The organism is Burkholderia sp. Bp9012 (assembly GCF_003853825.1).
GTDB lineage: Bacteria > Pseudomonadota > Gammaproteobacteria > Burkholderiales > Burkholderiaceae > Burkholderia > Burkholderia diffusa.
Genome location: NZ_QTQA01000001.1, coordinates 1 through 56246 on the forward strand (window position 1 = coordinate 1; position 56246 = coordinate 56246).

General features: G+C 64.9%; 52 protein-coding genes and 1 pseudogene (1 of these 53 running past the window's edge). 27 read left to right on the forward strand and 26 right to left on the reverse strand.

Annotation, left to right across the window (positions count from 1 at the left end):
* Positions 1–195: pseudogene (gene glyA, locus DIE11_RS00005) on the forward strand (serine hydroxymethyltransferase); the annotation flags it as partial.
* A 122-nt stretch (positions 196–317) separates the two neighbouring features.
* Here glyA and DIE11_RS00010 read toward each other — a convergent pair.
* Entirely contained in the window at positions 318–1850 is a 1533-nt protein-coding gene (locus DIE11_RS00010; protein ID WP_124620620.1) for an amino acid permease, read from the reverse strand.
* 566 nt (positions 1851–2416) lie between these two features.
* Positions 2417–3901 carry an aminotransferase class V-fold PLP-dependent enzyme gene (locus tag DIE11_RS00015; RefSeq protein WP_124620623.1) on the reverse strand — a complete coding sequence of 495 codons (1485 nt, stop codon included), beginning with the start codon at positions 3899–3901 and terminating at the stop codon, positions 2417–2419.
* 504 nt (positions 3902–4405) lie between these two features.
* Here DIE11_RS00015 and DIE11_RS00025 point away from each other — a divergent pair.
* The 10 genes from DIE11_RS00025 to DIE11_RS00070 all read left to right on the forward strand — a co-directional run bounded on the left by DIE11_RS00025 (position 4406) and on the right by DIE11_RS00070 (position 13861).
* On the forward strand, positions 4406–5656 hold the full coding sequence (locus tag DIE11_RS00025; protein WP_124620628.1) for an MFS transporter: 1251 nt from the start codon (positions 4406–4408) through the stop codon (positions 5654–5656).
* 137 nt (positions 5657–5793) lie between these two features.
* Positions 5794–6723, forward strand: coding sequence for a LysR family transcriptional regulator (locus DIE11_RS00030; protein WP_059601009.1), 930 nt, complete (start codon positions 5794–5796; stop codon positions 6721–6723).
* A gap of 114 nt (positions 6724–6837) precedes the next feature.
* Positions 6838–7332: a hydroxyquinol 1,2-dioxygenase gene (locus DIE11_RS00035; RefSeq protein WP_124620630.1), complete on the forward strand. Its 495-nt coding sequence runs from the start codon at positions 6838–6840 to the stop codon at positions 7330–7332.
* A gap of 41 nt (positions 7333–7373) precedes the next feature.
* Entirely contained in the window at positions 7374–8393 is a 1020-nt protein-coding gene (locus tag DIE11_RS00040) for a hydroxyquinol 1,2-dioxygenase (RefSeq protein WP_124620632.1), read from the forward strand.
* A gap of 32 nt (positions 8394–8425) precedes the next feature.
* Entirely contained in the window at positions 8426–9892 is a 1467-nt protein-coding gene (locus tag DIE11_RS00045; RefSeq protein WP_124620634.1) for an aldehyde dehydrogenase family protein, read from the forward strand.
* 7 nt (positions 9893–9899) lie between these two features.
* On the forward strand, positions 9900–10967 hold the full coding sequence (locus tag DIE11_RS00050) for a maleylacetate reductase (RefSeq protein ID WP_124620636.1): 1068 nt from the start codon (positions 9900–9902) through the stop codon (positions 10965–10967).
* 28 nt (positions 10968–10995) lie between these two features.
* Positions 10996–11871, forward strand: coding sequence for an intradiol ring-cleavage dioxygenase (locus DIE11_RS00055; RefSeq protein WP_124620638.1), 876 nt, complete (start codon positions 10996–10998; stop codon positions 11869–11871).
* Positions 11872–11876: 5 nt separating this feature from the next.
* Positions 11877–12188, forward strand: a complete 312-nt coding sequence (locus DIE11_RS00060; protein WP_059504020.1) for a YciI family protein — start codon at positions 11877–11879, stop codon at positions 12186–12188.
* Positions 12189–12191: 3 nt separating this feature from the next.
* Positions 12192–12527: a Rieske 2Fe-2S domain-containing protein gene (locus DIE11_RS00065; protein WP_124620640.1), complete on the forward strand. Its 336-nt coding sequence runs from the start codon at positions 12192–12194 to the stop codon at positions 12525–12527.
* A 245-nt stretch (positions 12528–12772) separates the two neighbouring features.
* Positions 12773–13861: a porin gene (locus tag DIE11_RS00070; RefSeq protein WP_124620642.1), complete on the forward strand. Its 1089-nt coding sequence runs from the start codon at positions 12773–12775 to the stop codon at positions 13859–13861.
* Positions 13862–13906: 45 nt separating this feature from the next.
* Here DIE11_RS00070 and DIE11_RS00075 read toward each other — a convergent pair whose 3' ends face one another.
* Positions 13907–14566, reverse strand: a complete 660-nt coding sequence (locus tag DIE11_RS00075) for a glutathione S-transferase family protein (protein WP_059601027.1) — start codon at positions 14564–14566, stop codon at positions 13907–13909.
* A 120-nt stretch (positions 14567–14686) separates the two neighbouring features.
* Between DIE11_RS00075 and DIE11_RS00080 the strand changes: the two genes are divergently transcribed.
* On the forward strand, positions 14687–15502 hold the full coding sequence (locus tag DIE11_RS00080; protein ID WP_124620644.1) for a helix-turn-helix domain-containing protein: 816 nt from the start codon (positions 14687–14689) through the stop codon (positions 15500–15502).
* A gap of 120 nt (positions 15503–15622) precedes the next feature.
* Complete coding sequence (locus DIE11_RS00085) at positions 15623–16435, forward strand: hypothetical protein (protein WP_409364558.1); 813 nt, start codon at positions 15623–15625, stop codon at positions 16433–16435.
* Between the two features lie 356 nt (positions 16436–16791).
* On the opposite strand, the gene DIE11_RS00090 is transcribed toward DIE11_RS00085, so the two are convergent.
* From DIE11_RS00090 to glmS, 6 genes are all read right to left on the reverse strand, one after another.
* Positions 16792–17145 (reverse strand): copper-binding protein, encoded by a 354-nt coding sequence (locus DIE11_RS00090; RefSeq protein ID WP_124620646.1) that lies wholly within the window; start codon positions 17143–17145, stop codon positions 16792–16794.
* A complete protein-coding gene (locus DIE11_RS00095; RefSeq protein ID WP_124620648.1) occupies positions 17142–20348 on the reverse strand; it encodes an efflux RND transporter permease subunit in 3207 nt (1068 codons plus the stop codon). Before DIE11_RS00095 ends, DIE11_RS00090 begins: the two co-directional genes overlap by 4 nt.
* On the reverse strand, positions 20345–21874 hold the full coding sequence (locus tag DIE11_RS00100; protein ID WP_124620650.1) for an efflux RND transporter periplasmic adaptor subunit: 1530 nt from the start codon (positions 21872–21874) through the stop codon (positions 20345–20347). The genes DIE11_RS00095 and DIE11_RS00100 overlap by 4 nt, the downstream gene beginning before the upstream one ends.
* 11 nt (positions 21875–21885) lie before the next feature.
* Positions 21886–23178 carry a TolC family protein gene (locus DIE11_RS00105; RefSeq protein ID WP_124620652.1) on the reverse strand — a complete coding sequence of 431 codons (1293 nt, stop codon included), beginning with the start codon at positions 23176–23178 and terminating at the stop codon, positions 21886–21888.
* 93 nt (positions 23179–23271) lie between these two features.
* Positions 23272–23640: a hypothetical protein gene (locus tag DIE11_RS00110; RefSeq protein WP_124620654.1), complete on the reverse strand. Its 369-nt coding sequence runs from the start codon at positions 23638–23640 to the stop codon at positions 23272–23274.
* A 424-nt stretch (positions 23641–24064) separates the two neighbouring features.
* A complete protein-coding gene (gene glmS / locus DIE11_RS00115) occupies positions 24065–25894 on the reverse strand; it encodes a glutamine--fructose-6-phosphate transaminase (isomerizing) (RefSeq protein ID WP_124620656.1) in 1830 nt (609 codons plus the stop codon).
* Between the two features lie 157 nt (positions 25895–26051).
* Between glmS and DIE11_RS00120 the strand changes: the two genes are divergently transcribed.
* Positions 26052–26549, forward strand: coding sequence for an Lrp/AsnC family transcriptional regulator (locus tag DIE11_RS00120; protein WP_124620658.1), 498 nt, complete (start codon positions 26052–26054; stop codon positions 26547–26549).
* A 36-nt stretch (positions 26550–26585) separates the two neighbouring features.
* On the opposite strand, the gene DIE11_RS00125 is transcribed toward DIE11_RS00120, so the two are convergent.
* Both DIE11_RS00125 and DIE11_RS00130 read right to left on the reverse strand, forming a co-directional pair.
* Complete coding sequence (locus DIE11_RS00125; RefSeq protein WP_059601035.1) at positions 26586–27119, reverse strand: methylated-DNA--[protein]-cysteine S-methyltransferase; 534 nt, start codon at positions 27117–27119, stop codon at positions 26586–26588.
* Positions 27116–28594 (reverse strand): DNA-3-methyladenine glycosylase 2 family protein, encoded by a 1479-nt coding sequence (locus DIE11_RS00130; protein ID WP_124621219.1) that lies wholly within the window; start codon positions 28592–28594, stop codon positions 27116–27118. The genes DIE11_RS00125 and DIE11_RS00130 overlap by 4 nt, the downstream gene beginning before the upstream one ends.
* A 341-nt stretch (positions 28595–28935) precedes the next feature.
* Between DIE11_RS00130 and DIE11_RS00135 the strand changes: the two genes are divergently transcribed.
* The gene (locus DIE11_RS00135; protein ID WP_059601039.1) at positions 28936–30228 is read left to right on the forward strand and encodes an MFS transporter; all 1293 of its coding nucleotides are present in this window, start codon (positions 28936–28938) and stop codon (positions 30226–30228) included.
* A gap of 111 nt (positions 30229–30339) precedes the next feature.
* Here DIE11_RS00135 and DIE11_RS00140 read toward each other — a convergent pair whose 3' ends face one another.
* On the reverse strand, positions 30340–31443 hold the full coding sequence (locus DIE11_RS00140) for a LacI family DNA-binding transcriptional regulator (protein WP_124620660.1): 1104 nt from the start codon (positions 31441–31443) through the stop codon (positions 30340–30342).
* 102 nt (positions 31444–31545) lie between these two features.
* Between DIE11_RS00140 and DIE11_RS00145 the strand changes: the two genes are divergently transcribed.
* Complete coding sequence (locus DIE11_RS00145; protein ID WP_059681075.1) at positions 31546–32382, forward strand: NAD(P)-dependent oxidoreductase; 837 nt, start codon at positions 31546–31548, stop codon at positions 32380–32382.
* A gap of 28 nt (positions 32383–32410) precedes the next feature.
* On the opposite strand, the gene DIE11_RS00150 is transcribed toward DIE11_RS00145, so the two are convergent.
* Both DIE11_RS00150 and DIE11_RS00155 read right to left on the reverse strand, forming a co-directional pair.
* Positions 32411–32731 (reverse strand): DUF1330 domain-containing protein, encoded by a 321-nt coding sequence (locus tag DIE11_RS00150; protein WP_124620662.1) that lies wholly within the window; start codon positions 32729–32731, stop codon positions 32411–32413.
* A 234-nt stretch (positions 32732–32965) separates the two neighbouring features.
* A complete protein-coding gene (locus tag DIE11_RS00155) occupies positions 32966–33427 on the reverse strand; it encodes a MerR family transcriptional regulator (RefSeq protein ID WP_124620664.1) in 462 nt (153 codons plus the stop codon).
* Positions 33428–33506: 79 nt separating this feature from the next.
* Between DIE11_RS00155 and DIE11_RS00160 the strand changes: the two genes are divergently transcribed.
* A complete protein-coding gene (locus tag DIE11_RS00160) occupies positions 33507–34742 on the forward strand; it encodes an NADH:flavin oxidoreductase/NADH oxidase family protein (RefSeq protein ID WP_059601803.1) in 1236 nt (411 codons plus the stop codon).
* Positions 34743–34778: 36 nt separating this feature from the next.
* Here DIE11_RS00160 and DIE11_RS00165 read toward each other — a convergent pair whose 3' ends face one another.
* Complete coding sequence (locus DIE11_RS00165; protein ID WP_059601050.1) at positions 34779–35102, reverse strand: hypothetical protein; 324 nt, start codon at positions 35100–35102, stop codon at positions 34779–34781.
* Positions 35103–35722: 620 nt separating this feature from the next.
* Here DIE11_RS00165 and DIE11_RS00170 point away from each other — a divergent pair.
* Positions 35723–36355, forward strand: a complete 633-nt coding sequence (locus DIE11_RS00170) for a LysE family translocator (protein ID WP_124620665.1) — start codon at positions 35723–35725, stop codon at positions 36353–36355.
* A gap of 73 nt (positions 36356–36428) precedes the next feature.
* On the opposite strand, the gene DIE11_RS00175 is transcribed toward DIE11_RS00170, so the two are convergent.
* Positions 36429–38057, reverse strand: coding sequence for an NADP-dependent glyceraldehyde-3-phosphate dehydrogenase (locus DIE11_RS00175; protein ID WP_124620667.1), 1629 nt, complete (start codon positions 38055–38057; stop codon positions 36429–36431).
* Between the two features lie 489 nt (positions 38058–38546).
* Positions 38547–39497 (reverse strand): LysR family transcriptional regulator, encoded by a 951-nt coding sequence (locus DIE11_RS00180; protein WP_059601054.1) that lies wholly within the window; start codon positions 39495–39497, stop codon positions 38547–38549.
* A gap of 227 nt (positions 39498–39724) precedes the next feature.
* Between DIE11_RS00180 and DIE11_RS00185 the strand changes: the two genes are divergently transcribed.
* Positions 39725–40753, forward strand: coding sequence for a DUF1338 domain-containing protein (locus DIE11_RS00185; protein ID WP_059601056.1), 1029 nt, complete (start codon positions 39725–39727; stop codon positions 40751–40753).
* Positions 40754–40831: 78 nt separating this feature from the next.
* Here the strand turns inward: DIE11_RS00185 and DIE11_RS36110 are convergent, their stop codons facing one another.
* From DIE11_RS36110 to DIE11_RS36115, 4 genes are read right to left on the reverse strand one after another with little or no spacing between them, the layout of a single operon-like run.
* Positions 40832–40981 (reverse strand): hypothetical protein, encoded by a 150-nt coding sequence (locus DIE11_RS36110; protein ID WP_156429781.1) that lies wholly within the window; start codon positions 40979–40981, stop codon positions 40832–40834.
* The gene (locus DIE11_RS00190) at positions 40978–41175 is read right to left on the reverse strand and encodes a CsbD family protein (protein ID WP_059601059.1); all 198 of its coding nucleotides are present in this window, start codon (positions 41173–41175) and stop codon (positions 40978–40980) included. Before DIE11_RS00190 ends, DIE11_RS36110 begins: the two co-directional genes overlap by 4 nt.
* 53 nt (positions 41176–41228) lie before the next feature.
* Entirely contained in the window at positions 41229–41576 is a 348-nt protein-coding gene (locus DIE11_RS00195; RefSeq protein ID WP_124620670.1) for a BON domain-containing protein, read from the reverse strand.
* 56 nt (positions 41577–41632) lie between these two features.
* Positions 41633–41797, reverse strand: a complete 165-nt coding sequence (locus DIE11_RS36115; protein WP_162840554.1) for a hypothetical protein — start codon at positions 41795–41797, stop codon at positions 41633–41635.
* A 386-nt stretch (positions 41798–42183) separates the two neighbouring features.
* On the opposite strand from DIE11_RS36115, the gene DIE11_RS00200 reads away from it, so the two are divergent.
* The 4 genes from DIE11_RS00200 (at position 42184) to DIE11_RS00215 (ending at position 47024) form a co-directional block, all read left to right on the forward strand.
* Complete coding sequence (locus tag DIE11_RS00200) at positions 42184–43728, forward strand: helix-turn-helix transcriptional regulator (protein WP_124620672.1); 1545 nt, start codon at positions 42184–42186, stop codon at positions 43726–43728.
* A 157-nt stretch (positions 43729–43885) separates the two neighbouring features.
* Entirely contained in the window at positions 43886–44077 is a 192-nt protein-coding gene (locus DIE11_RS00205) for a CsbD family protein (protein WP_059601065.1), read from the forward strand.
* Positions 44078–44506: 429 nt separating this feature from the next.
* The gene (locus tag DIE11_RS00210) at positions 44507–45658 is read left to right on the forward strand and encodes a branched-chain amino acid ABC transporter substrate-binding protein (protein ID WP_124620674.1); all 1152 of its coding nucleotides are present in this window, start codon (positions 44507–44509) and stop codon (positions 45656–45658) included.
* A gap of 193 nt (positions 45659–45851) precedes the next feature.
* On the forward strand, positions 45852–47024 hold the full coding sequence (locus DIE11_RS00215; protein ID WP_059601807.1) for an FAD-binding oxidoreductase: 1173 nt from the start codon (positions 45852–45854) through the stop codon (positions 47022–47024).
* Positions 47025–47148: 124 nt separating this feature from the next.
* Here the strand turns inward: DIE11_RS00215 and DIE11_RS00220 are convergent, their stop codons facing one another.
* The 5 genes from DIE11_RS00220 to DIE11_RS00240 all read right to left on the reverse strand — a co-directional run bounded on the left by DIE11_RS00220 (position 47149) and on the right by DIE11_RS00240 (position 51744).
* Complete coding sequence (locus DIE11_RS00220) at positions 47149–47721, reverse strand: PAS and helix-turn-helix domain-containing protein (protein WP_124620675.1); 573 nt, start codon at positions 47719–47721, stop codon at positions 47149–47151.
* Positions 47722–47756: 35 nt separating this feature from the next.
* Complete coding sequence (locus tag DIE11_RS00225; RefSeq protein ID WP_124620677.1) at positions 47757–48329, reverse strand: DUF5943 domain-containing protein; 573 nt, start codon at positions 48327–48329, stop codon at positions 47757–47759.
* A gap of 25 nt (positions 48330–48354) precedes the next feature.
* Positions 48355–49326 carry a dipeptidase gene (locus tag DIE11_RS00230; protein ID WP_124620679.1) on the reverse strand — a complete coding sequence of 324 codons (972 nt, stop codon included), beginning with the start codon at positions 49324–49326 and terminating at the stop codon, positions 48355–48357.
* Positions 49327–49382: 56 nt separating this feature from the next.
* Positions 49383–50729 carry an MFS transporter gene (locus tag DIE11_RS00235; protein ID WP_124620681.1) on the reverse strand — a complete coding sequence of 449 codons (1347 nt, stop codon included), beginning with the start codon at positions 50727–50729 and terminating at the stop codon, positions 49383–49385.
* Positions 50730–50955: 226 nt separating this feature from the next.
* On the reverse strand, positions 50956–51744 hold the full coding sequence (locus tag DIE11_RS00240; RefSeq protein ID WP_226115432.1) for a LuxR family transcriptional regulator: 789 nt from the start codon (positions 51742–51744) through the stop codon (positions 50956–50958).
* Positions 51745–52150: 406 nt separating this feature from the next.
* Here DIE11_RS00240 and DIE11_RS00245 point away from each other — a divergent pair, with 406 nt between their 5' ends.
* The 4 genes from DIE11_RS00245 to DIE11_RS00260 all read left to right on the forward strand — a co-directional run.
* Positions 52151–52534 carry a DUF4902 domain-containing protein gene (locus DIE11_RS00245; RefSeq protein ID WP_124620683.1) on the forward strand — a complete coding sequence of 128 codons (384 nt, stop codon included), beginning with the start codon at positions 52151–52153 and terminating at the stop codon, positions 52532–52534.
* A 395-nt stretch (positions 52535–52929) separates the two neighbouring features.
* On the forward strand, positions 52930–53583 hold the full coding sequence (locus DIE11_RS00250) for an acyl-homoserine-lactone synthase (RefSeq protein ID WP_059601084.1): 654 nt from the start codon (positions 52930–52932) through the stop codon (positions 53581–53583).
* Positions 53584–53744: 161 nt separating this feature from the next.
* On the forward strand, positions 53745–55037 hold the full coding sequence (fabF, locus tag DIE11_RS00255) for a beta-ketoacyl-ACP synthase II (RefSeq protein WP_082728914.1): 1293 nt from the start codon (positions 53745–53747) through the stop codon (positions 55035–55037).
* Between the two features lie 153 nt (positions 55038–55190).
* Positions 55191–56246 carry the 5' portion of an NAD(P)/FAD-dependent oxidoreductase gene (locus DIE11_RS00260; protein ID WP_124620685.1) on the forward strand. It continues 330 nt past the right edge of the window, so only the first 1056 of its 1386 coding nucleotides appear in the window; it begins with the start codon at positions 55191–55193; its stop codon lies beyond the right edge, outside the window.

Genomic DNA, 56246 nt, shown 5'->3' on the forward strand with positions numbered 1-56246 from the left:
GAAAAGCCGTTCGTGACGAGCGGGATCCGTCTGGGTTCGCCGGCGATGACGACGCGCGGCTTCGGCCCGGCGGAAGCGGAGACGGTCGGCAACCTGATCGCCGACGTGCTGGAAGCGCCGGAAGATGCGGCGACGATCGAGCGCGTTCGTGGCCTGGTCGCGGAGCTGACCAAGCGTTTCCCGGTCTACGGCTAAGACGCGGCAATCGGGTTCGACCGCCAACGCGGTTGAACCTCGTTCGCTGCGACGCGACGTAAAACCATCCGGCTCGCAAACCGCGAGCCGGATTTTTGCGCTGTGCGCGAATCGGTGTCGCGTCACACGCTCGGATCGACATTCGCCTCGAGTTCGCGAATGCGCGCGTCATTACGCGTGTCCTTGAGCATCGGCGGCCCGGCGAAGGTCGTGCGCACACCGAATCCGTACCAGATAATCATCAGTACTGCCACGAACGCGACGAGCACGTAAAGCACCTTCTCGTTCGGCGGCTGGATGCCGACGTACGCGAGCACGCAGGCGCCCACCAGCGCGAGCAGCGCGCACGGCTTCGACCAGATGCCCAGCCGGAACGGGCCCATTTCAGTCCACGTGCGCCCTTCGGCGAGCATCCCCGAGCCGATCGGCATCGCATACGAGATGAACAGGAACACGGCACTGCCCGCGCTCAACACCGAGAACGCGTCGCCGTACAGCGTGACGACGATTGCAAGCACCGCGCAGGTCCAGATCGCGGGCCCGGGCGTCCGATGATTGTGATTCACGCTCCGCAGCAGCTTCGACGCCGGCAGCCCGCCGTCGCGCGCGAACGCATACATCATGCGCGACGTCGACATGATCGCGGCGAGTCCGCACACGTAGTTGATGAAGAACATCGCGAGCTCGAGGCACACGCGCAACGTCTTCGGAATCGGCGCGAGGATGGCTTCGAAGAAGCCGGTGCCCTGCTTCATCGCGGCGGTCAGGTCCGGCATGACCAGCACGAACGTGCACACCATCACGTAGCCGAACGCCGCGGACCAGAACACCGAGCCGATGATGCCGCGCGGCACGTTCTTCGCCGCGTCGTGCGTTTCTTCCGACGTGTGCGCGGATGCGTCGAAACCCGTGATCGTGTAGGTCACCAGCAGCAGGCCGGACAGGAACGCGAGCGGCATGCTCTGTTTCGGCCAGGCGCTGCCGTCGACGTGCGTGTAATTGGTGAAGGTGACGAGCCGATGCAGGTCGAACGCGACCGGTGAGTAGACCAGGAGCGACACGACCAGCGCGATCGTCACGACGAAGATCAGGTAGCCGGACAGGTCGGTGATCTTGCTCGCGATCCTGATGCCGCGTGCGTTCAGGATCGCCTGCGACAGGGTGATGACCGCGATGAACGCGGTCTGATGCCACCATGTCAGGCTGTCCGGACTGACGCCGAACATCGGTGCGATCAGCGTCTTGAAGAACGGATCGTAGGTGCCGAAGTTGATCGCTGCGATCACGAAGATCAGCCCGATCAGGTTGAGCCATGCCGTCATCCACCCCCATTTCTTCCCGCCGAGGATGGCGCCCCAGTGATAGAGGCCGCCGGCGGTCGGAAACGCGGACGCGATCTGCGACATCGATACCGCCACGATCAGCGCGAACAGCGAGCCGAGCGGCCAGCCGAGGCCGATCGATGCGCCGCCGGCCGCGGAAAACGCCAGTTGAAACGCCGTGATGCCGCCCGACAGAATGCAGATCACCGAAAACGACACGGCGAAGTTCGAGAAGCCGTTCATGCGTCTCGACAGCTCCTGCGCGTATCCCATCTTGTGGAGAAGGCTTACGTCACTGTCGGTGCCCAAGTCAGGCTGGATTTTCGCGTCCATGTTCGCTCCGTCACGAATGTCCTGCATGGCAGGACCGTCATCGCTGCCCGGGCCCGGCACGGCGGCCCGCTCCTGGAATTCGTCGGCGGCACGCGACGTCATGGGTGAATGACGAGTCGCTTTCCGGTCCGATGCGGGAACGTTATGAAGCCAAATCTCGCGGCGCTATCGGATTTCGGCAATGCACCTGAAACTCCGGGCGGATGCACCGTTCGGAGGCATCGCATGCCGGGTTGAAGTTTTGTAAGAAATCCGTACGGATCGCGGATGATCCGTGCTTGTCGAACCTCGATACCCGGGGAAAAAATGCCCGCTGGAGTGGCATCAATCCGCGTGGCGAAGCGGGTTGACGGAAGATGCGGCTTCAGGAGACGGGCAGATGGATGCGGAACGGCGCAGTATCGGATTCATCCGGTCACCGATTGGTACGGGGCGCCCGCGCGACGCTTCACGATCCTGTTCAGCGTGAACATTCAGGTGACGGTGCTCGTGCCCGCGCGATCGCGCACCGTGCCGTCGGCTTCGTGCGCGATCGCGGGCGATGCCCGGTTACATACGGGTTGCGCTCAGACCGTTGCGGTCCGCCGCGCCGTCAGGCGATTCCACAGCATCCCGGCGCGGCTCCCGCTGCGGCAATACGCGAGCACCGGCTTCGGCAGCGCATCGACCAGCGCGCCGAACGCATCGACTTCCGCATCGCCGATCTGGTCGCGTTCGACCGGCAGATAGCGCGCGTCGAGGCCGAGTTCGCGCGCGGCGGCGGCGATTTCCTCGAATGCCGGCTGATCGGCGCTTTCGCCGTCCGGCCGGTTGCAGATCACCGCGCGAAAGCCTGCGTTGCGAATCGCCTTCATGTCCGCCGGCGTGATCTGTCGCGATGCGGCGAACCCGGTCGCCGCCGCGGCACGGCATTGCTCGAGCGCGCGCGCGAAACACGCGATCGCGAAATCGACGTCCTGCTCCGTCGTGAAGCGGCCGAAGCTGATGCGCACGGTGCGGCCCGCGGCTTCGGCGTCGAGGCCGATCGCGGTCAACACGTGGGACGGCGCGCCGCTGGTCGAGTTGCACGCGGAGGTCGACGACACGGCGAGCGAATCGCCGAGCATGAACGGGAAGAAGCCGGGCACGTTGACCGTCAGGCTCAACGTGTGTGGGATGCGGCGTGCCGCCGCCGCGTTGTGCGTGATGCCGCCGAGCGCGAGCAGCGCGTCCTTCAGGCGTGCGCTGAGCGCCGCGATCCGCACGGCTTCGCGCTCGAGTTTTTCCGCGGCCAGCTCGCAGGCGGTGCCCATGCCGACGATCTGGTGCGTCGCGAGCGTGCCCGAGCGCAGGCCGCGCTCGTGTCCGCCGCCGTGGATCTGCGGCGCGATAAGGTCGGCGATCTCGCGGCGGACGAACAGCGCGCCGATACCCTTGGGGCCATACACCTTGTGCGCGGACATCGACAGCAGATCGATGCCGAGCGCGCGCACGTCGATCGGTGTCTTGCCGAGCGCCTGCGCGGCGTCGACGTGCAGCAGCGCGCCGGCCGCATGCACGATGCGCGAGATCGCGCCGATGTCGGTCAGCGTGCCGAGTTCGTTGTTGACGAGCATCAGCGACACCAGGCCCGTGTCGGGGCCGATCGCCGCGGCCACGGCGGCGACGGTGATTTCGCCGTCGGCGGTGGGCGACAGGTAGGTCGCGGTCATGCCGCGCTTCGACAGGTTCGCCATCGTGTCGAGGATGGCCTTGTGTTCGATGCGGCTCGTGATCAGGTGGCGCTTGTCGGTCGCGGTCTCCGCATAGCCTTTCAGCGCGAGGTTGTTCGATTCGGTGGCGCCCGACGTCCAGACGATCTCGTCGGCATCCGCGCCGATCAGCGCGGCGACCTGCGCGCGTGCGTGCTCGACCTTTTCCTTCGCCAGCCGGCCGGCGGCGTGCGAACTCGACGCGGGATTGCCGAAGATGCCGTCGGCACCCAGGCAGGCCGTCATCGCTTCGATCACGCGGGGATCCGCGGGGGTGGTGGCCGCGTAGTCGAGGTAGTGCAGCGGGGTGGTATCGCTCATGTCCTTCTCTGGCTCTTTCTTTTCGTAACGGGAGAAATGATACGAGGAGGAGCGGGGAAAAAGGATCCAAAATGGGTTGGCGCTTCGCTGATGCGTGGAAAAATATTCCATCGACGTTGATTTAATTGGAATCGTATCCTGTTGGCTCCTGGTGGCACCCGGCAACGATCCGCCGATGTCCATGAGGGATTCCCCCGGTGACGCACACATTCGCGCCGTTTCGTCCGTGCCGCCGCGCGCTCTGCGCTGCCCGCTGACGCCTCCCGCACCGATGCCCCGATTATTTGCGTTTCGCGAATGGCGCGTTCGCCGGATGTTCCATACCCGATCTGCGTGCGCGCACCTATCGTTCGAGCGTCGGCTGATTGAATTCGACGCCTGCAACCGGAAAGGCGGCCGCCACTTCCTCGCGGCTCACGTCGCATCGCACACACAAGACAACGGACCTGGCTCATGCACGGACGCCCCCGGCGCGTGCAGGCGGACCGGTCCACGGAGACGGACATGAAAGCAAACGAGTGGGATACCTCCTATGAGTGGAAGGCGGTGACGCTGCTGGCGTTCGGTTTCGGGCTGGTCGGCCTCGACCGCTGGCTCATCGCGCCGCTGTTCCCTTCGATCATGAAGGACCTGCACCTGACCGCGCAGGACGTCGGCAACTGCATCGGCGTGCTCGGCCTGTCGTGGGGCATCTTCGCGGCGCTGATGGGCGGCATTTCCGACAAGGTCGGCCGCCGCAAGGTCCTGATCCCGGCGATCATCGCGTTCTCGCTGCTGTCGGGCTTCTCGGGGCTCGCGGGCGGGCTGCTCGGGCTGATCGCGATTCGCGCTCTGATGGGCGTCGCCGAAGGCTCGTTCTGCCCGACCAGCTTCGCGGCCACCGCCGACGCGTCGCATCCGCGGCGGCGCGGCCTGAACCTCGGGCTGCAGCAAAGCGGCTTCGCGCTGTTCGGGCTCGCGCTGTCGCCGATCATCGCAACGCAGCTGCTCAACGTCGTGTCGTGGCGCTGGGTGTTCGCGCTCGTGGCGATTCCCGGGCTGATCCTCGGCGCGATCATGTTCTTCGTGATCCGCGAACCGAAGCGCGCGAGGGAGGTGGTGTCGGAACACGCGCCGGCGTCGCTCGGCCATGTGCTGAAGAGCCGCAACATCCTCGTCGCGATGGGCGCGCTGTGCTGTGCGATGACCGGCGTGTTCGTGCTCGGCGCGCTGCTGCCGCTGTACCTGACGGATTACCTTGGGCTCGGCACGCAGAAGATGGGCCTCGTGGTGTCGGCGATCGGCTTCGGCGGCTTTCTCGGGCAGTTCGGGCTGCCGGGCCTGTCCGACCTCGTGGGCCGCCGCCTCGCGAGCATCGTCGGTTTCGCCGGCACGGCGGTGATGCTCTACCTGTTCCGCGGGCTGGGTCCGCAACCGCTCGTGCTGTTCGCGGTGCTGTTCGTCGCATCGTTCTTCACGCTCGGGCTGGTGTCGCTGCTGTCGGGCCCCGTGGCGACCGAAGCCGCGCCCGTCGGCCTCGTTTCGACGTCGATCGGCGTGGTGGTCGGTTGCGGCGAGATCTTCGGCGGCGGCATCGCACCGGCGATGGGCGGCTACGTTGCCGCACACTTCGGGATCCAGAACATTCTGTGGCTGCCGATGGGGGCAGTGCTGCTCGGCATCGTGGTCAGCTTGCTGCTGCGGGAAACCGCGCCGGCCGTGCTGCAGCGTCGCGTGGGCTTGCAGCCGGAGCTGTCGGCAGGCAAGCAGCCGTAACGTACCCTCGGTCATGCTCGTGCCAGGCTGTCGGCGGGATTGACACCCGCCAGGTGACAGTGTGACGCGTTCGGCATGACCCAACCGGCCGGCAGGTGCGGTTAGACTGCCGGTTTCGCTTTCGGAAAGGGCGCGGTATGGACCGGTTTCTGAGCATCGAAGCATTCGTCAGGGTTGCGGAGGCGAGCAGTTTTGCGGAAGCGGCGCGACAGCTTGGGGTCACCAGTTCGGTCGTGACGAACCGCATCCAGCAGCTGGAGAAGTTCGTCAACGCGCCGCTGTTCCATCGCAGCACGCGCCACGTGCGCCTGTCCGAAGTCGGCGAGACCTTCTACCGCGAATGCGCCGAGGTGGTCGGGCGCGTCAACGAGCTGACCGACCAGATGCGCGAACTGCGCGCGACGCCGACCGGGCGGCTGCGGATCCAGATGCTGCCCGGTTTCGCGCTCGATCACTTCGGCGTGCCGCTCGCCGAATTCAATCGCCGCTACCCGGGCATTCAGCTCGACATCATCGTCAATGACCGTGTCGTGGACCCTGTCGAAGAAGGGTTCGACATCGCGTTCCAGATCTTCCCGCCGATATCCGAGTCGCTGATCGAGCGGCGCCTGTTCGTGGTGCGACGCCTTTTCTGCGCGTCGCCGGCCTACCTCGAAGCGCATGGTGCGCCACAACATCCACGCGAATTGCTGCAGCACACCACGGCGCTGTATTCCGGCTATCCGTCGCGCAACCGCTGGACCCTGACGCGCGGCGACGAGGTCGTCGAGATGGAGTTGCCCGGCATGATCCGCTCGAACTCCGTGCACCTGCTGCGCGAGTATGCGCTGACGGGCGGCGGTGTCGTCTGCCTGCCCACGCTGGTTGCGAGCGACGCGCTCGTCGCGGGCCGGCTGGTGCCCATCCTCACCGATTTCCAGATCGCGCCGCTCAGCTTTGCCGCCGTTTATCCCGCAACGCAGCGACAGGCGTTGAAGGTGAAGGCGCTGGTCGAATTCCTCGTCGAATACATCGGCGACGAGTCGCCGTGGGACCGTCCACTGCTGGAGCGCGGCTGGGTTCGCTGAACGAAGCGATTATTCGCGAATCGCAAATGCCGTAGTCGCGCTCCGTTGCCTTGTTGAGGGGCGCCCTTGCCCCTAGAGTTGAATCCAACAAGCGGTTCAACTCAGGAGACAGCAATGACCGACGCGGCATTCCATACCGTCTTTGGCTCGCTCGACAGCCATACCAAGGGCGAGATCGAAATCACCAGCGGCAGCGCAAAACACTACGCCTTCTCGAACGTATTCGAGATCGCATCGAAGTCGGCTCCCTACGAAAAGGTCGTGGCCGGCAAGAACCTCGAATACGTGATCGAAGTGCTGCGGACCGACGGCCAGTCGCCTTGGTTCGCGTGCGCGCACGACGAGTTCGCGATCCAGATGGATGGCGAAGTCCGCATCGAATTCATCAAGCTCGACAGCCCGCCGACCACCGGCCGCGGCACCGTGAGCGCCGGCACGCAGCCGGCGGGCCGCGAGATGGGCTACGTCGTCCTGCGCAAGGGGCATCAGGCACTGCTGCCGGCCGGCTGCGCGTATCGCTTCGCCGCCGGCAAGCCGGGCGTCGCGCTCGTGCAGACCGTGCTCGGCGAGCTGTCCGTCGAGAAGTGGGCCGACATCTGCCTGCGCTGATCCATCCGACTGCCCCGTTCAAACATTCCAGGAGACACGTTATGGCCACCCTCGAGACCCTCGATCTTTCCGCTGGCTTTGCCGCCGATCTGGTGCAGGCCACGGAAGCCGATGCCGTCACCGGTTACCGCCGCTTCCGGCTCGGCGCGTTCGCGTTCCAGCGCGACGAGTACTTCGTGAAAATCAGCTGGCCTGCGAAAGGCCGCACGCGCACGCATGCGATGCCCGCGGACGCGTTCCTGCGCGCGATGATGCGTGACGTCGCATGGGGCTTCTTCTACGGCTGGGTGAACTTCGATCACGTGTTCGGCACGCGCAATCACTACGGCAAGGTCGACGTCTATGCGGGCACGTTCAACGGGATCCTGAAGGAAGCCGGCGTCGACTACACCGAGACGTTCGAAACACCGACGATCATGGCGACCTTCAAGGCCATGCTGCACGACTGGACCAACGAAGGCTTCGATCCGTTCGCCGCACCCGAGGAAACCGGCACGGCATTCGGCCGCAAGCACGGCGAGAACGGCGCGGCGATCGAACGCACGCGCATCGCGACGCGCCGCATGCCGGGCCTCGAAGGCGACTCGCCGCTGCGCGACGATCTGCCGGTCAACCGCGCGTTCCTCGACGTCGGCCAGGACGAGCCTGAAGTGCATGTGAAGCCGGGCTTCGAAGGCGAACTGCACGCGTTCAACCTGTTCAAGTACCTGTCGCGTTCGGACGTGACGTGGAATCCGTCGGTCACGTCCGTGTGCGGGCGCAGCCTGTTTTGCCCGACCACCGAGGAATTCATCCTGCCGGTGTTCCACGGCAACGACCGCGTCGAATGGTTCCTTCAGTTGTCCGACGAAATCGTATGGGACATCGGCGACAAGAACACCGGCGCGCCGCGCGCGCGCATCACGATGCGGGCCGGCGACATCTGCGCGATGCCCGCCGACATCCGCCACCAGGGCTATTCGACGAAGCGCTCGATGCTGCTGGTCTGGGAAAACGCGACGCCGGACCTGCCGCAGCGATACGAGAGCGGCGAGCTGGCGCCGTATCCGATCGAGTTTTAAGCCGCACTTCAGCAAAAAATCGAGGACGATTCATGCAAACCCAACCCTTCATCGACGGCCGCTTCGTTGACGCCGTCGAGCGCGGCACGATCGACGTGCTCAATCCGCACGACGGCTCGCTGATCACGAAGATCGCCGCCGCCACCGCGGTGGACGTGGACCTGGCGGTCGAAGCCGCGTCCCGCGCGTTCCCGGCGTGGTCGGCCATGGCGGCGGCCGAGCGCGGCCGATTGCTGCTGCGCCTCGCCGACGCGATCGAAGCCAACGCCGAGGAACTCGCGCAGCTGGAATCGCTGGACACCGGCCACCCGATCCGCGATTCGCGCGCGCTCGACGTGCCGCGCACGGCAGCATGCTTCCGCTACTTCGGCGGCATGGCCGACAAGCTGCAGGGCTCGGTGATTCCCGTCGAAACCGGCTTCCTGAACTATGTGCAGCGCGCACCGATCGGCGTCGTCGGCCAGATCGTGCCGTGGAATTTCCCGCTGATGTTCACGAGCTGGAAGATGGGGCCGGCGCTGGCGGCAGGCAACACGGTCGTGCTCAAGCCGTCGGAGATCACGCCGCTGTCGACGCTGCGCATCGTCGAACTGATGGCCGAAGTCGGGTTCCCCGCAGGTGTCGTCAATATCGTCCCCGGCTACGGTCATACGGCAGGCCAGCGGCTCGCCGAGCACCCCGGGGTCGGGAAGGTCGCGTTCACCGGTTCGACGGCAACGGGCCGCCGGATCGTGGAGGCCTCGCAGGGCAACCTGAAGCGCGTGCAACTGGAACTGGGCGGCAAGGGCGCGAACATCGTCTTCGACGATGCGAACCTCGATGCCGCCATCAACGGCGCCGCGTGGGCGATTTTCCACAATCAGGGGCAGGCGTGCATTGCGGGTTCGCGCCTCGTGCTGCATGAACGCATCGCCGACGAATTCCTCGAGCGCTTCGTGTCGCTGGCTTCGTCGATCCGCGTCGGCAACCCGCTGGACCCGGACACCGAGATGGGCCCGCTGACGTCGAAGCAGCACCTCGATCGCGTGCTGTCGTTCGTCGACGTCGCGCGCGAGCAGGGCGGCCACGTGCTCGCGGGCGGCAGTGCGCCGCAGGATGCCGCACTCGCCAACGGCTACTACGTGCGCCCGACCGTCATCGAAGCGAAGCATGCCACCGATCGCGTCGCGCAGGAGGAAGTGTTCGGCCCGTTCGTCACCGTGCTGCGCTTCGGCACCGACGAGGAAGCGTTGTCGATCGCCAACGCGACCGAATACGGGCTCGGCAGCGGCCTGTGGACCAACGATCTTTCCCGCGCACACAAGATGGCGTCGCAGATCGACGCGGGCATGTGCTGGATCAACTGCTACAAGCGCGTCAATCCGGGCAGCCCGTTCGGCGGTGTCGGCAAGTCGGGCTACGGCCGCGAGATGGGCTTCGAGGCGATGCACGACTACACGGAAGCGCGTTCGGTGTGGGTCAACGTCGACGGCAAGGTGCCGCCGCACTTCAAGCGTTGAGGCCGGGATGGAGCGCTTCGTCTATCAGGGAACGCCGTCCCGCGTCGTGTTCGAATGGGGTGCGCTCGAACGGTTGCCGGACGAGTTGTCCGCGCTCGGCGCGCAGCGGGCGCTGATTCTGTCGACGCCGGAACAGCAGCCGCTCGCCGAACGGGTCAGGGGCGTGCTCGGCGAGCGCGCCGCCGGCGTATGCGCGCAGGCCGTGATGCACGTGCCGGTCGAAGTCGCGCGTGCCGCACGCGAGATGGCCGCCGAACTGGGCGCGGACTGCTGCATCGCGATTGGCGGCGGCTCGACGATCGGGCTCGGCAAGGCGATCGCGCTCGAGTCGTCGCTGCCGATCCTCGCCGTGCCGACGACTTACGCGGGCTCGGAGATGACGCCGATCTTCGGGCTCACGGAAGGCCGGCTGAAGCGCACCGGGCGCGATCCGCGCGTGCTGCCGCGGACGGTGCTCTATGACCCGTCCCTGACGCTGTCGCTGCCGCCGGGGATTTCGGCGGCGTCGGGCGTCAATGCGATGGCGCACGCGGTCGAAGCGCTCTACGCGGAAGATGCGAACCCGGTGATCAGCCTGATGGCCGAGGAGTCGATTCGTGCGCTCGGCGAGGCACTGCCCGCGATCGTTCGCGCGCCCGACGACCGCGAGATGCGCAGCCGCGCGTTGTATGGCGCATGGCTCGCCGGCACGTGTCTCGGCGCGGTCGGCATGGCGTTGCACCACAAGCTGTGTCATACGCTCGGCGGCACCTTCAACCTGCCGCATGCGCAGACGCACGCCGCGATGTTGCCGCATACCGCCCACTACAACCATGCCGCGGCGCCCGACGCGCTGCGCCGTGTCGCGCGGGCGCTGGGCGGCACGGACGCGGCCGACGCCGGCCCGCTGTTGTTCCGGTTGAATCGGCAACTGGGCCTGTCGGCGGCGCTTGCAGACATCGGGATGCAGGAAGCGGGCCTCGACGAAGCCGCCGACCTCGCGTGCCGGAATCCGTATGCGAACCCGCGGCCGATCGAACGTGCGCCGATTCGCGAATTGCTTCAGCATGCGTGGGAAGGGCGCGAGCCGCATTGAGCGGCCGGCTGCATCACAGGAGACGAACGTGACGAATGAGCATCATGATGACGGCGATACGCGGCTGACCGAGCAGGTCGTCGCCAGCTTCGACGGTACGCCGAACCCGCGCTTGCGCGTGCTGATGCAGAGCCTCGTGCGGCATCTGCATGCGTTCGTGCGCGAGACGGAGCTGACCGAGGCCGAGTGGATGGCCGCGATTCGCTTCCTGACCGAAACCGGGCAGATGTGCGACGACGTCGTGCGCCAGGAATTCATCCTGCTGTCGGACACGCTGGGCGTGTCGATGCTGGTCGATGCGATCAATCATCGCTTCGCCACCGGCGCGACGGAAACGACCGTATTCGGCCCGTTCTACATCGAAGGCATGCCCGAGCGCGCGTATGGCGAGAACATGGCGTTCACGCCCGGCACGCCCGTCGTCGTGCATGGCCGCGTGCTCGACACCGAGGGCGCGCCGGTGTGCGACGCCGTGCTCGACGTGTGGCAGACCGCGGAGAACGGCATGTATTCCGGGCAGGACAAGGCGCAGCCGCACGGCAATCTGCGCGGCCGCTACCGGACCGATGCAGAAGGCCGTTATGCGATCACGACGATTCTGCCGGTCAGCTACCCGATTCCGACCGACGGCCCGGTCGGGAAGATGCTCGATGCCACCGGCCGTCATCCGTGGCGGCCTGCGCATCTGCACTTCATGATCGACGCGCCGGGCTACCGCAAGCTCGTCACGCATCTGTTCGACGAGGAGGACGCGTATCTGAACTCGGATGCCGTCTTCGGCGTGAAGCCGTCGCTGATGGTTGCCTATCGTCCGCGTGCGGCGGGCGATGAACTCGCGCGCCGGGTCGGATTGAGCGGCGCATACCGCGAAGCGACGTACGACTTCGTGCTCGACCGGAACTGACTAACATGGCGCGATTCTTTGCAGTGTTTGCGACGGACCAGCCCGGGATGCGCGAAGTGCGCGACCGCGTGCGGTCCACGCACCGGACCTATCTGCGCGCCGCCGCGCAGCACGGCGTGTATGTGCGGCTCGGCGGGCCGACGCTCGATCCGCAGGGCGATGCGATGAACGGCACGCTGCTCGTCGTCGAGGCGGACGACATCGATGCGGTGATGCAGTTCGTCGGCAACGATCCGTACGTGAAAGAAGGGCTGTTCTCGCGGGTGGAGGTTCGACCGTGGGACTGGAGCCTTGGCAATCCCGAGCGGAGAGCGTGATTCATGGGTGCCGTGCAACTCTGCCGCTTCTCCGATGTGCCGGATGGCGGGGCACGGGTCGTCGACGAAGCGTGCATCGGGCGTCCTGTCATCGTCGTGCGGCGCGGAGAGCAGGTGTGGGCTTACGTGAATCGTTGCCCGCATTTCTCGGTTCCGCTCGACTTCGTGCCGGGCAACGTTTCCTGTTACCGATCCCAGGTGCTGATGTGTGCGCATCACAGCGCGCTGTTCAGGTTCGACGATGGCGTGTGCATCGACGGACCGTGTTCGGGTGCCGGGCTGGAAGCCGTGGCTGTCGAGGTGGATTCGGCGGCGTGGGTGATTTGTCGGAGCGCTTGATTCGGAAGGTCGGATTGCCCAGCGGAAATCGGGCCGTGCGGTAATCGCATCACGCGGGATGAAATGGAGAATGAGCGGGACTTCATTCGTTCAATTCAATCAGTAAAGCTAATCGAATACCAGTTTTCCGACCTGGATGAATGCGAAGCCGGGCCGGGGAAGTCGTTGTTTCACGAAGCATCGGGCGAGTACCCGCGAGACAGTGGGCGACCGGTTCGCATTGACAGAAAAAAGACGGAGACACAATGAAACTGAGGTTTGGAGCAGTCGCGATGCTTGTCATCGCGCAAGGTGCATACGCGCAGAGCAGCGTGACCATGTTCGGTCTGATCGACAGCGGCATCTCGTATGTCAGCAACGAGGCTGGTGGAACGAACGTCAAGTTCGACGACGGCATCTTCACGCCGAACCTGTTCGGCTTGCGCGGCACTGAAGATCTCGGTGGCGGATATCACGCGACGTTCGCGCTCGTGAACCAGTTCTCGATGGCGAACGGCAGCATCGTCGGGACCGGACTCTTCGGGCGTAACGCATACGTGGGCATCGAGAGCGACCGGTTCGGCGGCGTCAGGCTGGGTAATCAGTACGACTTCATGGTGGATTCCCTGTTTGCGAAGGGGAACGCGATCTCGATGGATCTTACGGGGCTGTACGGGTTCAGGAATGGCCCGTTCCAGCGTCTCGCGCTGCCGGGCAATCCGACCGGCGCATTCGACTGGGACCGCACGGCGGGCAGCAAGCCGGTCGCGAATTCGGTCAAATACAGCTCGCCGACGATTGCCGGGTTTTCCGGGGGTGTGATGTATGCGTTCGGCGGTGTGGCCGGTTCCGTCGGCGCGGACAATACCGTGAGTGCCGGGCTGAACTACGAAGCCGGGGCGTTCGGTGTCGGTGCGGCCTATACAAACGAGAAGTATGGTCCGGCGCCGGGCACACCGTCGACCAGTGTGCGCAACTGGGGCGTCGGGATGCACTATGACTTCGGCGCGGTCACCGCGAAGGCGCTGCTGACCACCGTACGCAATTCGTTCAACGACGCAGGCGTGTGGATGGCCGAAGCGGGTGGGGTGTGGCGCATCCGGCCGGATGTCTTTCTCGGCGCGAAGTACATGTACATGAAGGGCAACGAAGCTGTGAACGACAACCACGCGCATCAGGTCAGCGTTGCGCTTCAATACCTGTTGACGAAACGGACGATGGTTTACGTCTCCGCGGATTATCAGCGCGCGAACAGCGGGGCGAACGCGCAGATCAACGGCGTGCTCGATCCGAACGGGGCGTCGAGTTCAGCGAGTCAGGCCGTGGCGCGCGTCGGGGTGCATACGATGTTTTGACGGATTGCGGGGCGGAACACGCATCGAGGTCCGCCCCGCACCGGACTATCTCGCAGCGGACGCCGCCTCCTTGGCTTTGTCCTGCTCCGCCGCGAGTGCCGCATCTGCCGCCTGCGCGCGCTGGATGGCCGGGCGAGCCAGCACGCGATCGATATAGGCGCGTATGCGCGGCGTCTCGGGCACCAGCTTGAACATCGTGGTCCAGTTCAGCGCAGAGCCCCACAGCACGTCTGCCGCCGTGAAGCGCTCGCCCAGCAGCCAGGGCCCCTGTGCCAGTTGCGCATCGATCGCGTTGATGACGGCATCGAAGTCGCCGTAGGGTGACGTCGAGTAAGCCGCGGGCGGACGATTCATCGAGCGGTCGACGATGGCCGGCTCGAAGCACGAGCCATAGAACGTCATCCAGCGCAGGTACGGGCCGCGCAGTGAATCGCCCGGCGCCGGCGACAGGCCGGCTTCCGGATACAGTTCCGCCGCGTACATGTAGACGGCGGCCTGCTCGGTCACGATCACGTCGCCGTGACGCAGTGCGGGCACCTTGCCCATCGGGTTGATGCGGAGGTATTCGGCGTCGTGATGTTTGCCGGCGGAGAGGTCGAACGCGTGCAGTTCGTAGTCGGCGCTCAGTTCCTCGAGCAGCATCCGCGCGCCGGCCGATCGGCTGCGCGGCGAGTGGTACAGGGTCAGGTGACGGTCTTGCGGCATCGCGGGCTCCGGTGTGCGTTCGGGACAGGTATTCCAATGTAGGACGGCCGTGCGGCTTCGTCTTGGAAAAATCCGCTGTGGCGGTGCATCATCACGCCGTCACCTCAACGGTTCGTCACCATGGCCGACTTGCGTAACGTGACCGAGACGCCCAAAGGCGTCGTCGGCCCGAAAGCCTTCAATCAGCGCTTCCGGCTGAATCGCTATTACCCGTGTGCCGAACTGGCCGGGGTGCTGGATCACCACTGGATCGTCGAATGGGATCTGCGCGACCGGCCGCCGTATGTGCAGCGCACGCTGCCGTATCCGTGCGTCAATCTGGTGTTCGACCGGCGGCAGACGGGGATCTTCGGTGTGGTGTCGGGGGCGTTCGAGACGACGCTGGCCGGCGCCGGGAAGGTGATGGGCTTGCGGTTTCGGCCGGGGGCGTTCCGGGCGTTCTTCGGCAAGCCCGTGCATTTGTCGACAGACAAGGTGCTTCCCGTGTCGACGCTGCTCGATTGTGGCGATGCGCAAGCCGAAGACGCCGTGCTCGGTGCCGAAGCGGATGCCGGGATGGTGGCCGCCGCGGAGGCATTGCTGTTGCGGGTGCTGCCGCCGGCCGATCCGCAGGTCGAGCGCATTCATGCCATCTTGGAGATGCTGCAGCAGGACCTCGGGCTCACGCAGGTGCGCGATCTGGCCGAGCGCGCGGGGTTGAGCGAGCGCACGCTGCAGCAACTGTTTTCCAACTATGTGGGCGTGTCGCCGAAGTGGGTGATTTGTCGTTATCGCCTGCATGAGGCTGCGGACAAACTCGCCGGCGGCGAGCCGGTCGATCTCGCGGAACTGGCTCAGGCGTTGGGGTATTTCGACCAGGCGCATTTCACGCGCGATTTTCGGAAAATGGTGGGGAAGGCGCCGGCGGAGTATCGGCGGGGGGATGGGCGGGGATGAGGGGCAGGCTCTTGATCGGCGACCGCACCATGGGTAACTTCAAACGGTGGGTGCGCTGCCGGTCATTCCACCCTATAGTGCTCGTCGTTGACCGATCTGCGAAAAAATCAGGAGTTCGCCGTGCTTCACATCAAATCCGAGTTGCGTCGTTCGAACTTCGCGTGGGTCGTCGCCTTAGCGATGATGCTAACGCCAGTGGCGGCGCATGCGGAGGCGGAGGCTGTCGACGGCACGGCGCGCATCGCGCCCGTTGCCGATCACGAGACCTCGCCCAGCCGGCCGATTGTCGGCGACGATCCGGTTGCAATCCGGGATGCGCTGAAGAAGCAGCACGTCAGCGCCGCCGCGCCGTCCTTGAGTGCGCGGGTTCGCGGCCTGGTCTCCAGCGCCACCGATCGGCATGGCCCGAACCCCGACCTTGCAGCCGTCGATCTCGATCGTGACGTGACGTTCGTGGTGCCGGTGCGGTACGGGCTGAGGTACCGGTCGCAGCAGCGCCTGCTGACGCTGGACGTCGACCTGTTCGACGCGGAGCGCGACGACCGGACGAGCATCCTGCTCAGAAAGGTCACGACGGGGCCGCGAGGACGAGGGCTCGTGATTGCACCCGAAGCGAAGGCAAAAGGGTACATCCAGCAGGTCGACATCATCGAACTCGAGTCCGGGCAAGGGAAAAAGACCACGGTTCGCAGCCGCATGCGGCTTTCGCCCGCCGTGTACGCCCAAGCGCATGGCAACTTCGCGCTCGTGTTTTCCGGGCGCCTGGTTCGGCCTTACCTGACCGAACAAGTCGAACATGCCGAACCGAGCATCGAGGAGCCCACCGACATTACGACCCGGATCTCCACGTTGCACATGGATCTCCAGTCCATCCGGCTGGTGAGCCCGTCGAGCGGTGTCGTGCTGTCGAAGAAGCTGAGTTTGTCGAAGTAGCGATTATCTTGTGCGAGGTGATGATTCCGATGGGGCTCCGGCGTGGCCGTCGCTGCCGACGCACATTGGTTCTGGTTACGGGTAATCGCAAGTTCCGGTTACGCCGCTGAGCGAGGCCTCCAGGGGAAAGGCACGTTCAGGTGGCAGCAGGTCCGCTTCGCTGGACGCAAGAGTTGTAAGTGAAAACAGGGCAAACAAGAAACCGACGGCAGCGTGCAACGCACGCTGGAGCATGCGCCTGGTTCGGCACGTGCGTGTCGAAGCCAAGCTTCGTCTGGTTGGCAGCCGTTGCCCTCCTTCGCATTCACGGCGCAGGCTAACCACGAGGGTAAGCCTGCGCGCGTTTCATCACGCCGTCAGGATTGCTTCACCAGCTTCACGATGGTGAGCGTCCCGTTCACGCTCTCGACGCGGACCTTGACCTTGTCGCCCTCGTGAATCTGCTTGACCATCTTGGCATCCTTGGCTTTGAACGCCATCGTCATCGGCGGCATGCCGACATTCTCGAGTGCACCGTGCTTCAGCGTAACCATGCCGCTGGCAGCATCGACCTTCTTCACTTCCGCGTCGGTGAGCGCTGCATTCGACGATGTGGATGCCGAAGCTTTCATCGACATGGTCATGCCGGCCATGTCATCGCCGGCGAACGCCGGAGCGGCAAATACGCCGATTGCACAGACGGCGATCGTGGTGGCAAACAGCTTCTTCATCGAGTTTCTCCAGGTTGGGTAGAAGGCATTTTCATGCCGGATGGGACTGCATGGAATGTCCGCGTCTGATTCAGCTTTCGCGCACGACGGCGCTGCAGCAGGAACCAGGCAGCGGGGATAACGAACATGGAAAGGAGTGGCGCCGTAACCATGCCACCCACCATGGGAGCGGCAATACGCTGCATGACTTCGGAGCCGGCACCGTGGCCGACCATGATGGGAATCAGACCGGCCAGCACGACCGCAACCGTCATGGCCTTCGGGCGCACACGCAGCACGGCGCCTTCGCGAATCGCATCGAACAACAATGCCTCCGTGAGAAGCTCGCCGGCTTCCAGCCGGCGGTTCAGCGCGCCTTTCAGGTATAGCAGCATCACGACGCCGAATTCGGCTGCCACACCAGCAAGCGCGATGAAGCCAACCGACGTCGCGACGGAAACCGCGTGCCCCAGGCCCCAGATGAGCCAGAATCCGCCAACGAGCGCGAACGGCACGGTCGACATCAGCAGCAGCGCGTCTGCTGCCGAATTGAACGTCAGGAACAACAGCACGAAGATGACGAGGAGTGTCACCGGAATGACCGTGCGCAGCTTGGCGGCTGCCCGCTGCAGATACTCGAACTGTCCGGACCAGGCGATTGAATAGCCGGGCGGAAGCTTGACCTGTTGCCCAACGGCCTTCTGCATCGCCTGTACCGCAGACTGAAGGTCCGTATTGCGAATATCGACATACACGTAACCGGACAACCGCGCGTTCTCGCTCCGAATCATCGGTGGACCGTCGGCAATCGTGATGTGCGCGACATCCCCGAGTTGGATTTGCGCGCCACGGTCTGTCACGACGGGCAGTTGCCGCAGCCTCTCGAGCGAGTCGCGCACTTCACGCGGATAACGGATATTGATAGGGAAGCGCTCCCGGCCGGCAATCACCTCGCCGACGTTTTCGCCGCCGACCGCCGACGACACGACCGACTGGACGTACGCGACCGACAGGCCATACCGCGCGGCCGCGAGCCGGTCGATATCAACGTCGATGTACCGGCCCCCGTTCAGTCGCTCTGCCAGCGAGGACGTCACGCCGGGCACGCTCTTTACGGCGGCTTCGACTTGCGTCGCGATGCTGTCGATTTGCATCAGGTCGGGACCGGAAATCTTGACCCCGACCGGCGTCTTGATACCCGTGGACAGCATGTCGAGACGATTCCGAATAGGCGGCACCCAGACGTTCGACAAGCCAGGCACCTTGACGGCCCGGTCCAACTCGTCGACCAGTTTCTCCGGCGTCATGCCGGGCCGCCACTGGCTGCGTGGCTTGAACTGAATCGTCGTCTCGAACATCTCGAGCGGTGCGGGGTCCGTGGCCGTGTCGGCGCGCCCCGATTTGCCGAACACTGTCGCCACTTCCGGTACCGTCTTGATGAGCCGGTCGGTCTGCTGCAGCAGTTCGGAGGCCTTTTGCGCCGAAATGCCCGGCAGCGCGGTCGGCATGTAGAGCAAATCGCCCTCGTCGAGCGGGGGCATGAACTCGCCGCCGAGACGGGAGACCGGGATGAGGGTCAGCGCCAATGCCACACCCGCCAGACCGATGGTGAGCCACGGACGCCGGAGTGTTCCCTCAAGCAGTGGCTTGTATAGCCGAATCAGCACGCGGTTGATGGGGTTCGCGTTCTCGTGTGGAATGCGGCCACGGATGAGATAGCCCATCAGCACGGGCACGAGCGTCACCGACAAGCCCGCTGCGGCGGCAATTGTGTAGGTCTTCGTAAACGCGAGCGGTGAGAACAGCTTGCCTTCTTGGCCTTCAAGCGAGAAGACCGGAATAAACGAGAGCGTGATGATGAGCAGCGAGAAGAACAGCGCAGGTCCGACCTCGGTCGCGGAGGTCGCGATAAGCTCCCAACGGTGGGCAGTCGACATCGGCGCCCCTGAATGCTCATGCTCATACGCCTCCAGATGCTTGTGCGCGTTTTCTATCATCACGATGGCCGCGTCAATCATCGCGCCGATGGCAATCGCGATGCCGCCCAGCGACATGAGGTTCGCATTCACGCCCTGGTAGCGCATGACAATGAAGGCAGCCAGGACGCCGAGCGGAAGTGACAGGATGGCGACGAGGGCGCTGCGCAAATGGAACAAAAATACCGCGCAGACGAGTCCGACGATGATGAACTCTTCGATGAGCTTGTCTTTCAGGTTGTCGACTGCACGCTCGATGAGCTGCGAGCGGTCGTAAGTCGTGACGACTTCCACGCCGGGAGGCAACGAGCCCTTCAGGTCGGCGAGCTTCGCCTTCACCGCATCGATGGTCGTCAGCGCGTTCTTTCCCGAGCGCATGACGATGACGCCGCCCGCGACTTCCCCCTCGCCGTTCAATTCGGCGATGCCGCGACGCATTTCCGGACCGATTTGGATACGCGCAACATCGCCGAGCAACACGGGCGTGCCGGCCTCGTTCGTACGGAGCACGACATGGCGGAAGTCATCAAGCGAGCGCAGGTATCCGGACGAGCGCACCATGTACTCGGACTCGGCAAGTTCGATGACGGAGCCGCCCGATTCCTGGTTGGCTTTGCTGAGCGCATCGGCCACCGTCGGCTGAGTGATGCCGTAGGCTCGCAGCTTGTCGGGGTCAAGTATCACCTGATACTGACGAACCATCCCACCGATACTCGCAACTTCGGAAACGTCCGGCACAGCCTTCAGCTCGAACTTGAGGAACCAGTCGTTGAGTGCGCGCAGTTGCCCGAGGTCGTGTTTCCCGCTTCGGTCGATGAGCGCGTACTCGTACACCCAGCCGACACCCGTCGCGTCAGGGCCAAGCGATACGGTCGCCCCCTGCGGTAAACGGCTTTGCACCTGATTCAGGTACTCCAGTACACGCGAGCGGGCCCAATACTGGTCGGTCTTATCGTCGAACAGCACGTAGACGAACGCATCGCCGAACGATGAATACGCACGAATGGTCTTTGCGCCCGGTACGCCGAGCAGCGTCGTCGTCAGCGGATATGTGACCTGGTCCTCGATGACCTGGGGAGCCTTGCCGGGATAGGAGGCCTTGATGATGACCTGCGTATCCGAGAGGTCCGGCAGTGCATCGAGCGGCGTTTCCTTTACCGAGTACACACCCCAAGCGGTGACCAGCACGGTCGCGAGCAGCACCAGGAACCGGTTATGAATGGACCAGCGTATGAGACGCGCGATCATTTGGCGCCTCCGAGCGGTTCGACGTTCATCAGTTGGTAGCCATCGTCCGATTGCTTGAAGACGAAATGCACCGTCTGCCCGACTTTCACGTCGCGGAACGCGGTGGGAGCAGGCTTGTTGAACGCCATCGTCATCGCCCCCCACCCGAGCGCTGGCACGGGCTGGTGAGAGAACGTGATGTCGGAGGCCGTCACCTTTTCGACCTTGCCAGTGGTCTCGTACGATTGCACCGCGGCCGCCGGGCCCGATGCCGGCCTCGCAGCGCTCGTGCCTGCGTTCGCTCCAAGTCTTGGCAGCACGGACTTGAGGCTCGCCTCGGAATCAATGAGGAACTGCCCCGATGCGACAACGGTATCGCCGTCGTTCAATCCACTGAGCACTTCTGTTTCGTCGCCGACGTCATTGCCGATGATGACCGAGGCGGGCTGCAGGCGACCATCGTTGTTCTTCACGATGACGACCGAGCGCTTGCCGGTGGTGATGACCGCTTCGGACGGCACGAGCAATCGTGAAACGTTCTTCTGGCCGGCAACGCGCACGCGCATCAACATGCCGGGAGTCAGTTTCAGCGACGTATTGTCGATTTCCAGGCGTGCCTGGAGCGTGCGACTGCTTGTGCTGATACCCGGCAGGATTTCGCGAATGTGTCCGGTGAAATGCTGCGTCGGGTCACCAGCGAATGTCGCATCGACCGCCATCCCGGGTTGCACGTTCAGCGCGAGCGCCTCTGGAATCTCGACGATGAGCCAGAGCTTCGAGAGCCCGGCAATTTTCGCCAGCGTCTGTCCCGGTGCCACCATCGCCCCGTCCCGAACGTTCAGTTCGCTCACGACACCTGTCTCCGGCGACGCCAGGACGACATGGGTTTGCGCTTTGCCAGTCCGGTCGAGGCTCGCAATAACCCCGTCGGGAATCGACAGCGCGCGCATGCGCGCCCGCGATGCTTCAATCAGGTTGGCATCCATCCCGCCGCGCTTGAGCGCAAGGTACTCCTCTTGCGGCGCCAACCAGTCCGGTACGAACAACGATGCAATTGGCGCGCCCTTGGCAATTCGCTGCATCGGCGCACTGGCGTATAGATGGTCAATGTAGCCGGTGACCCTCGATTGAACGACGTCCGAGCGCGACTCATCGAATTGTGTGGTGCCCACCGCGTCGAAACCGCTCGCTGTCTCTTTCCGACGAACCGTCGCGTAGCGAATCCCGAGATTTTGCTGCAGGCCCGAGTCAATCTCGATGCCGGATGGACCGCCGCCCTCGTCCGCATAGACGGGCTCGAGTTGCATATCCATGTAGGGTGACTTGCCTGGCTTGTCGAAGTGCTGGTTGGGCACCATCGGGTCGTGCCAGTACAGCACCTTCCGGCCAGTCTTCGGGTCAATCTTGTCACCTGAAGCGGCGCTGGCAACTGGAACGGCCGCCGCACGGGTCGAGGCGTGGTGAATGCCAGCGAAATAGGCCGCGCCGAGCAGCGCTGCGCCGGCGAGTACCGCAAAAATGGCGCGCACCAGTGGTTTCTTTGTCATGTTGTTCTCCTTCACTGGGCTGCAGCCATCGTGGACGGCACGACTTGATATTCGAGTTGCGCCCAGGTTTGCGCTACCTCGCGCTTCAGGTCGAGCACTTGGCGTTGCGCTTCCAGTTGTGCGCGCCGGGCAGCAAACGTGTCTGCAAGCGAGCCGGTCCCGGCCCGGTAGGCGGCGTTGGCGAGCTGAACACGTTGCTCGGCGGCAGGCAGCAAGGAGTGACTCAGGTTGTCGATGCGCTCCCGGCCGCTCGCCAGCGTGGCCGATTGAGTTCGGATATCAGCCTGGACCTGTCGTAGCGTGTCTTCGTACATCAGCCGGGCTTTCGTCGCGAGTTCGGCTTTTTCAGCGACGTCGCGGTTCTGGCGGTTCTTGCGGTTCAGAGGTAAGGGGATGGTGACACCCACCGATACCATGTTCGAATACGCACCGCCGCGTTGCTGGTACGCAATCTCCCAGCTCCAGTTCGGGCTGCGCTCGCTGTTCGCGACCGCCGTATCGGCTTCCGCGACCGCGATATCATCGGCGGCTGCCACCAGCGCTGGCTGGGAAAGGCGCAGCTCGTCCGGCGGCAATGACGACACGAAGGATTCCGGTGCCGGCGGCTCACCCGTCACATCGGTAGCGGGCATAGCCGTCCAGCGTGACAGGCCGATGAGCGCGGTCCGGTAGGTCTGCTGTGCCTTCAGTACCTGGTCTTGAGTCTGCGCCAGCATGGCTTTGGCTTGAACCACGTCGGCAGCGCTCGCCTTCGCGCCACGGTACGAGGCTTTCGTGGCCGCCAACTCGTGGGTCATGTGGTCCAGCAATTCTTGTTGAAGCGCGAGCGCTTGCTTCGCGAAGATGGCGTTCAGCCAGGCCGTCGCCGTTTGCTGGCGGACATTGGCAAGCTGAGCCAGATAGCCGGCGCGTTCGCGTCCGACCATCTCGCTGGCTAGCGCCGAACGCAGGCGTCGCTTCTCGCCGGATACCCACTCCTGCTCGATGCCGATACGCCGCATCGTCATGAAATCCTGGCCGACGGTGAACCGCTGCGGTCCGTTCACCGGCAGGTTGTCGATGCCGGCTTTGAGCATCGGGTCCGGCAGTTGTCCGGCTTTGGCAGCTGCCTCCGAGCTGGCGCGCACAGACGCTTGCGCTGCCTGCATCGAAGCCGAGTGGTCACTGGCGGACTGCAGCGCGGCGTCGAGATTGAAAGTGGCTTCCTGCGCGTGTACGACACCCGCGACAAGTAGCGCGGCAAAAAGCGTATGCGCGCGCCGAAGAACACGCCGACTCCGCGGCGTGCCGAAATTGAATGTCATGTTCTTACCCCAACGGCGGAATCCAATAGGGATTCCACGTCCTGGCATAGGACGAACTTCACCGCATTTGCGGTGAAACCTGTCAGCGTGGGATTAGATGGCGCGTGGAGGTCGCCACAACCCGTTCGGGTCGCGGACCGAGAGAGAATCAGCGTAGTGGAAGACGACCGGGCGGACGAGCGCGGCAGGTCGGCTGACGTCTGCGCGACCGGTCGGATGGTAGAGGCTGCCAAACTGGCATTGGGCAGTTACCTTACAGAACACGCCCTTAACCTTGGTCTTGTCGACTGACTGGGACTTCATCATGTCACAGTGGGACATATCCGTAGACATATGCTCGCCCACATCCCCGGCCATCGATTGCTGCATCGGACACTCGCCGGTCAGACCGCTGGCTGCCAGCCCACTGAGGGGCAGCATCGCACACAGCGTCAACAGGAAAAGTGTCCGGAGGAATTTCATGGCAACAATTGTAGGGCGCCATTTTAGCCAACTTCTCGGAATTTCGGCTATGACATTTGCCGCAACGCTTCACCGGGTGTCATCTCAACTTGAACCGGTCGATGAAGCGGAGCGCCTCCTGCATTCCTCGACCCGCGCCAGCGCACGGTCCGCATCCGCCGCAGTGTTTTACGGAAGCTCTCGTCGGACATCACCCTACCTGCCAGCGCGTCCTTGAGCCCCTTCTCGGCGTCATCCAGGAGGACAAGTCGGCCGTGCTCGGCCTCGAGCGAGTGGTAATCGTTCAGCTTACGGGCATCGATAATTGCAACGTAAGCCGAACAAGGCTTGGCGGCACAAAAGGCCCTTGTAACCAAACCTAAATCGAGTGTCCGTAACTGGAATCAATGCAACTCAGCGAGCGGAAAAAACCGCACGGCCACCCTCACTCCACCGTCACCGACTTGGCAAGATTCCTCGGCTTATCGATATCCGTCCCCCGCGCCAACGCCGCGTGATAAGCCAGCAACTGCATCGGCACCGTATGCAGGATTGGCGAAAGCGGCCCGTAGTACTCGTTAAGCCGAATCACCTCGATTCCCTCACTCGGCACCAACCCGCAGTCCACATCCGCGAACACGAAAAGCCTGCCGTTGCGCGCGCTGACCTCGTGCATGTTCGACCGGAGCTTTTCCAGAAGCACGTCATTCGGCGCCACGGCAATGACGGGCATTTCGTTACTGACCAACGCCAGCGGCCCATGCTTCAACTCCCCTGCGGGATAAGCCTCCGCGTGGATATACGAAATCTCCTTCATCTTCAGCGCGCCTTCGAGCGCGATCGGATAGTGCATCCCGCGTCCGAGAAACAGCATGTTGTCGCGTCGCGCGAGCAGCTCCGACCAGCCCATGATCTGCGGCTCCAGCGCGAGCACCTTCGACATCGCATCGGGCAGATGCCGCAGCGCACGCAGATGCGCCTTCTCCTCGTCATCGCTCAACCGCCCGCGCACCTGCGCCAGTGACAAAGTCAGCAAGAACAGCGCCACGAGCTGCGTCGTAAAAGCCTTTGTCGAAGCCACCCCGATCTCGATCCCCGCGCGCGTGACGAACTGCAGCACGCATTCGCGCATCAGCGCACTCGTCGCGACGTTGCAGATCGCGAGCGTATGCGTCATCCCGCGCTGCTTCGCGACATGCACGGCGCCGAGCACGTCGGCCGTCTCGCCGCTCTGCGACACCGCGACGACCAGCGTGCGCGGATTCGGCACGCTGTCGCGATAGCGAAACTCGCTCGCGATCTCGACGCTCGCCGGCAGCTTCGCGATGCTCTCGATCCAGTATTTCGCGGTCAGCGCCGCGTGATAACTGCCGCCGCACGCGAGCAGCAACACCGAGTCGATGTCGTTGAACACGCGCCACGCGCCGTCGCCGAACAGCTCGGGCATGATCGACCCGACATCGAGCAACGTATCGGCCACCGCCTGCGGCTGCTCGAAGATTTCCTTCTGCATGTAGTAGCGATACGAGCCGAGGTCCGCCGCGCCGCTGTGCGCGGCCACCCGCTGCACCGCGCGCTCGACGCGCTGGCCGGCCGCATCGACGATCCAGTAGCGATGCAGCTGAATATCGGCGACGTCGCCATTCTCGAGGTAAGCGATGCGATCGGTGATGCCCGACAACGCGATCGCATCCGACGCCAGGAAATTCTCGCCATCGCCGACACCGACGACGAGCGGCATCCCGTCGCGCGCACCGACGATCCGGTGCGGTTCGTCGCGGCACATCACCGCGATCGCATAGCTGCCGCGCAGCCGCGCGACCGCGCGGCGCACCGCGTCGAACAGGTCGCCGTCGTACAGGTGGTCGATCAGGTGCGCGATCGCTTCGCTGTCGGTCTGGCTCGCGAACACGTAACCGTGCGTCTGCAATTCCGCGCGCAGTTGATCGCAGTTCTCGATGATGCCGTTGTGCGACAGCGCGATGCGCGCGTTGTCGTCGCTCGGCGAGAAGTGCGGATGCGCGTTGAGCGTGACGGGCGCGCCATGCGTTGCCCAGCGCGTATGCGCGATGCCGGTGTAGCCGGACAGCGCGTGCGCGGCGATCTCGCGCTGCAGGTTGGCGACGCGGTCGACGCTGCGCGCCCGTGCCAGTGCACGATCGCGATAGACCACGACGCCGCACGAGTCGTAGCCGCGGTATTCGAGCCGCTTCAGCCCGTCGACGAGGTTCGGCAGGATGTCCCGCTGGGCCACCGCCCCGACAATTCCACACATATCGCGCTCCGTAAATGTCCTGTCTGGACCCGTGACAGCAATGTTAGAAGCGGTCGAATGGAATTAAATTTCAAAATACACAAGAAAATGAAGCAGGCGAGACGTCGGCTATCATGTTGAAATTAAATTTCACGAACCTGACCGGAAGGAGCCGCCGATGGCTGGCATCACACTCGACGATCTCGACCTGCGCATTCTCGCGATCCTGCAGGACGACGCATCGGTGTCGAACCTGCAACTCGCCGAGCGCGCGCTGTCGTCGCCGCCGACGTGCATGCGCCGCGTGCGGCGGCTGACGGAAGCGGGCGTGATCCGCCGCCAGGTCGCGGTGCTCGATCCGGTCGCGATCGGCACGGCCGTCACGGCGTTGATCGAGATCAGCCTCGACCGGCAGACGGCGGAAGACTACGACGCATTCGAGGCCTACGTGTGCGCGGAGCCGGCGGTCACGCAGTGCTATCGCGTGTCGCCGGGGCCGGATTTCGTGGTGGTGGCTGATCTGGCCGACGTCGCCGAATACGACGCGTTCGCGCGGCGGCTGTTCACCGGCGCATCGAATATCCGCAACGTGCGGACGTTCTTCTCGACGCATCGCGCGAAGTTCGAGGCGAACGCGCGGGTCACGCATGCGATGCGCAAGCGCGGCGACGCCTAGACCGCACGACACACGTCGAACGGCACGCGCGCGGCGTCAGAACGCGAACGTCTGCTGCATCGGATGGCGCTCGCCGCGCGCGAACCCGGCGCCCTCGAGCGACAACAACGCGCGTTTGCGATCGATGCCGCCTGCATAACCGGTCAGGCTGCCCGACGCGCCGATCACGCGATGGCACGGCACCATGATCGATACCGGGTTGCGGCCGACCGCGCCGCCGACGGCGCGCGCGGCACTCATCGGCAGCCCGACGCGTTCGGTGATGTCGCCGTACGACACGAGCTTGCCGAACGGAATCGCGAGCAGTTCCTTCCACACGCTGCGCTGAAACGCGGTGCCGCGCAGATGAATGGGCACCGAGAAGGTTTCGCGCGTGCCGGCGAAATATTCGGCGACTTCTTCGGCAACCTTGCGCGCGAGCGGCGACGCGTTGCGTACGTCCGCATCCGGTGCGATCCCGAGCGACGGATAGTATTTCTGGCCGACGAAGAAGAGGCCCGTCAGGGCATCGTCTTCGATACGGATGGCGATGTCGCCCAGTGGGCTCGGAATCAGATGAGCGGGAGTCATCGCGAAGCGTCTCCATGAAGGCGCCACACATGCAGTGCGGCATACGCGCGCCATGGCGCCCAGCGCACCGCTTGCGGCGCCGATGATGCGATGCTGCGCGGACGCTCGGTGGCGGCGGCGCGCGGCGCAAGCCACGCGTCGTCTGCGGGGAACGCGTTCGGCCAGGCCATCGCACGCATCGCGACATACTGCACCGCGCGTTCGTCGAAGCCGGGCAGCGCGCGCAACGCAGCGAGCGTCGCATCGAGCGGCGCCATCGGTTCGAGCGCGAGCGTGCCGTCGGCGACTGCACGTGCGAGCGACACGATCGCCCGCGCCGCATCACGCGCCGTGCCGATCGCTTCGAGCGCCGCCGGCGGCACCCTCGCCAGCGTCGCGGCGGAAGGCAACGCATGCGTGAGCCCCGGCGGTGCGTGGTCCACCGGCGTGCCGAAGCGTTCGGCCACACGCGCCAGCACGGCGCCTGCCTGCATCGCAGCCAATCGTTCGCCCGCGATCGCACGAATCGCGATCTCGAGCCCGTCGAACGCGCCGGGCACGCGCAGGCCGGGCGAGCCGTCCGCGAGCTCGCCCAGATGCGCGTCGATCACGTCGGGGCGGCTGTCGAGATCGAACAGCCGCCGCACGCGCGCGAGCACGGCCGGGACGACGGGCGTCAGCGCGGGCGACACGGTCACCGCGAGCGCGAACCGCTGCGGCACGTGCGTGACGGACAGCCAGCCCGTCACCTGAGCGTCGCCGTGCCCGTTCGGCAGGGCGACGAGGCGGGCATAGCCGTGCGCATCGATACGCTCGACGCCGTCGAGCTGCCGCTGCGCGAGGAAGCGCATCAATTCGGCCCAAGCGAACGGCGGCCGGTACGGTAGCGGGAAGGTCATGTCGCCACTGGCGGATGCGCCGGCGCCCTTGCGCAGGCGCAGCGGATTGAGACCGTAGCGCTGGCGGAACAAATCGTTGAAGCGTCGTACGCTGCCGAACCCGGCAGTCGAGGCAACCACGGCCACCGGCAGCGCGGTGTCGGTCAGGAGGCGCTTGGCCATCAGCAGACGGTGCGTCTGCGCGAATTCGACCGGCGACACGCCGAACTGCGCGGCGAAGATTCGGCGCAGATGGCGCTCGGTCACGCCGACTCGCCGCGCGAGCGCATCGACGGAGTGCGCGTTCAGGAAACCGTCCTCGATCAGCGAGGCGGCCGCGTCGGCGAGATTGCCGGACAGGTCGAGCAGCCCGTGGCCCGGTGCGAGTTCGGGCCGGCACCGCATGCACGGCCGAAAGCCTGCTTTTTCCGCGGCGGCGGCGGTCGGGTAATAACTGCAGTTCCGCGCCTTCGGTGGTTTCACCGGGCAAACGGGGCGGCAATACACGCCCGTCGTCGACACACCGACGAAGAACCAGCCGTCGAAGCGGCGGTTCCGCGAAAGCAGGGCGTCGTAGCAGGTGTCTGGATCGAGGTGCATGAGACGACTGTAAACCATCCGTGCTGCCGATTCCGGCTGGAATCGGACATGTGTATCGACGCGCCGGCTCGCGTCATGCCCCCTTTTCGCACACGGGAAAATCCCGAAAAAACGGTTAATGCCACTTTGCGAAACAGTCGTCTTTTTTGCGCGGCCGGATTTGAGATGACTCATCGAAATCCCCGACTGACACGGTACCGGGCCAAGCCCTATCCTTTGAAAAACGTTTTCCAGAACTCGACGGACGAGCGGCCGTGCCACGCAAGGGGCGGGCCGCCGTCCGCTCCGGCGCCCGTCGCCGGTCACGGACAGACAACATCCAGCGGCGCGACGGGCGCGACCGCGCATCGGAGACACTCATGCAATCTGCCGTCGTCGGCGCAGTGCGCGCGGCCGCCAGCCGCTACCGCTGGACCGTCTGTGCGCTGCTGTTCTTCGCGACCGTCATCAACTACATGGATCGACAGATCCTTGGCCTGCTCGCGCCGATGCTTCAGCACGACATCGGCTGGAGCCAGGTGCAGTACGGCCGCATCGTGATGGCGTTTTCCGCGTTCTACGCGATCGGCCTGCTCGGCTTCGGGCGCATCGTCGACTGGCTCGGCACGCGCATCTCGTATGCGGTCGCGATGCTGGTGTGGAGCATCGCGGCGATGCTTCACGCGGCGGTCGGTTCGGTGATGGGCTTCGCGGCCGTGCGCGCGCTGCTCGGGATCGGCGAGGGCGGCAACTTCCCGGCCGCGATCAAGACGACGGCCGAATGGTTTCCGCGTCGCGAGCGCGCGCTTGCCACCGGTATCTTCAACTCGGGCGCGAACATCGGCGCGGTGTTCGCGCCGGCGATCATCCCGGCGATCGCGGTGGCTTACGGATGGCGCGCGGCATTCGTGATCATCGGCGCGATCGGCATCGTGTGGCTCGCGGTCTGGCTGGTGATGTATCGCACGGCCGACACGCGCGCGCTCGCCGCGGAATACGACGAGCCGCGCGACGAAGCCGAAGCGCTCGACGCGGCGAACGCGAATGCCGGTGCGCCGCGCTGGGGCGAACTGATCCGCAAGCGCGAGACGTGGGCGTTCCTGATCGGCAAGTTCCTGACCGACCCTGTGTGGTGGTTCTACCTGTTCTGGCTGCCGAAGTGGCTCAACGAGTCGCGCGGGATGGACATGCAGCATATCGGCTTGCCGCTCGTGTGCATCTATGCGCTGACGACGGTCGGCAGCATCGGCGGTGGCTGGCTGTCGTCGATGCTGTTGCGCGCGGGCTGGAGCGTGAACGGCGCGCGCAAGACGGCGATGCTGATCTGCGCCTGCTGCGTGCTGCCGATCGCGTTCGTGTCGCAGGTGCAGAGCCTGTGGGGCGCGGTGCTGATCGTCGGCCTCGCGGCCGCCGCGCACCAGGGCTGGTCGGCGAACCTGTTCACGACGGCGTCCGACCTGTTCCCGCGCCGCGCGGTCGCGTCGGTTGTCGGCATCGGCGGGATGGCCGGTTCGATCGGCGGCGTGCTGTTCTCGGAAGTGATCGGCCAGGTGCTGCAACGCACGGGCCACTACTGGGTGCTGTTCGCGATCGGCGCGCTGGCCTACCTGCTCGCGCTGGCGGTCATGCACGTGCTCACGCCGAAGATGAAGCCAGCGAAGCTCGACGCTTGATCGCGTGCGGGCAAACGAACGCGCCGCCCGGAGGCGGCGCGTTTTTATTTGCGACGCACAGCGGCGCAGTGACGAGGAAGAAGCGGCAGGCGGCGGACGCGACCGCGCAATTCAACCGGCCGCGGCCGTCGACGCACGCATGATCAGTCGCGGCTCGAACGTCGAATAGCTGGCGTCGGTGCGCCCGGCGAGCGCGTCGATCAGTTTCTGCATCGCGAGCTCGCCCATGTTCTCGCTCTGGATGTCGATGGTGGTGAGCGCGGGTGCCGCGTATTCGCCGTACGGCACGTTGTCGACGCCGGCGACGGACACATCCTGCGGCAGCCGGAACCCGAGCGACGCGGCTTCCTTCATGAAGCCGAGCGCGATCAGGTCGTTGTAGCAGATCACGGCTTGCGGACGGTTCGGGCCGAGCATCACGCGCGAGCATGCGCGCTCGCCGGCTTCGGCGGTCGGCGCATGCGCATCGTGCACGTCGAGCGTGAGCCCCGCTTCGGCGAGACAGTCGCGCGCGCCCTGGATCCGTTCGTCGTTGACGCGCGCGGGGCCGAAACCGAGGTACGCGATGCGCGTATGGCCAAGATTGAGCAGGTGGCGCGCGAGCATGTAGGTCGCGAGCCGGTTGTCGATGCCGACGCTCGGAATCGGCAGGCCGGGGCTGCGCCTGAGCAGCACGAGCGGCTTGTGCAGGTCGAGCATCCAGCCGGCCTGGTCGTCGGGCATCCGCGTGCTGACGATCAGCCCGTCGACGCGCTGCGCGAGCGCCTCGATCAGCGAGCGTTCGCGCGCCTGGTTCTCTTCGGTATCGACGAGCAGCAGCGTGTAGTCGTGCTGGAGCGCGACGCGGTTCGCGCCCTTGACGACGTTCGTGAAGTGCGGGTTGCTGATGTCGAGGATCACGAGGCCGATGGTGCGCGTGCGCCCGGTGATCATCGAGCGCGCGAGCGGGTTCGAACGGTAGCCGAGCCGCTCGATCGCTTCCTTGAGCCGCGCTTCGACGGTTGGCGAAAAGCGTTGCGTGCCGTTTACGTACTTGGATACCGTCGCGACCGACACACCGGCTTCCGCCGCCACGTCGCGGATCGTCGGGGAAACTTTTTTCATCGGAAGGGTAACGTTTTCGTTCGATTGCACCGGATTGTGGCAGAAAAAGCCGGCGTCCGGCCACCGACCGATATCGGGAAAGTGCGGATGGCTGCGGGCGGATTCGACCATTGACGTTCGGCTTTTGTCCCGCGTATAGTTGGAAAACGTTTTCCGATTCCGTCGGGTTCGGACGACGTCCAGGACACTTCAGAACAGATTCAAGGAGATTCGATGAACGCCACATCCACCGGCGCACGCAAGCCGTTCGGGCGCCTGCTGCTGACCGGCGCGGCCGGCAACCTTGGCCGTCAGGTGCGCGGCGCGCTGGCGAGCTGGGCCGACATCGTGCGCGTGAGCGACATTGCCGCGCTGGACGATGCGGCCCCGCACGAGGAAATCCGGGTCGTCGATCTGGCGGACCGGCCGGCGGTGATGGCGCTCGTCGACGGTGTCGACGCGATCGTCCACCTCGGCGGCATTTCGGTCGACGCGCCGTTCGACGATCTCGTCGATGCGAACATCACCGGCACGTACAACCTGTACGAAGCCGCGCGCAAGCACGGCGTGAAGCGCGTCGTGTTCGCGAGCTCGAACCATGCGATCGGTTTTCATCCGGTCACGGAAGTGCTCGACGCCGATTCGCCGCTGCGCCCCGACAGCCTGTATGGCGTGACGAAGTGCTTCGGCGAATCGCTGTCGCGCTACTACTTCGATCGCTTCGGGATCGAGACGGTGTGCCTGCGGATCGGTTCGTCGTTCGAAGTGCCGAAGAATCCGCGCATGCTCGTGACGTTCCTCAGCTATCGCGACTTCATCGAGCTGGTGCGCTGTTCGCTGCTGACGAACCGCGTCGGCCATGCGATCGTGTACGGCGCGTCGGACAACCCGGTGAAATGGTGGGACAACACGAAGGCCGGCTTCCTCGGCTTCCGCCCGCGCGACAGCTCCGAGCAGTTCGCCGGGTTGTTCCCGGTGACGGCGCCGACCGCCGACTACGACGATCCCGCGCAGCGGTTCCAGGGCGGCGGGTTCGTCGTGGGCGAGCCGATGGAGCGCAACGCGAAGTAAGCATCGCAGGCGCCGCCGGCGTCGCGGATCAGCGCAGGATGTCCGTCGCCTTGTGCCGTTCGTCCACGCCGTCGATCAGGATCAACGGGCCGCTCGCGTGCCGCGCGCGCAGCGGCTGGATCCGCCGGTAAGCATCCGATTCGTACCACGTGCGCGCTGTATCGAGATCGGGAAACGCGATCGCGATCAGGTCGCCGCGCCACACGCCTTCGCGCACGTCGGGCCGCGCGCCGTGAATCACGAAATGACCGTCGAACGGCGCGAGCGTGTCGTCGATGCGTTCGAGGTATTCGACGATGTCGTCGCACATTTCAACGTCGTGCAGGTGGGCGATGGCGTAAGCGGTCATGGCGGGCTCCGTGGCGTCGACGCGATGCGTCGATCGGTGAAGCCATGATCGACGCGCGGGCGGCGCGCGTCGATTACCTGCGACGTAAGCACATCCATGTGGCCGTGCGCGATGCCGGCCGCGCGTGGGCCGCGCATACTGCATACCGCGTGTCGCGTGTCGCGTGTCGCGTGTCGCGTGTCGCGTGTCGCGTGCCGCGTGCGGCACGTCACGGACATCGGGCGCGCGACGCACTCACGCGTGCTTGCGGATCGGCCGGGGATGCGGCACAGGTTCCGGCTCCGACTCGGCGGCTTCCTTGCACAGCTTGTCGAGCATGCGTTGCGCGGCGCCCGCGCAGTCCTCGCCGGCGGGCTTGTTCGCGATCTCGTCGATCAGCGCCTGCAGGTTGCGCCGGTTCTGCGCGAGCCGCTGTTCGAGCAGCGCGATTTCGTCGACCTTGTTCCGCAACGCCCGCAGCAGTTCGTCGCGCGGCCACGCGCCGAGATCGGGCGGCAGCACCGCGCGGATCTCGTCGAGCGCGAAGCCCGCGCGCTGCGCGCGGTCGATGATCGCGAGCCGCGTCAGCGCTTCCGGCCCGTATTCCCGATAGCCGTTCGCCTGCCGGCGCGCCGGCTCGAGCAAGCCGCTCGCTTCGTAGAAGCGGATGCGCGATGCCGCGATGCCGCTGGTTCGCGCCAGTTCGCCGATCTTCATCTTTGTGCTCCAGGGGGGGCTTGACCTTGAAGCTGACTTTAAAGTTATGGTTGGGCATCGTCAATCGAGGATGTCCACCATGAACCTGTTTGCGCCCCTCACACTGCCCAATGGCGCGGTGATCCCGAACCGGCTCGCCAAGGCCGCGATGGAAGAGAACATGGCCGATGCGGACCACGCGCCGTCCGACGCGTTGCTGCGCCTGTACCAGGCGTGGGCGGACGGCCGGGCGGGCCTGATCCTGACCGGCAACGTGATGGTGGACGGCCGCGCGATGACGGGGCCGAACGGCGTCGTGCTCGACAGCGACGCGCATCTCGACCGCTTCCGGCGGTGGGCGCAGGTCGCGCGCTCCGGCGGCGCGCACGTGTGGATGCAGATCAACCATCCGGGGCGCCAGATGCAGGCGGCGCTCGGCCAGACGACGCTCGCGCCGTCGGCCGTGCCGCTCGCGCTCGGCGCACTGTCGAAGCAGTTCCCGGTGCCGAAGGAGATGACGGAAGCCGACATCGTCGACGTGCGGCAGCGCTTCGTGCGCGCCGCGCAGCTCGCCGAGCAAAGCGGCTTCACCGGCGTGCAGATCCACGCGGCGCACGGTTATCTGCTGAGCCAGTTCCTGTCGCCGCTGACGAATCGCCGGCAGGACGCGTGGGGCGGCAGCATCGAGCACCGCGCGCGGCTGCTGCTCGACATCGTGCGCGACGTGCGCGCGACGGTGTCGCCGGCGTTCGTCGTGTCGGTCAAGCTGAATTCGGCCGACTTCCAGCGCGGCGGCTTCAGCGCGGACGATGCGAAGCGCGTCGTCGAACTGTTGAATCCGCTCGGCGTCGATCTCGTCGAGCTGTCGGGCGGCAGCTACGAAGTGCCGGCGATGCAGGGCGAGGCGCGCGACGGGCGCACGCTGGCCCGCGAAGCGTATTTCCTCGAATTCGCACGGGACATCACGGCCGTCGCGGCCATGCCGCTGATGGTCACGGGCGGAATCCGGCGCCGCGCGGTGGCCGAGCAGGTGGTCGCCAGCGGCGTGGCGATGGTCGGCATCGCGACCGCGCTGTCGATCGAGCCGAACCTGCCGCGCGACTGGCAGGCCGGCAAGGACAGCGCGCCGGCGCTGCAGCCGATCCGCTGGAAGAACAAGGCGCTGGGTGCGCTGGCCAACATGGCCGTCGTGAAGTTCCAGCTCGCGAGGTTGAGTGTCGGGCGGCGCACGCACCCGGGCGTGTCGCCGCTGCGCGCGCTGGTGTCGCAGCAACTCGCCGCGCAGTGCCAGACGCGGCGTTACCGCAAGTGGATGGCGGGGCGGGCGGCGCGCTAGCCGCGAAGGCGCCGCGTTGGGCTGCCCGATGCCCGCTCACACCGGATACGCATCGTCGACCTTCAGGTTCGCGAGCCGGAACAGCGTGCGCAGCGTCTGCGGATGAATGTCGCGGTGCGCGGCGAGCGACGTCAGCATGAAGTCGAGGACCTTCGCGTAGCGCAGCAGCACGAGGCAGCGCGCGAGATCCGCGTTGCCGCCGCGCATGCCTTCGGCGAAGTGGACCATCTGGGTCGACAGCGTGCGTGCCATCTCGAGTTCCATCTGCTGTTTTTCCGTCCACTCGGGCTGCGGCTGGTCGAGCAGTTTCGCGAGAAAGATCTGGAACGACGTATCGGATGAGTTGGGCAGCGCATCCATGAAGAGCCTCGTAACTTGCGTGGATCGTTCGGGCGTGTCCGATGGAGGGTCCCGATCCGGGTTCATGTCCGCGCCGATCGGCGGCGCGACTGTCATCCGACGGGAATGCACGTTCCGTACCAGCCCCGCGATCCAAGTGTTGAGCAATGTTGACGCCGGGCGCGGCAGCGGTCGTCGCGTCCCGCCGACACTGGCTTGCACGGAAAATCGAGAAGGGAATCCATACGCTGCGCGCGATCGCGAGCGGCAGCGCGACAGGGGCCGGATGAATGAAATGCTTCAGCGATGTAACGTAACGCCGGGCTGAAACCGGCCGTGTGTTTCGGTCGACGAATCTGGGAATGTCGTGTCGCGCGCGTGCCGGTGCCGCTCCCGGCGTCGGCCCGAGGTCGGGACGCTCTCGCGCGGCGAGCCGCGGCGTCACCCGCCTCACGATGAAAGCGCACGATGGATGCGCCGGATGTTTCATATCCGAGACGTCTCGTTCGCGGCCCGCCGGATGCATGCGCAACCTGTGGACGCGCGGCGCCCAACTGGCCCAGCGAATAACCGGACAACTGTCCATGGGCAGCCGCGTCGTGTTTGCGAACAATCATCGCATCATCTCCGCGAGGTTCGACATGAGCGCCCACGCCTTCTTCTCGGCGAATCTGCTGCTGGCCTACACGGCCTATTTCGTCGGTACGGCCAGCCCCGGCCCGAGCAATCTCGCGATCATGTCGGTCGCCGCGAACCACGGCCGCAAGGCGGCGCTCGCGTTCGCGCTCGGCGTCATCTCGGGCTCGATGTTCTGGGCGGCGGTGGCCGCGCTGGGCGTGTCGGCCGCGCTGCTCGCCTGGTCGCAGCTGCTGGTCGCGATCAAGCTGTTCGGCGGCGTGTACCTGCTGTGGCTCGCGTTCAAGTCGGGCCGCACCGCGTGGTCGGCCAGGGCGGCCGCCACGCCGAAGGCGACGGCCGATCGGAAGCTGTCGCGCTTCTACGCGCGCGGCGCGATGCTGCATCTGACGAATCCGAAAGCGATCCTGGTGTGGGTGTCGATCGTCGCGCTGTCGTCGAACGGCGCGGGCGCGTCGCACGGCGCCGTCGTGCCGGGCTGCATCGCGATTGGATGCCTGGTGTTCGGCGGCTATGCGCTGGTGTTCTCGACGGACGGCGCACGCCGGCTGTACGTGCGCGGACGCCGCGCGATGGAAGCGTGTCTTGCCGTGGTGTTCGGCGTGGCGGGGATCCGGTTGCTGGCGTCGAACGTGTGAACGGACAACCCGCACGCGTCCAGCCAGACGAACGATCCGCCGCGCGAACACGCGGCGGATCGGCTTCGGCGCTTCAGAAAATGAAGCCCGTGTTGATGAACTTCGAGTAGTGATCCGACACGATCGAATCGAGCAGCTGCTTGCTGCCGTCGGTCTGCTTCGCCGCGACCATCGAGCGGATCGAGAACGCACGCAGCGCGTCGGTCACCGACAGCGTGCCTTCCGCCGAATCCTTGCGCCCCGCGAACGGGAACACGTCCGGCCCGCGCTGGCACTGGCAGTTGATGTTCACGCGGCACACCTGGTTGACGAGCGGATCGACGAGCGCGCCGATCTGCGCCGGATCGGAACCGAAGATGCTGACCTGCTGGCCGTGCTCCGACGTCGTCACGTAGTCGAGCGCGGTTTCCACGTCGTCGAACGGCGCGACCGGAATGATCGGCCCGAACTGCTCCTCGCGATACAGCTTCATCCCTTCGGACACCGGATACACGACGGCCGGGTAGAACAGCGTCTTGCTGAATTCGCCGCCCGAATGGTTGACGACCTGCGCGCCCCTGGCCTTCGCGTCGTCGATCGCGTCGGTCATGTACGCGGTGCGATGCATGCCCGGCAGCGGCGTGATGCTGACGCCTTTTTCCCACGGCATGCCGATCTTCAGCTGTTCGAGCGCGGCGGTGAAGCGCTTCAGGAATTCGTCGACGATCGAGCGATGCACGAGCAGCATCTTCAGCGCGGTACAGCGCTGGCCATTGAACGACAGCGCGCCGAGCAGGCACTCCTTCACGGTGAGATCGAGATCGGCGTCGGGCAGCACGATCGCCGCGTTCTTCGCATCGAGGCCGAGGATCGCGCGCAGGCGGTGCGACTTCGGATGCTGCTTCTTCAGGTGATCGGCGACCTTGCTCGAGCCGATCAGCGCGAGCACGTTGATCTTGCCCGACGCGAGCATGTGCGGCACGACCACTGCGCCCGGCGCGTAGATCGTATTGATCACGCCTTTCGGGAACGCGTCGCGGAACGCCTCGAGCAGCGGCTCGAACAGCAGCGTGCCGTACTGCGGCGGCTTGAACACCACGGTGTTGCCCATCAGCAGCGCGGGGATCAGCGTCGCGAAGGTCTCGTTCAGCGGATAGTTGTACGGCCCCATGCACAGCACGACGCCGAGCGGCGTGCGGCGGATCTGGCCGATCGTGCCTTCCGCGATCACGAAGCGCGAGTTCGCGTTGTCGAGCTCCTTCAGCGCGTCGATCGTCTGCGTCATGTACGTGACGGTGCGGTCGAACTCCTTCTGCGAATCGGCGAGACTCTTGCCGATCTCCCACATGATCAGGTTCACGACCAGCTCGCGCTGCGCGACCATCCGCTTGATGAAGTCCTGCATGCACGCGATGCGCTGCTCGACCTTCATCGTCGGCCACTCGCCGCGGCCCGAGTCGTACGCGCGCACCGCGGCGTCGAGCGCCGCATCGCTTTCCGTCTCGCTCATCACCGGATAACTGCCGATCTCCATCTGCGCGACGCTGCCGTCCGGCTGGCGCACGCACACGGGCGACAGCACGGTCTTGGTCGCGCCGTCCCACGGGCGCAACTCGCCGTCGACCAGCGACACGCGCTGGTGGATCGGCGCGGCGAGCCGGAACTCGGCGGGGATGTCTTGATAGGCGGGAAACAGCTGCTGCAGGGAGGCGGAATCGGGCATGACGGTCTCGTTTGACGGGGTGTCCGGGAAGGACGGGCGATGCGGAATCCTGAGCTGAACGATCCTCGAACCTGAATCGGCATCATGACGCGCGGACGAAGCGGCGTCACGCGGCGGCATGGCCGAAACGCGGACTGGAACCAGTTCCATTTAAAAGGAACGCCGAACCGATTGCAAGATTTGCCGAACGCGATCGCACAATGCGTAAGCAATTTGAAGGAATGTGTCCGAATGGCGGGTATAAGTCGCCTGGTGCATGCGCAAACGTTTCACTTCGGCCGGATTGGGCGGATAATGGCCCGGCGCGGCGAAGCAAAAATTGCCCCGGAACCTGAGAGAAAACACACGCAGTGAAGAAATGAGAGAAGGTCCGCCGCGCTGCCGAAGCGAGGTCGGCTGCCCGGAGCGCCGGGTCGGGGTTGCCCGCCCGGCGCGCACCGGACTTTCGCAGCCGGCCACCCGCGTCGCCCGACCTCGCGATGCCCCGCGTTATTCGACGTCCTCGTCGTCTTCATCGTCCTCCATTTCGTTCTCGTCCCGCCCCGGCGCCGCATACGCGCTCGCCTGCTCCAGCAACCATGCACGAAACGACTCCAGCGGCTTGCTGTGACTGAGCTCCGTCGGATAAACGAGGTAGTACGCCGAATCGCCAACCGTCGCCGCGTCGCACGGCACGACGAGGCCGAGCTGCTGCAACTGCTCCTCGACGAAGAACTTCGGCACCAGCGCGATCCCGAGCCCGGCCGCGGCCGCGCTGATCAGCATCGTGTGCAACTCGTAGCGCACGCCCTGCATGGTGCGGATGTCCTCGATGCCGTGCGTCTCGAACCATTGCGCCCAGGCGCCGGGACGCGTGGTCGAGTGCAGCAGCGGATAGGCGAGCAGATCCTCCACGCGTTCGACCGGCCCGTCGAGCAGCGCGGGCGAGCAGATCGGCACGACTTCCTCGCCGAACAGGTAATCGGACGACGTGCCGGGCCAGGTCGGCTTGCCGTAGTGGATCGCGGCTTCGAAGTGCGTGTCCTCGAACGAGAACAGGTCGGTGCGGCTGCCCATGTTCACGCGCACGTCCGGCGTGCGGTCATAGAAGCTCTTGATGCGCGGGATCAGCCAGTGCGACGCGAAGGTCGGCAGCACTGCGAGCTCCAGGTAGCCGCCGCCGCTGCCGTGCGCGATGATCGACAGCGTGTCGCGATCGAGCGCCTCCAGCGCGCGCCGCACCTGCGTGCCGTACAGTTTGCCGGCGCGCGTCAGCACGACGCGCTGTTTCACGCGCGCGAACAGCCGCACGCCGAGGCTCGCCTCGAGCGTCGCGATCTGCCGCGATACCGCGCTTTCGGTCAGGAACAGCTCCTTGGCCGCGTGCGTGAAGCTCTCGTGGCGCGCCGCGGCTTCGAAAGCCACGAGCGCACCCATGTTGGGGATCTTGAATTTGCGCATGATGCTCGTTTTGTCTGACGAACGGACCCGCCCGCGGCGGGCCGGAGGACGAGTGCGGAGACGGCCGATAATTCCAAAAACTCATCACGTCTCAATTTAATCTCGCTTTACGCCCCGCTGCAACCCTTTGAATAATGCATCCCACGCAAGGCCAGGCGCCCGCTGGGCGGCCGGCCAATCGAGTTGCCGGCACGCTTGCCGGCGGTCCCCCGAACACGAGAATCCTGATGCGCAATCCGAATATCGAGAGCCTGCTGACGAAGCTGCTGGGACAGGCGAAGACCGACGCCCTGTTCGCGACCCTGAACATGCCGGCCATCCTCGACGAATGGGAAACCGACGTCGTCACGCGCGCGGAAATCGCGCAGGCGATGAACATGGCGCTGTTCGAAGGGCTGCTCGAACGTTCGGCGAACGGCCGCGCGTACACGGCCGACGCGATCGAAAACGGCGGCTCGGTCTACTTCGACCACGGCGCGCTGCGAACGGTGCGCTGGCCGCACACGGGCGCGCTGCCGCCGGGCGAAGCCGCGTTCACGCGCATCCTGCGTCCGCTCGGCTTCCGCCTGAACGGCCGTTATCCGCTCGACAAGCTCGGCATGACGGGCCGCGCGTATGCGCATGAAGACGCACCGGACGAGATTGCGCAGTTCTTCGTCAGCGAACTGCATCCGGAGCGCTTCTCCAGGGAATTTCAGCAGGCCGTGACGAACGTCGTGAGCTCGTCGCGCGATCCGCTGTCGCCGGCGTCCGTCGCGCTCCTGTGGGAGATCGAGCGCGAGGGCTGGCTCCCGCTCGACGCCGCGCATGCGCTGCTGCCGGAGATCGTCGGCGCATTCGCGCGCCAGCACGACCTGCCGAACGAACTCGACTACGAGACGCTGCTGCTCGAATCGGCCGAGATGGCGTGGATCGCGACCGAAGGCAACGCGTTCAACCATGCGACCGATCGCGTGGCCGACGTGTTCAAGCTATCCGACGACGAGAAGGCGAAGGGCCGGCCGATGAAGCCGGAAGTCGAGCGCTCGCGTTCGGGCCGCGTGTTCCAGACCGCCTATCGCGCGGACATCGTCGAGCGCGAATTCCGCACGCGCGACGGCGGGACCGTGAAACGCAACGTGCCGGGCTCGTTCTACGAGTTCATCACGCGCCGCCGCACGTTCGACCAGGCGGCGCGCCGCTGGGTGACGGACCTGCGTTTCGACGCGGGCAACGCGCAGGGCATCTTCAAGATGACGGCGAACGCGGCGAAGTAGACGCCACGCACGCAGACAAACGGGCCGACGGCTGTCAACAGCCGCCGGCCCGTTTGCATTGGATGGGCGGCGCGATCGTCAGAACAGGTGCGTGACCAGATAGAACAGCACCAGCACGCCGAGCGGTACGCCGAGCAGCCATGCGATCAGATATTTGCCCATGTCGTGGTCCTCCGCGTGGCCGCGATGCAGGACGCATCGCGGCGGGGTGAGGCGACGTCGCGTCAAAGGTCGCGATCGAACTCCTTCAACTGCTTCTCGGCTTCGTCGCGTGCGATCCCGTAACGCTCCTGGATCCTGCCGGCCAGATAGTCGCGGTTGCCTTCGGCGACCGCGAGATCGTCGTCGGTCAGCTTGCCCCACTTGGCCTTCAGCTTGCCGGTCAACTGCTTCCATTGACCCTTGATCTTGTCTTCGTTCATCGTGTGCTCCTGGAATAAGGGGAAAAAAGCGCGACGCTCGGCCGCGCGACGGTTCAGGCCTTCGCCTTCAGGCCGGATGCGTCGACGTGCTTCACGCCCTTGATCGAGCGCGTCACGGCGACGGCCTTCTTCACCGCGGTCTTCGACGGCAGCACGCCCGTCAGCGTGACGACGCCATCGACCGTCTTCACGTTGACGTGAACGCTTTTCACGCCATCCGTGGTCGCGAGTTCGCTCTTTACCTTGGTCGTGATCCACGTGTCGGTGACGGGCTGGTTCGATTCCGCCTTCATGCCGTCGTCGGTCGACGACGATGCCTGTGCGTTCGTGAGCGGGGCGGCGCAAAGCAGGAACGCCGCGCTGACGGCGAGCAGCGCCGACAGGTTCGAGGTCTTGTTCATGGATGTGCTCCTTCGATTGACGTGGTGGATGGGAATCGGCGCAGGCGCGCCGTGCTTTACCGTGCGATCGGCGTGTCGTAGCCGGGCTCGCGCGGCGGCATGTCGGGGCGCGGCACGTCGGGCGGCAGCGGCACCGGCGGATCGGTGCCGGGCGACGGTTCGGGCGGATGGTCCGGGGCCGGCTCGGGTCGCGTCGGATCGGGTGTCTGATGCAGCTTCATCAGGGGATCCTCCTCTGCGGTATGAAAGGGCGGCGCATGGGCGCCGATGCACTACCAGCGTACCGGCGCGAATGCACGCGGACATCGCGCAAATTCACCGGATCGGCTAGTGCGTTTGCACGGGGACGGAACGAAGGAGCGGGAACGGGACGTGCGTCGTGATGCGCGCGATGCGGGATGATCGGCGCGCCAGTCGTGCCGCGCGCAGCTCGGCGGGATAGCGCACGCAAGCGGAGCGGCGTGCGAATGTACTATTGCGCATGGTGCATCCGCGCCTGTCGATTGCATCGGCCGCACGCGATCATCGCGTGCACGCGCCAGCCGGCGCAGGTTGGCGCGGAGGCGACCGGCCCGTCAACCATGTCGACCATGTGGACCACCGATCAATGGACGAACGCGTAAACGAACAGGCGCTGAAGTCGCATACCGACAGGCGCCAGCTGCACCAGATCATCGCGGGGCTCGCCGAGGGCGTGATCCTGATCGAGCCCGACCAGCGCATCGTGTGGGCGAACGAGGCCGCGCTCGCGATGCACGGCGTCGCCGAGCTCGACGCGCTCGGCGCGGACGTCACCGAGTATCGCGAGCGCTTCCGGCTTCGCTACCGGAACAATCATCCGGTGCGCGACGGCCACTATCCGATGGATCGCGTGATCGCGGGCGAGGAATTCAGCGACGTGACCGTCGAAGTCGAATCGGCCGCCGACGAGAACGTGAGCTGGGTCCACCGCATCCGCAGCCTCGTGCTGACGAACGCGGCCGGCGAGCCCGACTGCCTCGCGCTCGTGCTGCACGATGCGACCGAATGGGCGAGCGCCGAGGACCGCTTCGAGCGCACGTTCAACGCGAACCCGGCGCCGGCCGTGATCTGCCGGCTCGACGACCTGCGCTACGTGAAGGTCAATCAAGGCTTCCTCGAGATGACGGGCCATGCGCGCGACGACGTGCTCGGCCGCTCCGTCTACGAAGTCGACGTGCTCGAACAGGCCGAGCGGCGCGAACTCGCGATCGAGCGGCTGGGTGAGGGCGCGACGATCCCGCAGATGGAGGCCGTGCTCAAGTGCGCGGACGGCGGCACGAAGGCGGTGGTGGTTGCCGGGCAACCGATCGACATGAACGGCGAGGCGTGCATGCTGTTCACGTTCATGGATCTCGAGCCGCGCAAGCAGGCCGAGCTCGCGCTGCGGCAGAGCGAGGAGCGTTTCGCGAAGGCGTTCCGGATGGCGCCGGTCGCGACCGCGATCGTCACGGCCGGCCGCTTCGAGCTGCTCGACGTGAACGATGCCTTCGTCGGGATGGCCGGCCATGCGCGCGACGATCTGCTCGGCAAGTCGGCGGACGAGATCGGGCTGTGGGCCGACCGCGGGGCCCGGCAGCGCATCGACAGCCAGCTCGCGCGCGACGGCAACGTGCGCAACGCGGACGTGCAGATCCGCACGCGCGACGGCGATGTGCGCGATTGCGTCGTGTCGGCCGAACCGGTCGCGATTCACGGGCAGGATTGCCTGCTGATCGCGCTGCTCGACATCAGCGACCGCAAGCGCACCGAGATGGAACTCGTCTATGCGATCGAGACCGCGATGCAGGACGCGTCGTGGTTCAGCCGCACGCTGATCGAAAAACTGGCGAACGTGCGGCGCGCGAATGCGCCGGATGCGGGCGCGCAGTTGTCGGACCTCACCGCGCGCGAGCGCGACGTGTTCGACCTGCTGTGTCACGGCCTCGCCGACAAGGAGATCGCCGCTCGCCTCGGGCTCGCGCCGAACACGGTCCGCAATCACGTCGCGACGATCTACGCGAAGCTCGACGTGCATAGCCGCGGCGAGGCGATCGTGTGGGCGCGCGAGCGGGGGATCGTCGGCGCGTCCGACACGAACGGCGCGCGGGGCGAGAAGGGCGCCGAGAAGGGCGGCACGAGCGGCAAGGACTGACGCCGGGCGTCGGGCCATCGGTGCGAATGCACCATGCAGGCTGGTGCATCCGCATCTGCCGCGCGCGGCGCGCGGCTGCGATCCTGTCCACTCGGCGGTGCGGCGCAGGCTGCCGTGCCGTCGGCTCTCTCTCCCCAACTCATCGCAGGAGACGACCATGGACAGGAATCGCATCGAAGGCAAACTCAAACAAGTGAAGGGTTCGGTCAAGGAAGCGCTCGGCAAGGTGACGGGCGACCGCGAGACGGAAGCGGAAGGCGTGGCCGAACAGCAGGCCGGCGAGGTCCAGGAGAAGGCCGGCGAGGCGGCCGATGCCGTGCGCAAGCAGACGGGCACCGATAGGCATTGACCGGCCCCGCGTCATCGACCGGATCGCGCGATGTGCCGAGCGTTACCGCTGCCTGATTCGGTGATGATGCTTCATCGGCATTACCCCCGCGCAGCCTCGGTGCAACGGGGCAAGCGCGCACCCCGCTGATGTTTCTTCTCCCCGGCCCGCCGTCGCGCGGGCCGCGTGCCGTCGGCAGCGTCGGCACTTGATGACAATTCCTCACAACGTAGTTCCGATATTTCGTTTGCTGCACGCGTATTGGCTACCCACAATCGGTTCACCTCTTTCGCGCCGACAGGTTTCCCGGAGACGGAACCGCGAAGATCGACCGGCAAGTGACGCGCCATCGGCGCCAGGCCGGCGACAGAACAATCACCGGCACGCGGGAGGTCGCCGGCGCGCGATGATCGCGCGTCGCATCCCGACCCACAGAAGAAGGATTGGCTGATGACGTTCCGCATTCGTTCGCTTTCCGGTATTGCACTGACCGCCGCGATCCTCGCATTCCAGACGGGCGCGGCCCACGCGCAGGAGACGGTCGTCAAGGTCGGCGTGGCCGTGCCGCTGACCGGCGGCGGCGCCGCATACGGCAAGGACATCGAGAACGGCGTGCGCATGGCCGTCGACGAAGCGAACGCCGCGCACACGACGATCGGCGGCAAGCCGGTGAAGTTCGTCGTCGCGTCGCAGGACGACCAGAGCGATCCGCGCATCGGCGTGCAGGCCGCGCAGCAGTTGACCGACGCGCAGGTGGCCGTCGTGATCGGCCACTTCAATTCCGGCACGACGCTGCCCGCATCGAAGATCTACGCGAAGGCCGGCATTCCGATGATCACGCCGTCGGCGACCAATCCGGACATCACGCGCGCCGGGCTCGGCACCGTGTATCGCGTGATCGCGACCGACGCGCAGAACGCCGGCAACGCCGGTTCGTATGCGGCGAGTGTGACCAAGGCGAAGCGCATCGCGATCATCGACGACCGCACCGCGTTCGGCCAGGGCGAAGCGGACGAGTTCGAGAAGGCCGCGAAGGCGAACGGCGGCACGATCGTCGCGCGCGAATTCACGAACGACAAGGCCGTCGACTTCAGCGCGCAGCTCACGAAGATCAAGAGCACGAATGCCGACCTGGTGTTCTTCGGCGGCCTCGACGCGCAGTCCGCGATGCTGGTCAAGCGCATGCGCCAGCTCGGCATCCGCGCGCAGTTCCTGGCCGGCGGCGGCGTGATGAACGCGAACTTCATCAAGCTCGCCGGCAACGCGGCCGAAGGCGCGGCCGTGTGGGAATACGGGCAGCCGCTCGCGCGTCTCGCGAAGGGCAAGCAGTTCGAAACGAAGTTCCGGCAGAAGTACGGCGTCGACATGCTCGCTTATGCGCCGTTCGCGTACGACGCGACGTGGATCGCGATCAACGCGATGCAGAAGGCGAACTCGACGAAGCCGGCCGAGTTCAACGGCGCGCTGAAGGGCACGCGCTACGACGGCATCACCGGCACGATCGCGTTCACGAACACGGGCGACCTGAAGAACCCGAGCTCGACGCTGTATGAAGTGAAGAACGCCGCGTGGCAGCCCGTCACCACGCAAACGGCGGACTGAATACCCGAACGCGCGCGGACTTTCGCGGCGACGCAGGACGTGCTGAAATAGCCGGAGCGATCGGATGCGGTCGCGGCGCACGTCGGGGCGATTCGCCGGGTGGTCCGCTCGCACGGCGCCGCGCGCGACGCGGCACGAACAACCTTCGGCGCGGCCGGCCGGCCGCGCCTTTCACGTGCAACTGGAGTCAGTCGTGAGTTCTCAAGTCGTCATCGTCGGCGGTGGTGTGATCGGCAGCTCGATCGCCTATTTCCTGCGTGCTACCGATCCGACGGTGTCCGTGACCGTCATCGAACGCGATCCCACCTATGCGAGGTCGTCGTCGGCGCTGTCGGCCGCGTCGATTCGCCAGCAGTTCTCGACGCCGCTGTCGATCGAAATGTCGCTGTTCGGGATCGACTTCCTTCGCACGATCGGCGAACGGCTCGAGGTCGACGGCACGCGGCCGTCGATCGATCTGCACGAAGGCGGTTATCTGTTTCTCGCGACGCCGGCGGGCGATGCGACGCTGCGCGAGAACCATGCGCTGCAGACGAAGCTCGGTGCCGATATCCTGCTGATGGATCGCGATGCGCTGCGCGCGAAGTTTCCCTGGCTGAACGTCGACGATCTCGTGTCGGGCTGCTATGGCGTGAGCGGCGAAGGGTGGTTCGACGGTTACGGGCTCGTGCAGGCGCTGCGCAAGAAGGCGCAGGCACTGGGCGCGCGGTATGTGCCGGCCGATGTGACCGGCGTCGTTCGCGACGGTCGCAAGGTCACGCACGTGGTGACGAACGACGGCGAGCGCTACGCATGCGACACGCTCGTCAACGCGGCCGGTGCGTGGACGCGCACGCTGTCGTCGATGATGGGCATCGACATCCCCGTGTATGCGCGGCGTCGCAGCATCTTCAACGTGTCGTCGCCGGCGAAGCTGACCGATTGCCCGCTGCTGATCGATCCGACGGGCGTGTATTTTCGGCCGGAAGGGCGCACGTACATCTGCGGAACATCGCCGAGCCCGGATCGCGATCCCGACGACCTGCCGCTCGACGAGGTCGATCACGACCTGTTCGACGAGGTGATCTGGCCGACGCTCGCCAATCGCGTGCCGGAGTTCGAAGCGCTGCGCGTGGAGAACTGCTGGTCCGGGTACTACGAATACAACGTGTTCGATCACAACGCGATCATCGGATATCATCCCGAACTCGACAACGTGGTGTTCGCGAACGGGTATAGCGGGCACGGGCTGCAGCAAGGGCCCGCGACGGGGCGTGGAGTGAGTGAACTGATCCTGGGCGGGCGGTATGAATCGCTCGACCTGTCGTCGCTCGGCTGGGAGCGTGTGCTCGAAAACCGGCCGATCGTCGAAAAGAACGTCGTGTAGCGCGGCGTGACCGCCCGGTGTGGGGTGGGCGGGATTCTCCTTGTGTCTCAATCTGATTGGCCCGGCTTTGCCGGGCTTTTTTTCGGAGCGGGGATGCAGGATGCGCCGCTCTCGCGCGCGCAACTCACGCCAGCAGGCACGCGATCAGTTCGTGGGTCGTGCGTACCTCGTATTTCCTCAACAAGCTCGCGCGATGAATATCGACCGTGCGCGGGCTGATGCTCAGTTCCTTGCCGATTTCCTTGCTGGTGAGCCCGTGAACCAGGAATGCCGCGACGTCGCGCTCGCGATCGGTCAAGGTGCTGGTGACGTCGGGATGCTTGGCGTTCTCCGACAGGTCGGTGAAGGTCCAGATGGCCAGCTCGAAGGGCCGCTTCGGGTTGTAGCCGAAGCCGCACACGGTGACCCAGAAATGACTGCCGTCGACGCGACGCATGATGCGGTCGTCGCTGAACCCCGCATGTTTCGCGAGCAGCGGCGCGAGGCGGCGGCCCGTCGTCGCGAAGTCCTTCTGCTGCGGATACAGCTTCGCGAACGACTGGTCGATGATGTCGTCGCGGGTCGCCCGGAACAGTTGCAGCGCCTTCTCGTTGCAGTCGACCATGATGCGTTCCCTGGCGACGATGGCCGCGACGGGCAGATGCCTGAAGAGATCTTCGTAGTCGAGGCTTGGCATCGTGTCGGTCATGGTCGGCATCTTGTCGACGGGTCCGAACCGTGTTCGGACCAAGGCTATCGGGCGGGTTCGCTCCCGTCGGATTGTAGCGCTTGCAACGGTTTGCGCCCGACATGAAAGACACAGCAGTCGTGTCCTTCTCCCGCGCACCGGACCTCCGAAGCATGCGCGCGCGGGCCCTTGCTCGCCGTGTCGAGCGCGGTGTCGTTGACCCAGTCCATCGCGCCGGCGAACCAGCCCGCGAACATGTAGCAGAGCTTGCCGTGCTTGTCGGGCTGCGCCAGCACGAACGACGAGTGGTGCAGATGGATGCGCGCATGCGACGTCGCCGGATCGGCTTCGGCGATGCTGAACACGCCCCAGCCGCGCTGCGACAGCCGTTTCAGATAATGTTCGAACACGGCCATGCCGCCGATGCCGTGCTGCTTCGCTTCCTTGTCGCACCAGTGATGGGCGGACTTGTAGCCGGCCGTGTAGAGAATCGACGCGTAGGCGGCGCGGCCGAGCGCTTCCTCGACGGCGACATGATTGTTCGTGAAGAAGTGGCGCGGCACGTACAGCATCGGCAGCGCGTCGGTGGTCCAGACACCGGTGTCCGGATCGACGTCGATGGGCAATTGCGGTTGCATGGCGGGTGTGTATGCGTCGTGCGATTCAGCCGTTCCAGACTTCGCCGAACACCCGCAGCCAGTTCTCGCCCATCACTTTGCGGATGCGCGATTCGCTCCAACCGGCGCGTTGCATCGCGGCCGTGAGGTTCGGGAATTCGCCGATCGTTCGGATGCCTTCCGGATTGACGACCTTGCCGAAATCCGTCAGGCGACGATAGCGGCCCTTGTCGTGCGTGATCCAGTCGAAGAACTCGGTGCTGTAGCCCTGCGTGAAGTCCGTGCCGATACCGACCTTGTCCTCGCCGATCAAGTCGATCACATATTCGATCGCTTCCAGATAATCGTCGATGGTCGCGTCGGCGCCGCGTCGCAGGAACGGCATGAACATCGTCACGCCCACGAAGCCGTTTGCTTCCGCGATCTCGCGCAGCTGATCGTCCGTCTTGTTGCGCGGATGCGCCTTCAGCGCGGACGGGCAGCAGTGCGAATAGGTGACCGCCTTCTTCGAACAGGCGATCGCGTCGGACGACGTCTTCGCGCCGACGTGCGAGAGATCCACCATGATGCCGACCCGGTTCATCTCCTGAATCACTTCGCGGCCGTATCCGGACAGCCCGCCGTCGGGTTCGTAGGAACCCGTGCCGACGAGGTTCTGCGTGTTGTAGCAGAGCTGCACCACATTCACGCCGAGTTCCTTGAATACCTCGATATAGCCGAGGTTGTCCTCGAACGCATACGAGTTCTGGAAGCCGAGAATGATGCCGGTCTTGTTCTCCCGCTTCGCGCGCACGATATCGTCCGTCGTGCGCACGAGCGTGAGGATTTCGCTGTATTCGCGGATCTGCTGCTTCATTTCCGCGATGTTGTCGATCGTCTTCTGGAAGTCTTCCCACACGGAGACCGTGCAGTTGACGGCAGTGACGCCGCCCGCGCGCATGTCTTCGAACACCGAACGCTCGAATCGGGAAATGTTCAGGCCGTCGATGATGATGCTGGAGTCGTGAAGGCTGGTCATGGTGTCTGTCGATGCGTTGGATGCTTGCGGACAGGCTGCGGAAGCGGCGCCCGTGCTCAAACGGCGCCTTCGACGCCGCGCTTGGCGGACCGGGCGGCGCCCGCGATCGCCGGACCGGCTTCCTCGAGTGCCGTCTTCGACGTTTCCGGCAGGGACAGGCCGCCGATCATCGCGAAGAGCGACACGGCGATCAGGTAGTACGCGGGCGACAGGTTCGTGCCGGTCGCTGAGATCAGCCACGTGGCGACGAGCGGCGCGGTACCGCCGAAGATCGTGTAGGCGAGGTTGTAAGTGATCGCCGATGCCGTGTAGCGCGTTTTCGTCGCGAACACTTCCGACATCAGCGGTGCCGTCACCACGCCGGAGAACACCGCGCCGATCGCAAGCAGCGCGACGCCGATCAGCGATTGCGACAGCACGCCCGAGCCGCCGAGCGAGAACGCCGGATAAACCGACACGATGATGAAGATGCCGGTCGTGGCGATCGTCGCGCGGCGGCCGACGAGGTCGGAGAACAAGCCGGCGACCGGGCACAGGGCCGCGGCGAAGAAGAGCGCGAGCACCGTCACGAGAAGCGACGTGCCGCGAGACAAGTGCCCGGCCACTTGAAGGTAGGTCGCGAAATACGTCGTGAACGTATAGAACGACAGCGCCGTCACGGACACGAACGCGCCGAGCTTCAGGATATTCAACGACTGCGAGTGCAGCGTTTCCATCAGTGGGGCATGTGCGATGTCGTGCTTGCCTTCGAGCGCCTGGAACGCGGGCGTTTCATTCAGGTTCACACGCAGATAGACGCCGATGAGGCCGACCGGTGCCGCGATCAGGAACGGCACGCGCCAGCCCCATTCGACCATGGCCTGCGACGACAGCGACGATTCGAGCAGATAGGCCACCACTGCCGCGCAAGCGAACGACGAGAAGGTCGATACCGGCACGAAACTGCCGAAGAAGGCGCGGCGGCGGCGCGGTGCATGTTCCATCACGTACGCGCATGCGCCGGCGTATTCGCCGCCTGCGGAGAACCCCTGGACGCAGCGAATGATCGTGAGCAGCAACGGTGCCCAGTAGCCGATGCTCGCGTAGGTCGGGAGCAGGCCGATCAACGTCGTCGAGCCGGCCATCATCAGGATCGTCAGCGCGAGGGTGCGCTTGCGTCCGATCCGGTCGCCGATCACGCCGAAGACGAGGCCGCCCAGCGGCCGGAATGCGAAGGCCACCGCGAACACCGCGAAAGTCTTCAGGAGCCCGATTGTTGGGTCGCCGCTGGGGAAGAATTCGCGCGTCAGGATGGTGGCGAGAAAGCCGTATGCGGCGAAATCGAACCATTCGACGAAATTGCCGATCGAGGCTGCGGCGATCACGCGTCGTAGCGTGCTGGTATCGACGTCCTGGGTGGTCATGGTCGTGTCCTCTTTATGTGGGCGCTTGGATTCGCGTCGAAAACCATGGTAAGGAGGACAATTACCTAGGTCTATACGTGTCAATTACCTAGGTAATCAGGGCGAGCTGCGAGGCTGCCGACCATTGAACCGGGCAACCGGGGTTGCCGTTTTGACGGTGTTACCGTCCCGCGAGCATGGCGCTGCGTTGTAAAAAGTCGGCGCGCGGCCGATGAAGAGAAGGGCGTCAGAACAGGAGTCCCAGAATGGTCGCCTTGACCGCGGCTTCGGTCTTGTTGGTCGCATTCAGCTTGCGCATCGCATTGACGAGGTGAAATTTCACGGTGCGCTCGTCGACGTGCATGATCTTGCCGATCTCGACGTAGGTTTTCCCCGCAGCAGACCATTGCAGCGACTCCCGCTCGCGAGCCGTCAACTCGACGGCATATTCGGGCGCACGCTGCGCGAGCAGATGCATGCTCATCGCGCAGTTGGCTGTGTTCGCGAGCCATGACATCTGGTATCCCTTTTCCTCGAGTTCGCACTCGTCGATCGGCTCGCTCGATCGCACCATGGTCACGAGTCCAATCGCGCCGGTGCGGCTGACGGACGGCATGCACCAGCCGTGACGCAAGCCGAAGTGATCCGCTTCCTTCCAGAATTCGAAGCTTTGAGTCGGGGTGTCGGCGCGCCAGATCATTGGCATCAACTGGCTGAGCCCGTGTCGGACGGTCGGGTCGACGGCAAAGTAGTTTTGACTCACATAGCGCTTGACCCACGGCTCCGGATAATTGGACTGCAGCATGAACTGCGGATTGGTCACCGGGAACGGAATGCGCAGGCCGAACGAACAATACTCGAATCCGAGTGCTCGCACATCCGCCGTCAACTCCAAAAACACGTCGGCCTCGGATTTTGCCGCGGCGTATCCATTCAGATACTTCTCTTTCCATGCATGCATATCGTTACCTTTGCGGTCAATCTTGCCCCAAGGGATCGTGTTCCCGGGGGCGTTGGCCGGTCCTTCAAAAGTCATTCAGGGCTGGTCTTACGCTTCGACGTTTCAAGCGTCAAACATGACGTCGAATGCAATTTTCTATCGAATCGATTTTGGGATAGTGTCGGGGCTTGCCGTCGATTGAATTGCGCGATCTTGCATGTGGGTATGTATATATTTTGACCGAACGGAGTTCAGATTCCGCAAATCGCAAGTTCGAAAATCCTGGCATTGCTTCGTGATCGTGCGTGATCTCGATGATGCAATGGCATTTCCCGGGTGGTCTGTAATAATCGTAAATAATCTGTGCGTGATCGCAGTGGATATTCACCAGCCGCAACACGAGCGCTACGCGTGTCGAAAGGCCTCGCGGCCCGTTTCCACTGCTAATCTTGCCAGGCTATGCCGTGCCAATTTTAACAGGTGCCACGTTGAGAGAACGAACATGCCAAAAAAGCTGAATGATGGATACGTGCGATTGACCCTGCCGGCGTTCTACGCGCTGCGTTTCCGTCAGCATATGTGTCAACAAGCCCCGGATTTGTTACATGACTTATGGGGTGAGGGGATCAGCGCCGTCAATGCCGGCTACTACGAACTGGTCTGCACCGAGACGCAACCGGCCGCGAGCGTCGGCTGCGTATGGTACGTGGCAGTGGGGCGGCCCGATGTGAACGTCGGGGCGGACGACATCAGCAGCAATGTCATGCTTCTCGATACGGACGGCGACGATTACGGCGCGCGATACAGCCAGGCGTTAATCCAGAACTGGCTGTGCTCGGGGGCGCGCCAACGCGAACTTGAATCGGCTATTTTTGCCGATCACTGATTTCGTGTTCAAGGCGCTTCATTATTTCTCGGCGAGTAAATAATGCTTTGGCATTAAAGTTTCGTGCCGCGCAACCGCCCGTTTCCGCCGATCGTCCTCATCGGCTTCAGCGATGATTCGATGGCGGGCACGATTATCCATACCGTGACGCGGCACCACGCTAGGCTCGCTTCGAGCCGTTCATGACAGGCGTGCTCGCGATGGTTCGTTCGACCGCCCCACTGGCCGTCGCCAGCTAAATCCAGAATCCGCTTTCCCGCCGGAGTGTTTCAGCGCATTCGGCGTGATGAGTCTCGTCCAAAGCGCCCACCCTGCCCATTCGGGCAGCTATGTTGTCGCGGCAATTTCGGGTTCAATCGCGCTAACAATTCTGGGATGAGAGAGAGGGCTTTCAGATGCTGACTTTGTTGTCGGGGCGAAGCGCTGATTTGAGTCGCGAGGTGATGTATCGACTTGCGAAGTTTCGGCATAAGGTCTTCATACAGGAACTCGGTTGGTCATTGCCGACCGACAACGGCATCGAATTTGACGATTTCGATCACGCGGACACTCTTTACGTTGTCGCTTTCGATCGCAACCGTGAAATTGTCGGTTGCGGTCGATTGCTGCCGACCGACGAGCCCTATCTGCTCGGTGATGTTTTCTCGGATTTGATGGGCGACGCTTCTCTCCCCCGTGCGCGTGATGTTTGGGAGTTGTCCCGCTTCGCGATGAGCATGCCGCGCGGCGAGTCGTTGACTGCCGAGGAGTCGTGGCAAAACACGCGCGCGCTCATGTCCGAAATCGTCCGCGTCGCGCACGCACATGGCGCGAACCGTCTCATTGCATTTTCCGTGCTCGGCAACGAACGGCTTCTGAAGCGCATGGGTGTCAATGTGCATCGCGCCGCGCCGCCCCAAATGATCGAAGGTAAGCCGACCCTGCCGTTCTGGATCGAGATCGATGAACAGACGCGCTCCGCGCTGGACCTCGACGGATCGGAGTACGGCGTGCCGCTCGACATGCCGCGCGCTCCGCGTGCGTCGCATGCGTTCGGGCAAGCGGTGTGAGTGCGCGACGCGCATGGTGACCGTCTGCGCTCCGCCATGCATCCGGCGGGCCCGGGCGCTTCCGGAGTGGCGCGTGCATGCAGTGTTTCAAAGGTGCGCATGAAGATGAACAGCTTTAATGATGTGGCTCGGCAAGTCCCGGTCCGCGAGAGGAATGTGAAATGACGCTTCGAGTGGTAGTAACCGGTATGGGCATTGTGTCTCCGCTGGGTTGCGGCAAGGAATTGGTGTGGCAGCGCCTGATCGGCGGATCCTCGGGGCTTCGCCGGCTCGGTGACGATATCGTCGGCGACCTGCCCGCCAAGGTCGGCGGGACCGTACCGGCGAAGGCCGACGATCCTGACGGTGGTTTCGATCCGGAGTGCTCGGTGCCGAACAAGGAGCTGAGGAAGATGGACCGTTTCATCCAGATGGCGATGGTTGCCGCGGATGAGGCGCTCGCGGAAGCGGGATGGGCGCCGCAAGCGGAACATCAACGCGAGCGGACGGCCACCGTCGTGGCGTCGGGCATCGGCGGATTCCCGGGTCTGGCCGAGGCGGTGAGAATCGGCGAGACGCGCGGCGTGCGGCGGTTGTCGCCATTCACCATTCCGTACTTTCTGTCGAACCTGGCCGCCGGCCAGATTTCGATCAAGCATCAGTTTCGCGGGCCGCTGGGCTGTCCCGTGACTGCCTGTGCGGCGAGCGTGCAGGCAATCGGCGATGCGCTGCGCCTGATCCGGAACGGCGAGGCCGATGTCGTGCTGGCCGGCGGCGCAGAAGCGGCATTCGACAAGGTGAGTCTGGGCGGATTCGCCGCGGCGCGAGCGCTGTCGACCGGCTTCGGTGATCAGCCGGTTCGCGCCTCGCGGCCATTCGACCGCGATCGGGACGGATTCGTCATGGGTGAGGGGGCCGCAATGCTGGTCGTCGAGTCTCTCGACCATGCCATCGCGCGTGGCGCCCGCCCCATCGCGGAGATCATCGGGTACGGAACCACGGCGGACGCTTACCACATGACCGCCGGGCCCGACGACGGATCCGGCGCAATGCGCGCGATGAAACTGGCCCTCGCGATGGGCGACATCGCCCCGGAGCAGGTCGACTACGTCAACGCGCATGCGACATCGACGCCAGTCGGCGATTCCGGAGAAATCGAGGCGCTGAAGACTGTCTTCGGCGTGGGTGCCGGCCCGGCGATTTCGTCGACCAAGTCGGCGACGGGGCATTTGCTCGGGGCGGCCGGCGCGATCGAAGCGGCATTCTCCATTCTCGCGCTGCGGGATGGCGTGATGCCCGGCACGCTGAATCTCGAGCACCCCGACGAGGCTGCCGCCGGACTCGATCTGATCGGACCCTCGGCGCGGCACGTTCCCGTCGAAATTGCGCTGTCCAACGGTTTCGGATTTGGTGGCGTGAATGCGTCGGTGCTGTTCAAGCGATACCCGCCGGATCGGGCTGCAGAAACGCATTGAGCGACGCGCACCGGCTGCGCGCACGCGTCCGATTTCGCAAATACGTCGCATCGTCAGTATCCGCTGCTTCTTCATCGACTCGCTGGTGACGGCGATGGCGAGGTCGCGTCACGTGCAATTCCGGTTCTTGTCGTCATCCTAAGGAAATTCTCCGTGTTAGACACCCTCATCGTTGGCGCCCGCTGCGCGGGCGCCACGCTCGCGATTCATCTGGCGCGCGCCGGCAAGCGCGTTCTGGCAATCGATGCGAGCAATCTGCCGAGCGACCAGCCAATGTCCACGCACTGGATTTCGCCCTACGGCATGGCGCTGCTTGACGAACTGTCGCTTGGCGACAAGGTGCGACGTTTCGCGCCGCCGGTGCCCAGCATGATGTATGGGGTCGATGACATACTCGGCCGCGTCGAGTATCCCGTCGGCGGACGCTGCTCCTGTCCGCGTCGCATGGATCTCGATGCACTGTTGCTGGAGGAGGCGCGAGCGTCGGGGGCTCAGGTCCGCACGCGGACCCGGCTGGTCGGTCTGTTGCGCGACGGCGAACGGGTGACGGGCGCCGTGGTGGAACATGACGGGGTGCGTGAAGAGATCCGCGCGCGAGTCGTGGTGGGCGCGGACGGCGCGCACTCGACGATGGCGGAACTCGTCGGTGCCGAGGAGTACCACGGCTACGACTGCCCGCGTGCCATGTATTGGGCGTACTGGCCGCGCCCGGACTGGTTCGACACCGATCCGCGTTATCGCGGCGGGGCGATGAACTGCACCTTCGGCGACGATGTTGTCTTCGTCTTTCCGACCAACCGGGACCTGCTGCTGATTGGCGTGGCGTTCCCGAAAACGGAGTTGCCGGAATGGAAAGGCCGCGCGCTCGAGAAGCTCACGGAGACGCTGAAGGGCAACCCCCATACGGCCCCGCTGATTGCCGACGCGCCCGCCAGCAAGCTGCTCGGCGCATTGAAGCTGCGCTTTTTCTTCCGTCAGGCTGCAGGGCCCGGCTGGGCCCTGGTGGGCGATGCCGGCCTCTTCATGGACCCGTCGCCCGGGTTCGGGATTACCGACGCACTTCGCGATGCACGCGCGCTCGCCCAGGCAATCGTCGACGGCGACGACCATGCGCTGGAGTGCTACTGGCGCCAGCGCGACGCAACCTCGATCGACCTGTTCGAATACTCGCGCGGCCGCGGCGCACTCGGCCACAACAATCCGCTCAGC

Excerpts from the sequence above, each read along its gene's own strand:
- DIE11_RS00190 (WP_059601059.1), bottom strand. The coding sequence starts at position 41,175 with ATGAACGAAGACAAGATCAAGGGTCAATGGAAGCAGTTGACCGGCAAG.
- DIE11_RS00010 (WP_124620620.1), bottom strand. The coding sequence starts at position 1,850 with ATGGACGCGAAAATCCAGCCTGACTTGGGCACCGACAGTGACGTAAGC.
- DIE11_RS00165 (WP_059601050.1), bottom strand. The coding sequence starts at position 35,102 with ATGGATGCGCTGCCCAACTCATCCGATACGTCGTTCCAGATCTTTCTC.
- DIE11_RS00090 (WP_124620646.1), bottom strand. The coding sequence starts at position 17,145 with ATGAAGAAGCTGTTTGCCACCACGATCGCCGTCTGTGCAATCGGCGTA.
- glmS (WP_124620656.1), bottom strand. The coding sequence starts at position 25,894 with ATGTGTGGAATTGTCGGGGCGGTGGCCCAGCGGGACATCCTGCCGAAC.
- fabF (WP_082728914.1), top strand. The coding sequence starts at position 53,745 with ATGACGCTTCGAGTGGTAGTAACCGGTATGGGCATTGTGTCTCCGCTG.
- DIE11_RS00230 (WP_124620679.1), bottom strand. The coding sequence starts at position 49,326 with ATGACCAGCCTTCACGACTCCAGCATCATCATCGACGGCCTGAACATT.
- DIE11_RS00130 (WP_124621219.1), bottom strand. The coding sequence starts at position 28,594 with ATGGTTTACAGTCGTCTCATGCACCTCGATCCAGACACCTGCTACGAC.
- DIE11_RS00065 (WP_124620640.1), top strand. The coding sequence starts at position 12,192 with ATGGGTGCCGTGCAACTCTGCCGCTTCTCCGATGTGCCGGATGGCGGG.
- DIE11_RS00160 (WP_059601803.1), top strand. The coding sequence starts at position 33,507 with ATGAACCTGTTTGCGCCCCTCACACTGCCCAATGGCGCGGTGATCCCG.
- DIE11_RS00080 (WP_124620644.1), top strand. The coding sequence starts at position 14,687 with ATGGCCGACTTGCGTAACGTGACCGAGACGCCCAAAGGCGTCGTCGGC.
- DIE11_RS00250 (WP_059601084.1), top strand. The coding sequence starts at position 52,930 with ATGCTGACTTTGTTGTCGGGGCGAAGCGCTGATTTGAGTCGCGAGGTG.
- DIE11_RS00155 (WP_124620664.1), bottom strand. The coding sequence starts at position 33,427 with ATGAAGATCGGCGAACTGGCGCGAACCAGCGGCATCGCGGCATCGCGC.
- DIE11_RS00060 (WP_059504020.1), top strand. The coding sequence starts at position 11,877 with ATGGCGCGATTCTTTGCAGTGTTTGCGACGGACCAGCCCGGGATGCGC.
- DIE11_RS00200 (WP_124620672.1), top strand. The coding sequence starts at position 42,184 with ATGGACGAACGCGTAAACGAACAGGCGCTGAAGTCGCATACCGACAGG.
- DIE11_RS00125 (WP_059601035.1), bottom strand. The coding sequence starts at position 27,119 with ATGACTCCCGCTCATCTGATTCCGAGCCCACTGGGCGACATCGCCATC.
- DIE11_RS00095 (WP_124620648.1), bottom strand. The coding sequence starts at position 20,348 with ATGATCGCGCGTCTCATACGCTGGTCCATTCATAACCGGTTCCTGGTG.
- DIE11_RS00210 (WP_124620674.1), top strand. The coding sequence starts at position 44,507 with ATGACGTTCCGCATTCGTTCGCTTTCCGGTATTGCACTGACCGCCGCG.
- DIE11_RS00245 (WP_124620683.1), top strand. The coding sequence starts at position 52,151 with ATGCCAAAAAAGCTGAATGATGGATACGTGCGATTGACCCTGCCGGCG.
- DIE11_RS00025 (WP_124620628.1), top strand. The coding sequence starts at position 4,406 with ATGAAAGCAAACGAGTGGGATACCTCCTATGAGTGGAAGGCGGTGACG.
- DIE11_RS00135 (WP_059601039.1), top strand. The coding sequence starts at position 28,936 with ATGCAATCTGCCGTCGTCGGCGCAGTGCGCGCGGCCGCCAGCCGCTAC.
- DIE11_RS00045 (WP_124620634.1), top strand. The coding sequence starts at position 8,426 with ATGCAAACCCAACCCTTCATCGACGGCCGCTTCGTTGACGCCGTCGAG.
- DIE11_RS00240 (WP_226115432.1), bottom strand. The coding sequence starts at position 51,744 with ATGACTTTTGAAGGACCGGCCAACGCCCCCGGGAACACGATCCCTTGG.
- DIE11_RS00110 (WP_124620654.1), bottom strand. The coding sequence starts at position 23,640 with ATGAAATTCCTCCGGACACTTTTCCTGTTGACGCTGTGTGCGATGCTG.
- DIE11_RS00050 (WP_124620636.1), top strand. The coding sequence starts at position 9,900 with ATGGAGCGCTTCGTCTATCAGGGAACGCCGTCCCGCGTCGTGTTCGAA.
- DIE11_RS00195 (WP_124620670.1), bottom strand. The coding sequence starts at position 41,576 with ATGAACAAGACCTCGAACCTGTCGGCGCTGCTCGCCGTCAGCGCGGCG.
- DIE11_RS00235 (WP_124620681.1), bottom strand. The coding sequence starts at position 50,729 with ATGACCACCCAGGACGTCGATACCAGCACGCTACGACGCGTGATCGCC.
- DIE11_RS00220 (WP_124620675.1), bottom strand. The coding sequence starts at position 47,721 with ATGCCGACCATGACCGACACGATGCCAAGCCTCGACTACGAAGATCTC.
- DIE11_RS00105 (WP_124620652.1), bottom strand. The coding sequence starts at position 23,178 with ATGACATTCAATTTCGGCACGCCGCGGAGTCGGCGTGTTCTTCGGCGC.
- DIE11_RS00205 (WP_059601065.1), top strand. The coding sequence starts at position 43,886 with ATGGACAGGAATCGCATCGAAGGCAAACTCAAACAAGTGAAGGGTTCG.
- DIE11_RS00175 (WP_124620667.1), bottom strand. The coding sequence starts at position 38,057 with ATGCCCGATTCCGCCTCCCTGCAGCAGCTGTTTCCCGCCTATCAAGAC.
- DIE11_RS00120 (WP_124620658.1), top strand. The coding sequence starts at position 26,052 with ATGGCTGGCATCACACTCGACGATCTCGACCTGCGCATTCTCGCGATC.
- DIE11_RS00075 (WP_059601027.1), bottom strand. The coding sequence starts at position 14,566 with ATGCCGCAAGACCGTCACCTGACCCTGTACCACTCGCCGCGCAGCCGA.
- DIE11_RS00040 (WP_124620632.1), top strand. The coding sequence starts at position 7,374 with ATGGCCACCCTCGAGACCCTCGATCTTTCCGCTGGCTTTGCCGCCGAT.
- DIE11_RS00150 (WP_124620662.1), bottom strand. The coding sequence starts at position 32,731 with ATGACCGCTTACGCCATCGCCCACCTGCACGACGTTGAAATGTGCGAC.
- DIE11_RS00140 (WP_124620660.1), bottom strand. The coding sequence starts at position 31,443 with ATGGTCGAATCCGCCCGCAGCCATCCGCACTTTCCCGATATCGGTCGG.
- DIE11_RS00180 (WP_059601054.1), bottom strand. The coding sequence starts at position 39,497 with ATGCGCAAATTCAAGATCCCCAACATGGGTGCGCTCGTGGCTTTCGAA.
- DIE11_RS00030 (WP_059601009.1), top strand. The coding sequence starts at position 5,794 with ATGGACCGGTTTCTGAGCATCGAAGCATTCGTCAGGGTTGCGGAGGCG.
- DIE11_RS00145 (WP_059681075.1), top strand. The coding sequence starts at position 31,546 with ATGAACGCCACATCCACCGGCGCACGCAAGCCGTTCGGGCGCCTGCTG.
- DIE11_RS00070 (WP_124620642.1), top strand. The coding sequence starts at position 12,773 with ATGAAACTGAGGTTTGGAGCAGTCGCGATGCTTGTCATCGCGCAAGGT.
- DIE11_RS00100 (WP_124620650.1), bottom strand. The coding sequence starts at position 21,874 with ATGACAAAGAAACCACTGGTGCGCGCCATTTTTGCGGTACTCGCCGGC.
- DIE11_RS00225 (WP_124620677.1), bottom strand. The coding sequence starts at position 48,329 with ATGCAACCGCAATTGCCCATCGACGTCGATCCGGACACCGGTGTCTGG.
- DIE11_RS00185 (WP_059601056.1), top strand. The coding sequence starts at position 39,725 with ATGCGCAATCCGAATATCGAGAGCCTGCTGACGAAGCTGCTGGGACAG.
- DIE11_RS00035 (WP_124620630.1), top strand. The coding sequence starts at position 6,838 with ATGACCGACGCGGCATTCCATACCGTCTTTGGCTCGCTCGACAGCCAT.
- DIE11_RS00170 (WP_124620665.1), top strand. The coding sequence starts at position 35,723 with ATGAGCGCCCACGCCTTCTTCTCGGCGAATCTGCTGCTGGCCTACACG.
- DIE11_RS36115 (WP_162840554.1), bottom strand. The coding sequence starts at position 41,797 with ATGAAGCTGCATCAGACACCCGATCCGACGCGACCCGAGCCGGCCCCG.
- DIE11_RS00015 (WP_124620623.1), bottom strand. The coding sequence starts at position 3,901 with ATGAGCGATACCACCCCGCTGCACTACCTCGACTACGCGGCCACCACC.